We start from the raw sequence: 54,114 nt of genomic DNA, 5'->3' as shown, positions 1-54,114 counted from the left end.
GGCTACGCGGTTTCCGCACCGGGCACCGCCGTGACCGACGGCCACGCGGGACGACCCGTCGGCCTCCCGGGTCCGAGCGACGGGCCTCCCGGCCGCGAAATCGATTGCCGCCGCCGCGACCGCTCTCCTAGGGTCTCGATCACCGACGGCGTGTAGCTCAGTCAGACAGAGCGCCGGGCTTGGGACCCGGAGGGCGCAGGGGCGGAACCTGCCACGTCGGCCTATGAACGAGATCGCTGACAAGCAGCTTCCGACACCGACCGCCGACCCGGCTTACGCCGCGGCCCAGCTGGACCGGGCCGTACGCACCTTCCTGACGCATCCCGACGCCGATACGCGCGACCGCGCCCAGGGCCGGATGCGCCAGTGGCGGGCCGTCCTGTCCGGGATCGCGGACGGGCAGCTCGCCATCGGTTCCCGAACGCCGGTCGCCGGCCTCCCCGCCTGGGTGACCCCCGAGGTCGTGCGCGGCGGGTTCGCCACCGGCACGCCCGCGGCCGGCGGTCCGCTCGCCCCGTACGAGCGGGAAGCCGCGCGGCGAGCGGGTGTGCCCGCCACGCGGGCCGCGCTGTTCGACCATGCCCTGACCGGGGAAGGCCTGGCGGGACTGTGGGAGCTGCTGGACAGCGGACGGTACGACGCGGTGCTGCCGGAGCAGACCGCGCTGCTGACGGTCGCCTGGCTGGTCCGGGCCGACGACGTCGAAGCGGCCGCCGGACTGGTACGTGAACTCCGGCCCCACGCGGACCGGCTGAGGTTCCTGCCCCGCCCGGTGGACCGGCCGGCCGCCGCACCGGGCACGGTGCACCGCCGCACCGTCGGCGAGGTCACGGCCGAGCTGTCCGGCAGGCAGCCGAAGACGGCGGTCGAGGCGCAGCGAGAGGCGCTGACCGTGTGGCGGCCGTTCGAGGACGAACTCCTCGGCTACTGGCTGCGCCACGAGACCCAGGACGAGGGGGCCGCCGAAGGCACTTCGGACCCGGCCGGCGCTTCCGATCCGGAAGACGGGTCCGTCCCCGACGGTGCTTCCTGCTCGAAGGAGGGACCTGGCCCGGACCGTACTCCCGGCCCCGACGGCGCTCACGGCACCGCGACGCCGCACCCCGCCCGGGTCCGCGTACCGCCCGCCCGGATCCACGTACCGGAGGAAGACGGCCGCCGCCGTGCCGAGGCCGCCGCACTCCTTCTGCGGTACGAGAAGCTCGCGGCCGCCCACCCCCTGTGCGGCAAGCACAAGAACCCGAAGTCGAACGCCGGCATCCTGCGACGCGCCCTGGAGAACGTGGCCGCCGGCCGGCCGGTGCCGCCCCGGCTCGCCGGGCTGGTGCGGCACGCGGTGACCTCGATGGTCGCCAAGCGCGGTCTGCCGGGCTCACCCGAGCACACCCGGCTGCGCGCCACACAGGCCCGGCAGGCCTCCCTGCCCTCGCACCACCGGATCGCCGCGCTCGTGGTGCGCCGGCTCGCGGACCTGGACCAGCACACGGGCACGGCCGACGTCGAGTCGCCGGTCCACCCGGTGACCGCCGCCGAGGCCGACGCGACCGGGCTGCCGGCCGGCACGGTCGTCCCCGCCCGACTGCGGCAGGCGGTGAACTCCGCCCTGAGCGCACCGCTGGAGACGCTGGTCGAACGCGGCCTCGTACCGTCGGCGGAGGTCCTGGCGGCCCTGGTGCCGCAGCTGGTCGCGGCCGCCACGGCCCAGCGGTGCGCCGACCCGGCGCTGCGGACGCTGGCGGCGGCCACGTACCGCGCCTTCCGCAACCGGCGTTCGCTGCTGCTCCTGAACCTGGAGCACCAGGTGCGCGTGGACGAGCTCCCCTGGGTACGGGCGGTCGCCGGGCACGGCACCGACGCCGACGCGGCCGAGCGGTCCCGGGAGGCGGCGGGGGCGGCGCTGCGGCAGCTCGGCGAGCTCGCGGTCGGCGCGTTCCCCGGCACGCTGCTCCCGAACCCGCTGGTGCGCGAACTGTCCCAGCTGGCCCGGCAGGCCGATCTCGCGGCGCCGTTCGTGGAGGAGCTGGCCGCCGACATCTTCATGGGCTCGTTCTCCCCGAAGTTCCTCGTCGCCGCGCGCACCGCCGCCGACCTTCTCGACGGGACGCTGTACGCCCGCTACTACGCGGTCGACTGCGTGGCGGTACGGAGCATGGCGGTCGTCCACGCCGCGGAAGGCCTCGCGCGCCGGAAGGGAACCTCGCGCACGGCGGATGCCGCCGTGCGCGAGTTCGGCCGGATGTGTGCCGAGCGGGCCCGCGCCGCCGCGGAGGGAACGGCGGGATCCGGCCACGGCGCCGGGTCCTGGTCGGGCTCGCCGGCCGCGAACGGCACCGTGATCGAGCAGGCGCAGATCCTCACCACGCACAACCTCGCCGTCCTCGTCCGTCACGCGGGCGTCACGCCCGCGGAGAGTGGGGAAGAGCCGGCCCGCGACTGCTTCACCACGGTGTGCCGGCTCGTGACGCGGCTGCAGGACCACCCGCGCCCGCTCGGCACCGTCAAGGACGCGGCGTACGCGTGGCGGCAGATGCTGTTCCACCTGTCGCTGTGCACCCCTGACCGCCAGACCGCGTTCGTGGAGTGGGTGGCGGCCGAGACCGCCCGCCGCCCCTGGCACACGGCGGCCCGGCTGGGCCCGGCCGTGGCGGGGCTGCGCCTGGTGGCCACGGGCGGCACGTTCGGCCCGGACGGAACGGCCCAGGGCGGCCTCGCCCGCCGGTTCCTCGGATGGAGCCGGAACGGTCACTGGATGGTGCGGTGACGCGGGAGAGTCACACCGCGGATCAGCCGAGACCGCGATGAGCGGCCCACAACGCCCCGGCACGGCCGGCGGCACCGGCGACCAGGGCGGCGAGTTCGGGCTTGTCGGGGACGGGGAACGAGACGTACGCGCCCCGTCCACCGGCGACCGGCCGGCCGTAGGCCTTCGCGGCGAGGCGACCGTCCGGGAGGAGCCGGACGTTGAGCGTGGTCAGTGTGAACACTTCACCGCGTCGGGTGTCCGTCCAGCGGAGCGCCTGCGGGATCGTGACGTTGATGGCCAGAGCACTTACTTCCAGGTCGAGGCTCATGGACGGATGATCCCACGAGCGAAGAGCCAGGGGCTCAGGAGATGAGCGAGCGGCCGGTGGGTGTCAGCCGCAGCTCCCTGGGCGCCGCCGTCTGTTCCCGCTCGAGGGCCGGCAGGATCTCGTCCCGCAGCAGGGGGCGGACCCGCATGTCGGCGAGGTGCCGACGGTGCGCGTTCTCGTCGCGGTACGAGGTGAGGACCACGGCGACGTTCTCACCGGTACGGACCGGCAGCCTGGAGAACGTGTTGTGCGCGGGCTCGGTGGCGAGGAGGGCGAGCGGGGCGGGCCCCGTCTCCCGGAGCAGGGGCAGCAGACCGTCCCGGACCAGTGCGATGCCGTCGTCCCGTCCGGGAGGGAAGGACCACAGGGTGGCGACCACGAACCGGTCCGGTGGCGCGGCACCGACCGGAGGTCGCGCGGACGGTGACACCGCGAAGCCGCCGCCGGTCATGACGGGGCGCAGCAGAAGGACGTCGTCCGAGTCGACCATGGTGTCGTTCGCCCGGGGCCCGTGCTCGGACCACACGGGCCCTCCGTAGAAGGCCGTGAGGGCACGGTGACGTGCCGTCATGTCCGTGAACCCGCGCAGCCAGACGAAGCGGTCCGGGTCGTCGAGGTCCCGGAACTGGCCGAGCACGCTCATCCCGGCCTCTTCCTGGGTTTCGAGGAACTCCCGGTCGAACAGCTCGATGAGCTCGTCGCGGCGGCGCGGACGCAGCGTGTACTGGCGGAGTTCGAGCACGGCGGGCGGTGGGCCGGAGGGACCGGGGGATCGGGTGGACACGACACGACTCCTGTTCGGTGTTCTACGGGTGGATCGCCCGGCTCGTTCGCACGGATCCGGGCGCGGCCGACGATAGGAGGACCGCGTGACAGGTTCTGTCAGGGTTCCCGGGGAGAATGGGCGCATGCCCGCCGGTCGTCTGCTCTCGGTCCTGCTCCTGCTCCAATCGCGGGGCCGTGTGTCCGCGCAGACGATCGCCGACGAGCTGGACGTCTCCGTGCGCACCGCCTACCGCGACATGGCGCGTCTGCAGGACGCCGGGGTTCCGGTCTACGCCGAGCCCGGCCGCGGGGGCGGTTACCAGCTGGTCGACGGCTACCGCACGCGCCTGACCGGGATGAACGAGGGCGAGGCCCGGGCTCTGTTCTTCGCCGGGCTGCCCGGGCCCGCGGCCGACCTGGGCCTCGCGGCCGACGTGACGGCTGCCCGGCTGAAGCTGCTCGCCGCGTTGCCGGAAGCGCTGCGCGAAGAGGCGTCACGGCTCACGCAGGTGTTCCACCTGGACGCACCGGGCTGGTACCGGGAGCCCGAACGGACACCCCATCTGCCCCTGTTCGTCGACGCGGTGCTCACACGGCGGGTGGTGGACGTGCGCTACCGCCGCTGGCGCGCCCCCCAGGAGGTGGACCGCCGCCTGCGCCCCTACGGGCTCGTCCTCAAGTCCGGAACCTGGTACGTCGTGGCCGCCGCGGAACGGAGGACCGCGACCTACCGCGTCACCCAGGTCCTCGACGCGGTCCTGGGCGACGAGCGGTTCGACCGGCCGGAGGACTTCGACCTGAGCGCGTACTGGACCTCCTACCTGGAGGACTTCCACGCACGCCGCTATACCGGAACGGCCACCATCAGGCTGTCCCCGGCGGGACGCGGCCGCCTCCCCGACAACGTCGCCCAAGAGGTGGTGCGGGCCGTCGAGTCCACCGCGACCCCCGTCGGTGAACTCGGCTGGGTCGAGGCGGTCATCCCCACCGAGAGCACCGACCACGCCCGTGGCGAGCTGCTCCGGCTCGGTGCGGACGTCGAGGTCGTCTCACCTCCCGAACTGCGCCGGGCCATGGCCGCCACCGTGGAGGCACTCGCCCGAGCCTATGGACTCCGCTGACGCGCCACGGACTCCCCGACCGGGTGAGTGTCACCCGAGTCGCCGCCCGGGGCCGTTGTCAGACCCTCGCGAGAGGATCACCTCATGACGACTTTTCCCGCCGAAGAGGCGCTGTCCGGCCTGCCCGTTCTGCCCGGTCTGCCCGCCCAGTCCGGCCCGTCCGGCCGTGCCGAGTACGAGGCCGCGCTGCGGCGCCTGCACGACGCCTCGCGGTCCTACTACGGAGACGGTGACAGCGTCTTGGACGACGCCTCGTACGACCGGCTCCGGCTGGCCGTACTCGCCTGGGAGGAAGAGAACCCGGCCGAGGTTTCCCCCGAGTCTCCCACCGGCCTTGTCGCCGACGGTGCCGCCCCGGTCGGCGATGTCGCGCACACGACCCGGCTGCTGAGCCTGGACAACGTCTTCGACGCCGAGGGGCTGGTGGCCTGGGGCGCATCCGTCCAGCGCCGGCTCGGCCGTGTTCCGGCCGGGGGATTCACCGTCGAGCCGAAGATCGACGGCGCGGCCGTGGCCGCCCGGTACCGCGACGGCCGTCTGGTGCAGATCATCACCCGTGGCGACGGCAGCCACGGCGAGGACGTCAGCCATGTCATCGGCCGGATCGACGGCCTGCCCGAGCGGCTCGCCGAGCCGGTCACCGTCGAGGTGCGTGGTGAAGTGGCCTTCACCCAGGAGCAGTTCGAGGCGGCGAACGCGACCCGTGTCGCCCACGGCGCGCAGGTCTTCGTCAACCCGCGCAACGGAACGGCGGGCACGCTGAGGGCGAAGGACCGCCCGTACCGGCTCCGGATGACGTTCTGGGCCTACGGCGTGGTCGAGCTGGACGGCGTGCCGTTCCCGCCCACCGAGGCGACACGCACCGCGACGACACACGCCGAGGCGCTGGCCGCGGTGGCCGCGGTCGGGGTGCGGACGACCGCGGACACCGCGGCCGGACTTCTCGTCGTCCCCGACCTCGCCGAGGCACAGGCGCGGGTCGACGCGATCGCCGCGATGCGTGCGGAGCTGCCCGTCGGTATCGACGGGGTGGTCATCAAACTGGACGACTGCGCCGAGCAGGAGGAGATCGGGTTCGGCACCCGCTTCCCGTACTGGGCCATCGCGGTGAAGCTGCCCGCGGTCGAACGACAGACGGTGCTTCAGGACGTCGTCTGGGAGGTCGGCCGGACCGGGGTCCTGGCTCCCACCGCGATCCTCGCCCCGGTGGAGATCGACGGGTCCACCGTCACCCGGGCCACCCTGCACAATCCGGCGGACATCCGCCGCCGGGACCTGCACCTCGGCGACACCGTGACGGTGTACAAGGCCGGTGACATCATCCCGCGTGTCCAGGCGGCCGTGGTCCGGCTCCGCCCGGCCGGGGCGACGCCGGTGCCGCTGCCCGAGGCGTGCCCGCGCTGTGGTGGCGGGATCGACACGTCCCAGGAGCGGTGGCGGTGCGCGCAGGGCACGGCCTGCGCGCTCCCGGCGCTCATCGAGTACGCCGCCGGGCGCGAGATGTTCGACATCGACGGCCTGGGCAGGACGTACGTGGCGGCTCTGGTCGCGTCGGGAGACGTCCGCGACGTCGCCGACCTCTTCACCCTGACGATCGACCAGCTCACCGCCGCGTCGGGCAGTGCCAAGCGCGCCGCCAAGCTCGCCGAACAGATCGAGGCCGCCAAGGCCCGCCCTCTCCACCGTGTCTTCTGCGCCCTGGGCGTGCTCGGCACCGGCCGCAGCATGTCCCGCCGCATAGCCCGGCACTTCGGCACGATGGACGCGATTCGCGGGGCCGACGCGTCCGGGATGCAGGATGTGGAGGGCATCGGGCCGGAGAAGGCGCCGGTCGTCGTCGAGCAGGTGGCCGCGCTGGCCTCCGTCATCGACAAACTGATCGCGGCGGGGGTCAACATGACCGAGCCCGCGGACCCGGCGGCGGCGCAGGGCGGGGGGCCGCTGGAGGGCAAGGTGGTCGTGGTCACCGGCAGGATGACCGGACCGCTGGAGGGCTTCGGCCGGTCCGAGATGAACGCGCTGATCGAGAAGGCCGGCGGGCGGGCGGGCAGCGGCGTCAGCGCCAGGACGTCCGTACTCGTCGCGGCGCCGTCCGCGAACGGGAAGCCGAGCTCGAAGGCGGTCAAGGCCACCGAACTCGGCGTCGAGGTCCTGACGCCGGAGGCCTTCGCCGAACTGGTCGCCGACCACCTGACCTGATCGACGCGCGGGCCCGTCACCCGGTGCACCGAGCCCGGACCGGATCGCGCGGAAGCCTAGGGCGTGCGGGGAAGCCGGACCGTGACGAGGAGGCCGCCGACGGGGCGGGGGGCGAGGTCGAGGGTCCCGTCGTGGGCGCGGACGATGCTGTGCACGATGGCCAGGCCGAGCCCGACGCCGGCGTGCTCGTCGGTGCGTACGCGTTCCGTTCCGCGCCGGAAGGGTTCGACGAGGGTCGGTACCAGTTCCGGTGGGAGCCGGCGGCCCGTGTTCTCGACCCGCAGCACGCTCGTGTCGCCGTACGCCTCGGTGTGGACCGTCACGGTGCCGCCGGCGGGGAGGTTGTGGACGACGGCGTTCTGGACGAGGTTCGTCACCATCCGCAGCAGGAGCTCCGCGGAGCCGCCGGTCCAGGCCGCCCCGCCGGTGACCTCGAGCGCGATCCGGCGCTGTTCGGCGAGGGGGAGCAGCGTCTCGGCGGCTTCCTCGGCGAGGAGGGAGAGGTCGACGCTCTCGCGGGTGAAGTTTCCGCGGTCACCGCGGCTGAGCAGCAGGAGGGCCTCGGTGAGGTCGATCGCCCGCCCGTTGACGACGTACAGGCGCTCGATGAGTTCGCTCCGGTCCCGTGCGGGGTCCTTGCGCGCGACGTCGAGGAGCGTCCGCGAGATCGCCAGCGGGGTGCGCAGTTCGTGGGAGGCGTTCGCGGCGAACCTCTGCTGCTCGGCGACGTGGGAGTCGAGCCGTTCGAGCATCGAGTCGAAGACGTCGGAGAGCTCGCGGAATTCGTCCTGTCGGCCCTTCATGCGGATCCGGTGCGACAGCGACCCGCTCCCCGCCATCCGCGCCGCATCCGTGATCTGCGTGAGCGGTGCGAGCATCCGGCCGGCGAGGACCCATCCCCCGACGAGGCCGAACACGAGCAGGAGGACCATCGCCACGGCCGCGGCGGGGACGAAGGTGCGCACAAGGAGGTAGCGGTTGGGCGAGACCCCGAGCAGACCCTGGTCCGAGTCGGGGACGTAGCGCAGCAGGAACCCCCACACCACGGCCAGCAGGAGGGCACCGGCGACGGCGAGGAACCCGGCGTAGCTGAGGGTGAGTTTCAGTCGGGCACTGAGCCCCCGGCGTCTATACACGCGTACTGCCGGGGTCGGTGATGTCCCTGTCGGGGGCGGCGGCGTCCCTGGCGGTGTCGATCCGGTAGCCGGCGCCGGGCACCGTGGTGATGACCCACGGTTCGCCGAGCCGTTTGCGCAGGGCGGAGACGGTGATGCGCACCGCGTTGGTGAGGGGGTCGGCGTTCTCGTCCCAGGCGCGTTCCAGCAGTTCTTCGGCGCTGACGACCCCGCCCTCGGCGGCGACGAGCACCTCCAGCACGGCGAACTGCTTGCGGGTGAGCGCGACGTAGCGTCCGTCGCGGAAGACCTCCCGGCGGAAGGGGTCGACCCGCAGGCCCGCGATCTCACGGACCGGGGGCCGGGCGTACGCGCGTCTGCGGTCGAGCGCCCTCAGCCGGAGGACGAGCTCCCGCAGCTCGAACGGTTTGGTCAGGTAGTCGTCGGCACCGAGCTCGAACCCGGAGGCCTTGTCGTCGATCCGGTCGGCAGCGGTGAGCATGAGGATGGGGATGCCGCTGCCGGAGGCGACGATGCGCCGGGCGACCTCGTCGCCGGAGGGGCCGGGAATGTCGCGGTCGAGGACCGCGAGGTCGTAGGAGTTGACGCCGAGCAGCTCCAGGGCGGAGTCGCCGTCGCCGGCGATGTCGGCGGCGATCGCCTCGAGCCGCAGGCCGTCACGGACGGCCTCGGCCAGGTAGGGCTCGTCCTCCACGATCAGTACGCGCATGACCGAAGCCTAAGCAGTACGGCGTATCGCCGACGTATGCGGAGAGGTGCGTACGGGCACGCGGCTCAGCCCCCCGAAGCCGAGGTCGAGGCCGAAGCCGAAGCCGAGGCCGAAGCCGGCGCCGACTCCGGACGCGACCGGTCGGAGGGCGCTTCCGCCGGGGTGCGCCACCAGCGGCGTGACGCCAGCGCGGCCAGCACGGCGCCGCCGGCGTTGACCAGTACGTCGTCCACGGAGGACACCCGGTCGAGCCGCAGGACGTACTGCGCGGTCTCGACCAGGACCGAGCAGCCCGCCCCGAGCGCCAGGACCCGCGGCACGGACGCCACCGCCGCGAACCGCATCGGGGCGAAGAACCCCAGCGACGCGAAGACCAGCAGGTTGCCGACGATCCCGAGCGACCCCATCGTGACCAGGTCCCGCAGCGGCACCAGGCTGACCCGGGCGGGGACCACGCCGGCCCCGCCGCCCGGCATCATGGTCAACCACAGGAACGGCACCGTCCCGTGGACCATGCCCACCTCGGCCAGCGACCTCCGCCACGCCGACGGGACGCCGGCGGCGCGCCGACGGGACGCCAGAGCCCACGCCACCAGCACGGCCAGAGGCAGCGTGACCAGCGTCATGAGCACCACGCCGTTGAACGTGTCGAAGCAACCGTGCCACCGCCCGGCCATGCACCTCGGAGCGGACATCATGAGTGGCCGCCGCATGACGAACAGGACGCTCGCCAGGCCGAGGACCATCAGGCCGAGGAGCACGAACCCGCGCGCGCGACGGGGCGGTGCCGACAGGGGTACGTGATCGTTCATGCCCCCATGGAAGACGGAGGGCCGTTGCGGTGGCGTATGCGATTTTCGATACACCCGCGATACGCGGAATCCCGGCGCCGGACGGAAGACCGTGTGCCGCGTCGTCCGACGGCGGCCCGACCGCTCCCGGCCGTCGAGCCGGCCCCACCGTCCGGCCCGTCTCATACGGGCCACGCCGCTTCTGGGCCAGATGGAGCACCGGGCGAGCAGGCCCCGACGGTGCGTCCGATCCTGGGGCGGACCCTCTGATCCTGGTGTCCGCCCGTCCGGCACCACAGTGAAGGAGCCTCCGTGTCGGCACGCTCTCGAGTCCGTCCCCGCCCACGCGCACGCCTGCGCCTGCCCGTCGTCACCCTGCCCGTCGCCGCCCTGGCCGTGTCCGCGGCGCTCGCCGCCCTGATCCAGCCCGCACAGGCCACGGGCACGCCCCCGGTCCCGGACAGGGCGCTGCAGAAGCAGCTCGACGACCTCGTCCGTACGGCCGGAGGACCGCCCGGAGTGATCACGCTCATGCGGAAGGGCGACCGGACGGAGGTCTACCGGGCGGGCGTCGCCGACACGAGGACCGGCCGCCCGCCCCGTAAGACGGACCACATGCGGATCGCCAGCGTCGCCAAGGCCTTCAGCGGAGCGGTCGCCCTGCGCCTGGTGGACCGGAACGCGCTGGAGCTCGAGGACACGATCGGCGAACTCCTGCCGTCACTGCCCGCCGCATGGCATGGGGTGACCCTCCGCCAACTGCTCCAGCACACCAGCGGACTGCCCGACTTCTCGACGGAGCCCGCGTTCGTCGAGATCCTGCGGGAGGACCCGAGGCACCGCTTCGACTCGCGCCGACTGCTCGACTTCATCGCCGACGAGAAGCTGAGCTTCCCGCCCGGATCGGAGTACCGCTACTCGAACTCCGACAACATCGCTGTCGCACTGATGGCCGAGGCGGCCACGGGGGAGCGGTACGAGCGGTTGCTGGAGGAACTCGTGTACCAGCCCCTCGACCTGCGGCGGACCAGCCTGCCCCAGGGCTACCGACTGCCGAGACCGTACCTGCACGGCTACGACGTGACGCCGCCCGCCCCGCCCGAGGACGTCAGCGAGGTCATCGGCGCGTCGGGCGTCTGGGCCTCCGGCGGCATCGTCTCGACGCCCGAGGACCTCAACGACTTCATCCGCGCCTGGGCCGGCGGACGCGGCTTCCTGTCGAAGGAGACCCGCCACGAACAGCGGAAGTTCATCCCCGGCGCCGCATCGGAGCCCGCCGGCCCCGGCGTCAACGCGGGCGGACTGGCGATCTTCCGCTACAAGACACGGTGCGGCACGGTCTACGGGCACACCGGCAACTTCCCGGGCTACACCCAGTTCGCGGCCGGCACGGCGGACGGCAAGCGGGCCCTCACCTTCTCGATCACCACCCAGACCAGCAAGAGCATCAAGCCGGAGCTGCTGGCCAAGGTCCGCTCCATCCAGGAGGACTTCGTCTGCGCGCTGCTGCGCCACTGACACCGCCCTGGCCGGGCCGGGGAAAGAGCGGGCGCACGGCGCCACGACCGCCGCCGCCCGCGGAACACGGCGGCTCCCGGGCCCGGCCGAGGGTTCCACGCGCAAGGCCCGGCCCGGCTCAGCCCACCAGATCCGGGGCACGCAGCATCTCGGGCGGGACGCCCCACGCGTCGACGAGGTCGACCGCGAGGGGCCGGACCTTGCGGCAGAGGTCGTTCACCTCACGGCTGATCGCTTTGGAACGCTGCACGGTCAGCCGGCCGTGCTCCATGAACCAGGCCCGGTCCGCCTCGATCGTGGACAGCGCGAACAGGTCGCACAGCAGGGCCAGCGCCGCCTTCTCGTCGCCCTCGGGCATCGCGCGCACCTTGTCGACGAAGGCCTCGGTCACCAGCCGCTCCACGTGCGCGCGGGCGAGCGCGATGACGTGGTCCTGCACCTGCGAGAAGACGACGCCGGGATCGCGCTTCTGGTCGATCCCGCGTTTGATCCGGCGGGCCAGACCGGCGAGCATGTGCTCCTCCCGGAAGCGGACCATGGCGAGCTGGTACTCCGGGTCGAGCAGACCGGCTTCCCGGTCCCACTCGTCGCCGCCGGGCAGCAGGTCGCGCACCCGCTCGAGCAGCTTGTGGGCGGAGGTCCGCTCGATGACCGTCTCGACGGCGAGGCCGGTGACGTAGCGGACCACGCCGAACTGGTCGAGGTCCTCGAACTCGCTCGCGTGATCGGTGAGCAGCCCCTTGGCCACGAGCTGCAGCAGGACGTGGTTGTCGCCCTCGAAGGTGGTGAAGACGTCACTGTCGCTCTTGAGCGCGGCGAACCGGTTGACGGCGAGGTAGCCGGCGCCGCCGCACGCCTCCCGGCACTCCTGGACGACCCGGGTGGCGTGCCAGGTGCCGAGCGCCTTGAGGCCCGCGGCGCGTGACTCGAGCCGCCGGCGCGCCCGCGCGTCGTCCTCGACGCCGGAGAAGACGTCGTGCAGCTGCGAGCGCACCACGTCCTGCGCGAAGTGCAAGGCGTACGTCCGGGCGACGAGCGGCAGCAACCGGCGCTGGTGCAGGCCGTAATCGAGGAGCGGCTGCTCCTCGGCGCCCGGGGCCGCCGCGAACTGCCGCCGCCGCACCGCGTACTTGGTGGCCACCGCCAGGGCGACCTTGGCGACGCCGATCCCGGCACCGGCGACGCTGACCCGGCCCTGTACGAGCGTGCCCAGCATGGTGAAGAAGCGCCGGTCGGGGTTCTCGATCGAGCTCTCGTAGACGCCTTCGGGGCTGACGTCGGCGAACCTGTTGAGGAGCGCCTCGCGCGGCACACGTACACCGTCGAACCGGATGCGGCCGTTGTCCACGCCGTTGAGACCCATCTTGCGGCCGTCGTCCTCGATCCGGACGCCCGGCGCCACCTCGCCGCCGACCCGGACGGGCACGACGAAGGCGTGCACGCCCTCGGCCTTTCCTCCCACTTCCAACTGGGCGAAGACGACCGCCAGTTCGGCGTGACGGGCCGCGTTGCCGATGTAGTCCTTGCGCGCCTGGTCGCCGTGGGTGGTGACGACGAACTCCTGACGTGCGGCGTCGTACCGCGCGACGGTGCCGAGAGCCTGCACGTTGGAGCCGTGGCCGGTCTCGGTCATCGCGAAGCAGCCCATCAGCTCGCCGGTGATGAGGCCCGGCAGATAGGCGTCGTGGTGGCGTTCGGTGCCCAGGTGCAGGATCGCGCCGCCGAAGAGCCCGAACTGCACCCCGACCTTCACCAGCACCGACAGGTCACCGAAGGCCAGCGTCTCGAACGCGGCGATCGAGGCGCCGACGTCGCCGCCCCCGCCGTACGTCTCGGGGAATCCCCAACCGGTCTGGCCCGTCGCGGCCATCTCGACGACGACCTCGCGCACCCGCTCGCGGAACGCGTCCACGCCGAGGTCGTCGGCCTCTTCGAGGACGGAGGCGTACGTCACCAGGTTGTCCCGGACGAGGCCGCGGACCTCGGCGTACTCGCCGTCGAGCACAGCGGCGAGTGTCGGGACGTCGATGACGGGCCGTGCGTAGCCGGTCGCAGGGGGGGACGCGTTGTCGGTGGCCATGCCACTTCGCTACCCCGCCGAGAAAGGATCAACCGGGGCACGAGCCCGTGCGGACCGTGGCGGCGATCGGCCGTCACGCGACCGGGGCAGCCGGCGGCCCCGTGAAGCGGCGGCCGCGACGCCGAGAGGACAGCCGAGCACCACGCACACCTCACCCCTTCGGCCCCCTCGCCCCGCGCACTGCCGATTGTCGGACCCCCTCCGTAGGCGTGACTCACGCGCGGAAAAGCCGGGCTCCGGCCCGGCCGGTGGAGCGGTCGGCGGTGACGTGGCAGGTGACGTGACAGCGGAGCGGAGATGCGACAGGGTCCCGGACACACGGGGGACGACACCGAGGGACCGTGCCCCGGGTGGGCGCACGTCCTTCGGGATCCGGCCCGGGCGGGCGGCCGGGGCCGACCGGATCGTCCCGGGGCTCTCCAGCGGCCGCGACATGGCCTGTGCGTACTGCTACGTCCCGCGCCGAAAGGGTTTCGCCCATCCCGTCGCGCATCGTCGCCGCCTGTCGCCCAGGACGCCGTTGTCACCGATGTCCGTCCCACCGGCGCAAGACCGCCACCAGAGGAAGGTGAGCCGTATGAGCGCTCCGGACGAGCCCGATCGGACGGGGGAGCCGGTTCCCCGGGACCCGCAGAACCAGCAGGCAGCGCCGGGAGAGGACCCCTTGACGATGCCTGTTCCGGACCGGCCCGGCAGCGAGGCGCCCGATACCGACGTGGCGGGCACCGGCAGGCGGGACCATGCCGACGGCGACGCCGATCCGGAGGGGCATGAGGATTCCGCCATGGACGAGCCGGTGGACTGACGGCCCGGCGCCGACGTCACTCCTGACACAGGTGCGCGCCCCGCCCCGGACCACGGCAAAGCTTCCCCCGGTAAAAGCTTCCTCCGGCAGAAGTGTTCCCGGGGAAATCTTCCCAGGGGGTCTCCGCCGGAATCAGTCGTGGCCGGGACACGCCGCGCTGCGGCTCAAGCCGGGTCGGTCGGAGGGACAGGCACCGTCGGGTCCGCGGCGAGCGCGTCCCAGGGGGCCGGCGCGGTCCGGTCCGTCCACGCGGCCAGCGCTTCACCGTCCACGCAGACGATCCCGCAGGTGGCCGCGTACTCGACAGCGGGCGCCGTGAAGGCGCTGGTGGTCACGACGACGGCCACGTCCGCTTCGTGGATGGTGAAGCAGGTGCCGCCGAACCTCTGCAGGTCCTGGGAGCCGACGTGGTTGTCCTCCGCGTAGTGCTTGCACTGGAGTACGACACGTCGGCCGTTCATGGTCACCGCGATCACGTCGGCGCCCAGGTCGCCCGCTCCACCGACCACTTCCACGGCGGTGCAGCCGTCCCGTACGCAGAGCGCGGCGACCGTGTGCTCGAAGCCGTCGGCGTCGACAGCCGCGTGGTCCAAGGCCTCCGCCCCGATGTCGGGCACGTCCGCGACGCCGGCCGGACCGCCCGGAACGCCGACGGGACGAAGGCTCTCGCGGTTCCGGACGGGCACCGTGCCCCTCCTGGTCACCGCCAGGCCGACGGCGAGCACTCCCAGGGCGGCGAACGCGAGGAGCACGACGACCGGCACCCCCGATCCGCGGCTCCCCGCCACGTCGGCGGTCCTGAGGAAGACGGCCAGACCGCCGACGCATATCCCTACGAGTCCCACCGCCAGCACCAGATCGCGCCCGACGGCCGCGGAACGACGCCCGGCCGTGTTTCCGTCCTCCCCGGTCGCCTTCATCAGGGCCCTCCCTCACGCGTCGACGGCTCACACACACCACGGCCGCGGCCCGGTGAGGGGCCGCGGTCCGCGTCGGTATCGGTATCGGTATCGGTATCGGTCAGCGGGGTCGGTACTGCGGCATCCCTCGGAGACGTCGATGTCCCGACGAACGTCGCGTATCCGCGAAGGCGCTCACGAAACCTGGCGGCCGGGAGGAAGAGGCCAGGGCTCCGTGGCTCCGGGACCGTGGCCGTGCGTCCGCAGCCCCCGTCCGGCCTGCCGAAGCCCTCCGGCGATCCGGGCTGGTCCTCGCCCTCTGCGCTGCCCGCGGAGGCGGGGACTTCGCGAATCCGTCGGGCGCGAAGAGCCTACGCAGGCCGCGTCGAGGTCAGGACGCCGATCTTGTCGATGCGGTGTTCGGGGTTGTTCTGGGCGTCCCGCCAGAAGTTTCCCGCCGCGTTGTCCTCCGGCGTCGCACAGGTGGAGAGAGTGATCATGGCCCGGGTGGGCTTCTCGCCCGGCTCACCCGGCACCGCGGCCCGCTGCTCGGCGAGCGAGCGGGCCGAGCGGAAGGACGTGGTCCGGCTCTCGACGATCTCGTACGTGTAGACGGTGCCCTCAGCGGTGATGTGCACCTGGTCACCCACCTCGACCGACGGCAGCTCCCGCAGGGGGCCGCCTGCTGAGAGCCGGTGGGCGGTCACCAGATAGTTGCCGATCTCGCCGGGCCCCACGCCGCCGCGCTTGCCGTAGGGGCTCGCCGCCACGCCACGGTCCTGGATGCGGGTGCCCGCCGCGTCGTCGGTCGTGCCCTCGTACGGCACGATGTCCAGATTCTCGACACCGATCGACGGTATGGACGCCTCGGCGGCGACAGGCCCCCGCGGCGAGGGGGGCGACGGCGTGACCGGAGTGACCGGGGGTGTGGTCGAAGGAGCCTCGGGCGAAGGAGCCGACGACGTGGCCGACGAGACCGCCGACGCCGGGCCGTGCGCTCCCGCGGGCGCGCCGCCACCGTCCGCGCAGCCGGCCGGCGCGACGACGGCCACGACCACTGCGGCGACCAGGGCCCAGCGGGAGCTCCGGCCTCTGATCACGCCCTTCTCAAGGCACGCACCGCGATGGGCACCCATACCCCAAGGATGGCCCACTTCCCACGGCCCGGCACCCACGGCCGGCCGGCACGGGAACGTCTGTTCGTCGAACGGGTAAGCATCGTGGAGGCGGCATGTCGCCCGGTGGAACGCATCGGACGGGCCTGCGGTGCGAAGCCGAGCAAGCCCGACCTCGCGCGCAGGACGGACGTGCGCCCACGTCGCCACCACGGGGCGGACGTCGAAGTCCTCCGTGATCCGAGGCGTCCCGGCAGCGCGTGGAGCTTCGAGCAAGGTCACAAGGAGAGGAGACGTGCGACGATTCGCCTGCCGGCAGGGAGCGAAGCCACGAGCGGGGCCACAGGCCGATGGAGTACGTCAATCTCGATGCGCGGGCCGGCGACCGGTCAGGGATCTTGGACCCGGCTCGCTACCTGGAGCACCTGCCCTCGATCTCCGGTGATCTGCCACCCGGTGCCCGAGCCTTCGCCACGGACACGGTCACTACGACTTCCACGGCAGGCGATGCGTGAACGCCCTGACACTTCAAGGCATCCGGGACGCCGGCGGTGATGAGATCGGGATCGAGTTCCGGCACGACTGTTGGAAGCGCGATCAGGATTTGGTCATCCACTGCGCGGGCGTGGCCAGCTTCGTCATCGACCCCACCGGCACCGACGGAGGGACGCACCCGGTCGCCGTTGCCGTCGGCGTCGATCGGGCGATCAAAGGGCGACGGCCCGCCGTTGCTTCTCCGGTCCGGATCGAACCCCTCCGCAAGCGCGTCCTGCTCTGCTCGTGAAGCGCAGATCAGGTCACATCATCAAGGAGCCCGAAGCCTTCCGGGAAGCCTTCCAGGAACTCGCGCCGCGCCGGGTCGGACTCGGTTTCGGCCATTGCCCCCAGCGGGTCGGTCGATTCGCTCCGCCGAGTGCATGGGCATCAAGGCGGACTCCCGGCAGGTCGCGGCAACAGGTCGACCGTCCCACCGCACACCGCTGTCATCCCCCGTGGCCGGCCCTCCACGGGGAGGGCCGACGCCGTGTCAGGTCGCGCCGCTCCCCATCATTACGTTGCCAGCCACATATCCTGGAGCTACTCTTATGTGGCCGGCCACGTACATGGTCGGCTGGGGTCCGCACCAGGAGCTGACCTTGTCCGTTTCCGTTGACGCTGCAGCCCGCTCGATCACGGAGGAAGAAACTCATGTCCATGACCTACCTCGCCCAGCGCGAAGACCAGCAGAAGCTCGAGTGGATCGACGGGGGAACGTTCTCCGTCCTGCTCGACAAGGAGGCCACCGACGGGCAGCTGACGGTCGGCCGGTTCGAGGTCGCCAGAGGGGAGGCTCCGCCCTTTCACCTGCATACGCGCGAGGACGAGATCTTCATGCTGCTCAAGGGGTCGGCCCTGGTGTGGTCGGGGGACGAGGAGAGCGAGCTGCGCGAGGGCGGGATCGTCTACCTGCCGCGCAACGTCCCGCACTCCTACCGCATCACCTCCGACCGCGCCGACCTGCTGATGATCGCCACCCCCGGCGGGATCGAGGGGATGTTCCGCCACGCCGGACGCGACCTCACCACCCCCAGGCCCGACGGGTTCGCCATCCCCAAGTCGCTCCTCGCCGAGGCCGCCGAACTGTACGGCGGTGTCGTCCTCGGCCCTCCCCGCTGACCCCGTACAAGCGGCCCTTGCCCGGCCGACACCGCCTCCTGAGGACGACAGACATGACCACCCACGCACCCGACGACCGTTTCCCCAGCGCCGTCCACGACGGCCGGCTCAGCTACACGCTCTTCCAGCTCGCCCGCGCCCACCGCGGCTACGCGGCTTCCATGCTCCGCGAGATGAACCTGCACCCAGGTCAGGAACTCCTGCTCATGCAGCTTTTCGACAAGGAAGGGCGGACGCAGTCCGAACTCCTCGAAGCCGTGGGCCTGGACCACTCCACCGTCTCCAAATCGCTGCGAAGGATGCAGGAGGCCGGACTGCTCACCCGGGAGCCGGCCGAACACGACCGGCGGGCGGTGATCGTCAGACTCACCGACAAGGGCCGCAGCATGGAGAAGCCCATCGCCGCCATGTGGAAGGCGCTGGAGGAGACTTCCGCGAAGAACCTGGGCAAGGAGGAGATCGAAGCCTTCGTCGCCATCGCCCAGATCATCACGAGGACCCTCACCGAACGCGAAGGGTCGGCCCCCGCCACCGGCGGAGCTCCGGTGGCCTGACCGCGCGAGGCGGGAACCGCGAGCCTTCCCGGCCGTCCGCGAGTACGTCTCCTGAAAGCCGCGAGGCCCGACGGTCGACCCGGACCACCGACTGCGCGACGAACGCGATCGCCCGGCGGCCGATCGTCGGTGAAGGGGTCCGCAAGGGTGGACGGTCCGAAGGCTTCGAGGGTGCGTTCCTCGTACGGCTCCGGCCATGAGCCGCGGATCCTTCGAACCGGGCGTGAGGGGCCGCCACGGCCCCCCTCGGCCCGTGCGGAGTTGACGACGTCGTCGTAGAGCTCGGCCCGCAGGATCGGGATGTCGTCCTCGTGGCGGGCCCTGAGCCCGACCTTGTCACCCCTGAGCACGCAAGCTTCCTGTCCGACCCGGCTCGTCGGCCGCAAACCGACGAGAACTCCTGGAGAGTGTTCCCGCTCGGGTTCGGGGACCGCGGGAACGAGGGCCCGGAGGCAGTGGCCGTCCGCGTGCGTGACCGGCGGAGGCCGTGAGCGTCGCCGGGGCCGAGTGGAACGCGAACCGTACGACGGGGCAGCCGACGCTGACGCTCCGGTCCCCATGGGATCATCTTGCCCACGGCCCCGGGGGTGCCCGGTGCAGCCGTCCCTTCGGCCAAGGGACGGGCGGGGTTCGACCGGAGCGAGGGGACATGGGGCATGGGATACACCGGACCTGTGGAAGCGGACCAGGAGCGTAAGCGTTCCGAGCGGGTGACCGAAGGGCTGGTCGTCGCCGTGGCGTCGGTCCTCTCGCTCGGCCTGCTGGCCGGACCGACAGCCGTTCTCGGCATGCCGGCCTGGCACCTGGTCACCGATACCGGTGTCACCGCGTTCGGCCGACTCCTGGCGCCGCTGATCTGCCTCGCCCTCGTGGCGTCGCCGCTCGTCCTGGCCCTCGTGGCGTTCCGCTCGCGACGGCGCGAGGGCGGGACGCGGCTGACGGCGGCGGTCCCGGCAGTGCTGACACTGCTCGGCGCGTCCGTCGTGCCGCTCGCGGCGCTGTTCCTGATCGTCGTGTACGCGAACTGACCTCGGCGACGACAGACGACACCCGCCCCGCCCCCGCCGCTTGCGAGCGGCTTCGGCGGGAACTACGACGGCGCGACGACGGGGGCGGTGTCCGGCCCGTCGGCGTCCGGTTCCTGCCGGGGGGTGGCGAGTTGTTCGCGTACGTAGTTCCAGACCACCGCGATCAGCGCGGCCGCGGGTACCGCGAGAAGGCTGCCCACGATGCCGGCCAGGCTGCCGCCCAGCGTCACGGCCAGCAGGACGACCGCCGCGTGCAGGCCGAGGCCGCGGCTCTGGATCATGGGCTGGAACACGTTGCCCTCCAGCTGCTGCACCACGACGATGATCGCCAGCACGAGCAGCGCGTCGGTCAGGCCGTTCGACACCAGCGCGATGAGGACCGCGACCAGGCCGGCGAAGAGGGCCCCCACGATGGGCACGAAGGCGGAGACGAAGGTCAGCACGGCCAGGGGGAGCACCAGCGGTACGTCGAGGAGCCACAGACCCAGGCCGATGAAGCCGGCGTCGAGCAGGCCGACGAACGCCTGCGAGCGTACGAACGCGCCCAGGGTCTCCCAGCCGCGCGCGGCCACGACAGGGACGTCGGTGGCCAGGCGGCCGGGAAGCTGGCGGGTGAGCCACGGCAGGAAACGCGGCCCGTCCTTGAGGAAGAAGAACATCAGGAAGAGCGCGAGGACGGCCGTGACGAGACCACTGAACACGGTGCTCACGCCCGACACGACGGTGGTGACCATGCTGCCGACACTGTCCTGGATCCGGGCGATCGCGGCGTCGAAGGCGCCGGAGATCTGGTCGTCCCCGATGTTCAACGGCGGTCCGGCGGCCCACTCGCGCACTTTCTGCATGCCTTCGACCACACCGTCGGCGAGCTCTCCGGACTGGGACGCCACCGGCACCGCGATCAGCGCGACGACACCCGCGACCACCAAGAGGAAAAGTACGGTGACCACGGCCGCGGCCAGGGCTGGCGCCCAGCCGATCTTGCGCAGAAAACGGGTGAGGGGCCAGGTCATGGTGGTGAGGAACAGGGCCACTATGAGCGGCCAGACGACCGACCACATGCGGCCCAGGATCCACAGGGCCACTGCTGCCATCAGCAGGACCAGCAACGACTCGGCGGAGACGCGTGCCGCTCTGCGTAGCGCGGCGGCGGTTTTCGTGGAACTCAGCATGTCAGACATGGGGTTCACCCTATTGTTGTCTGCCGCCCGGCCGGATATCGCCCGCACCGTACCTCCGAGACCGCGCGCGGCGGCGGGACCGGCGGGGCTCGCGACGGGCTGGAGACGTACGTGCTCCAGCTATGGCGGGCCGGGGACTGCTGACCCGAAAAGGAGTCGCAGGCCGTCGACGACGGCCGGCTCGTGCGCCGGACGGACTACGAGTTCCTGACGTCGCCGCAGGCCCGTGAGGTTCTCCGGCAGGAGGACATCACCGTGATCGACTACCGGACGATTCAGCGGGTCTGGTCCCGGAGAACGAGCCCTCGATCCGGCCTTCACCGCTCGGTACCGCTCGGTACCGCTCGGTTCCGCTCGGTTCCGAGGAACATGGACCTCGGGGTTGAAGCTGCCGCTACGGCAGCTCCTACCGTCGTGACCAGGGCCGGAAAGACCGGCCCGGTGATGCAGCGTGCAGGAGCGGTGATGGACTGGCCGATCGCGGAGGTGGCCCGGATGTCGGGCGTGACCGCCCGGACCCTGCGGCACTACGACGAGATCGGCCTCCTGCCGCCGGCCAGGACCGGCGCCAACGGTCACCGCTACTACGGGGAGCGGCAGCTTCTGCTGCTGCAGCAGATCCTCGTGCTGCGGGCGCTGGGCGTGGGGCTGCCGGAGATCGGCCGGATCCTGTCCGAGCGGGTCGACGAGGTGGATGCCCTGCGGGGTCACCACCGCCGGCTGCTCGCGGAGCGGGACCGGCTCGAAGCCCTGGCCGGCACCGTCTCCCGCACGATCGCCGAACTGGAGCGATCCAGGAAGGACGGACACCCCATGTCCATCAGTCGACCCGAGAACCTGTTCGAGGGCGTCGAGCCCTCCCAGTACGAGGAGAACATGCGCGACTTTCCCGAACTCGCCCAGGAGGTCGGACGGCGCGCCGCCACGATGAGCCGGACCGACGCCGACGCCGCGCACCGTGCGCGGACCGCGCAGATGATCCGGCTGGCCGAACTCATGGCAGCGGGCCACACGGCCGACGCCGAGCCGGCACAGGCCGAGATCGATGCCCAGTACCGGACGCTGAGCGAGCTGCGAGCCGTCTCCGCCGAGGAGTACCGGGCCATCGGGCGTGCCTGCGTGGGCAACGACACCTGGCGCACCGCGTACGAGGCGATCGCCCCGGGGCTGGCCGTGTACCAGCGCGACGCCATCGAGGCCTACGTCACCACCCGGCTGAACTGAGCCGCACCCCGACGCCGTCGTGGGAACGCCCCGCGATGGCGTCGGCCGCGTGTCCTCGCCGGCGAGCGATGCCTGACCTCATGAGCCGACGGCTCGCCCGCGAGCCCACCGCGACACCTGATGTCCGAACTCCCGGCGCGTCAAGGGAACGGGTGGGACCGCCGGCTCGGTCCGGGAGGGGCGAAGCTCACCCCGTTCTCGTCGAGTGCGTTGAAGACGGTCACGCGACCCGTCTCGAAGGTGAAGCCGATGTCGACGTTGCCCTGAGCCACGTCCCTGCCCGTCCATTCGAGCAGTTCGGCGCCCTTGAGCGGCAGCCCCCGCAGGGCCTGGAGCCCGGGAAGGGGTTCGGGGCGCCACCGCAGGTCGAAGCCGGGCCACCGGACCGGACGGGTGGGGTCGATCGTGTTCCACGTGAGGGAGAGATCGCCGAGCTTCCGATGGTTGATCTCGACCTGCTCGCCGTCGAAGTCGAACAGCACCGGGCAGTCGCAGAACCACTCGTCGTCCCTGAGGTCCCAGACCATCCAGACTCTCGTGAGCGTCCGGCCGGCAAGGGCACGCAGACGGTTCCCGTGCGCCCGTACGACGTCACTGCGGCCGTCCAGCCATGCCGGCTGGTAGCCCGCGATGCCGAAATCGAACATGACGTCATCCTGTCGGAGGAGCGCCCCTCCTCGGCTCGAAGCGGTCCCGGTCGGCGGTCCCGGAAGGCGATCAGCACGGTTCCTGACCGTCGACCGAGATGCCCAGCCGGGCGGCCACGGTGGTGAGGGCCGTTCCCAGGGGGAGTGCGACCCGGGTGAGGGCGTGCCGGTCGCCACGTGTGGGGTCCCGGTTGACGATCAGTACCGGTGTCCCGGCCTGGGCCGCCTGGCGGACGAACCGGAGCCCGGACATCACGGTCAGGGAGGAGCCGAGGACCAGGAGCGAGGTCGCGTTCCGGACCAGTTCGCGGCAGTGCTCGACCCGTTGCGGGGGGACGGCCTCGCCGAAGAACACCACGTCGGGTTTGAGGATGCCACCGCACACCGTGCAGGGCACCACCCGGAAGTCCCCGACCTGTTCGTCGGTGAGGTCGGCGTCGCCGTCCGGGTTGATCCCGGCCGCGACCGGCTCGAAGCCCGCGTTGGCCTCCTCGAGGCGCCGGGCGAGTTCGCGGCGCGGGCTGAGTGCGCCGCAGGAGAGGCAGACGACCCGGGCGAGACTCCCGTGGAGTTCCACGGCGTCCTCGCTGCCGGCGGCCTGGTGCAGGCCGTCGACGTTCTGGGTGATCACGCCCGAGAGCAGGCCGTGGCGCCCGAAGGCGGCCACGGCCCGGTGCCCGGCGTTGGGGCGGGCGCGGCCGAAGGTGCGCCAGCCGAGGTGGCTGCGCGCCCAGTACCGGCGCCTGGCCCGGGCGTCGGCGGTGAAGTCCTGGTAGGTCATCGGGGTGTGCCGGCTCAGGCTTCCGTCCTCACCCCGGTAGTCGGGGATGCCCGACTCTGTGGAGAGGCCCGCCCCGCTGAGCACCAGCACACCGCCGGTGTCCAGCGCGTCGGCGACAGGGCCCGGGTCCGTGGTGCCCGGTGGCAGGTCCTCGGTGGGGGTCCAGCTCAGAGTGGGGCGCATACGCATGCCGCCAGGGTACGGAACCAGCGGCCCTCAGGCCTTCGGCTCCGCCACGGACCAGCGCGCGGTGGAGCGACCGCCGGTCTTCAGGGGCGGTGACGCCATGCGGTCCGACGCCGAGGGCAACGCCCGGTCGAAAGCGAAGCCGGCGGCCTCAGGCCTGCGGGCGGCGGCTCGGCCCGGCACGGGCGGGCAGCTGAGGGTGACGGCTCAGCCCGACACGGGTCGCTCCGCGGGCGGCGGCTCAGCCCCCAGGTGCGGAAGCAGCCGGTCCGGTGTCAGGGGCAGCTCCCGCAGGCGTACCCCCACCGCGTGGTGCACGGCGTTCGCGATCGCGGCGGCCGTCCCCACGATGCCGATCTCGCCGATCCCCTTGCTGCCCATGGGGTTGAGGTGAGGATCCTCCTCGTCCAGCCAGTGCGCCTCGATCGCCGGCACGTCGGCGCAGACGGGGACGTGGTACGAGGCCAGGTCGCGTTCCGCGAAGTCACCGAACACGGGATCCAGGGTGCTGCCCTCGGTCAGCGCCATGCCGAGCCCCATCGTCATGCCGCCGATGAACTGGGAACGGGCGGTACGCGGGCTGAGCACCCGGCCCGCGGCGAAGACCCCGAGCAGCCGGCGGACCCGTACCTCGCCCGTCACGGTGTCCACCTCGACCTCCGCGAACTGCGCGCCGAAGGCGTGACGCGCGTACGGCGACTCCCGCCCGGCCTCCTCCGCGGTGTCCACCCGCGCCGTGAGCCCCTCGGGCGGGAGCGGGCCCGTGTGCGCGCGCAGCATGCCGGCCAGCGCCGTACAGGCCTTGTGGACCGCCCAGCCCCAGGAGGACGTTCCCGAGGAGCCGCCCGCGAGCGGGGCGCTCGGCAGCGCGCTGCTGCCGAGCTCCACGCGCACCGATGCCGGCGGGACGCCGAGCGCGTCGGCGGCGATCTGCGCGAGGACGGTCCGCGCCCCGGTGCCGATGTCGGTGGCGTTGAGGCGTACGACGTGGTCGCCGCCCGGTACGGCGTGCGCGGAGGCCGTCGAGGGGCTGAGCATGTACGGGTACGTGGCCGAGGCCACTCCGGTGCCGGTCAGCCGGTCGCCGGTCCTCCGTACCCCGGGCCGGGGGTCGCGGTCCGCCCAGCCGAAGAGCCGTGCGCCCTGCCGCAGGCACTCCGCGAGGTTCCTGCTGCTGAACGGTCTGCCGCTGTCGGGTTCCACGTCGGGCTCGTTGCGCAGCCGGAGCTCGACCGGGTCGACGCCGGTGGCGACGGCGAGCTCGTCCATGGCCGCTTCGAGGGCGTACATGCCGGACGCCTCGCCAGGGGCACGCATCCAGGAGGGGGTGGGCACGTCCAGGGCCACCACGCGGTGGCTCGTACGGCTGTGGGGCGAGGTGTACATGATGCGGGCGGGTACGGCCGACTGCTCGACGAACTCCCTGACCGTCGACGTCTGGGTGACGACCTCGTGGGCGAGGGCGCCGATCAGCCCCTCCTCGGAAGCGCCGATGCGGACGCGCTGCACGGTGGGGGCGCGGTGGCCGACGGCGGTGGCCAGTTCGCGGCGGGGGAGGACCAGTCTTACGGGCCGCCCGAGGTGCCGTGCCGCCATCGAGGCGAGGACGACCTGCGGCCGCGGGGTGCCCTTGGAGCCGAAGCCGCCGCCGACGTACGCGGAGACGACCGTGACGCGGTGCCCGGGCACCTGGAGCAGCCCCGCGAGGACGTCCCGTACGGTCGTCGACCCCTGGCTGGAGTCGTACACGGTCAGAGCGCCGTCCTCCCACCACGCCGTGGAGGCGTGCGGTTCCATGGGGTGGTTGTGCTGGGCGGTCATGGTGTACGTCGCGTCGACCCGCACCGGCGACGCGGCGAAGGCCGTGTCGAAGTCGCCGCGCTCGCGCAGGGCCGGGTGGCCGCCGTTCGCCTCCTCGGGGGTGTAGAGCCCGGGATGACCGGCGGGCGGCCCGGGGTCGTGGTCCTCGGCGGCGTACTCGATCCGCAGGTCGTCGGCGGCCGCGCGCGCGTTCTCCGGGGTGTCGGCGACCACGAGGGCGACGTACCAGCCCCGGTGCGGGACGCGTGCGTCCTGGAGCAGCGCCAGGGTCGGGTCCTCGGTCTCGCCGAGCCGGGGCGCGTTCTCGTGGCTCAGGACCGCGTGGACACCGGGCCGCCGCAGGATCTCGTCGGCGTGGACGGCGGTCACCCTGCCACGCGCGACGGTGGCGGGCACGGGCACGGCGTGGACACAGCCGGGCGGAGTGTGCTCGGCGGCGTAGCGCGCCGTGCCGGTCACCTTCTGTCGGGCGTCGCGCCGGACGGCGTCGGCGCCGGACAGGGGCGGGGCCTGGGGCGGGGGAGTCGGGGTCGTGGGAGTCGGGGGCATGACGGTGGCCGGGCCTCCTCAGGGGCGGGACGCGAGATCGGTGAGCACGTGGACGGCGAGGTTGCGGGCGAGCGGCACCTTGAAGCCGTTGTCGCGCAGCGGCTCGGCCGCGGCCAGTTCGGCGTCGGCGGCCCGCGCGTACGTCTCCTCCGTGGCCGGTGCTCCGCGCAGCACCTCCTCGGCCGCGCGGGCCCGCCACGGTCTGTGGGCGAGCCCGCCGAAGGCGAGGGCGGCGTGCCGGACGACGCCGTCCTCCACGGTGAGGACGGCGGCGACGGAGGCCAGCGCGAAGGCGTACGAGGCGCGGTCTCGGGCCTTGCGGTAGGAGCTGTGGGCCCCGGCGGGCGGCGGGAGCGTCACTCCGGTGACGAGCTCGCCTGGCCGGACGACGGTGTCCTGCTCCGGCCGGTCACCGGGCAGCCGGTGGAACTCGGTGACCGGCACGGTGCGGTCGCCGTCGGGTCCGAGCAGGTGCACCCGCGCGTCGAGGGCGGCGAGCGCGACCGCCATGTCCGAGGGGTGCGTGGCGACGCACCGCGCGGAGTGGCCGAGCACCGCGAGGTCGCGGTGAACCCCCTCGCGGGCGGGGCAGCCCGTGCCCGGTTCACGCTTGTTGCAGGGCTTGGAGGTGTCCTGGAAGTACGGGCAGCGGGTGCGCTGGAGGAGGTTGCCGCCGGTGGTGGCCGTGTTGCGGAGCTGTGCGGACGCACCGGAGAGGAGTGCCTGCGACAGCGCGGTGTACCGGGTCCTGACGAGCGGATGGACGGCCAGGTCGCTGTTGCGCACGGTCGCCCCGACGCGCAGACCGCCCTCGGGCGTCTCCTCGACGCCGTCCAGCGGCAGCCGGCTGATGTCGACGAGGAACGGGGGATCGGCCACCCCGAGCTTCATCAGGTCGACGAGATTCGTGCCACCGGCGAGGTACTGGGCGCGGGGGTGGGCCGCGTACGCGGCGAGCGCCTGTTCGGTGCGCTCGGCGCGCAGGTATCCGAAGGGCTTCACGAGGCGGCCTCCTCGACGGCGTCCACGATGGCGTCCACGATGTTCGGGTAGGCGCCGCAGCGGCAGATGTTGCCGCTCATGCGCTCACGGATCTCCTCCGGGGTGAGGGCCGCCGGGCCGTCGCCGTCCGGGCGGTCCGGTGGCGTCAGGGACGAGGGGTGCCCGGCGGCCGCCTCGTCCAGCATGGCCACGGCCGAGCAGATCTGCCCCGGCGTGCAGTAGCCGCACTGGAGGGCGTCCCGGGAGACGAACGCCTCCTGGACCGGATGGAGGCGGTCCGGGCCGGCGAGGCCCTCGACCGTGGTGACGGGCTCGTCGCACGTGACGGCGAGCAGCAGGCAGCTGTTCACCCGTCGCCCGCCCACGAGCACCGTGCAGGCGCCGCACTGCCCGTGGTCGCAGCCCTTCTTCGCTCCGGTGAGGCCCAGGTGCTCGCGCAGGGCGTCCAGGAGGGTCGTGCGGTTGTCGAGACGCACCGTGTGCGTGGTCCCGTTGACCTGGAGCGAGACGGACGACGTGAGGTCCTGGAGTCCCTCCGATCCGCCTTCGCGTACGGCAGCGCTCCCGCTGCTCCCTCCGGTACGGTCCACGGTGCCTGCTCCTCCGACGACGGACGGGACGACCTTCTGCCCGACATCCCCTTCCCCGCCTCCCCCGCCGTATGTCCCCTTGTCCGCCGAACGGCGTAGGGGCCGTCGTCCGACGGACATTTCGCCGCCGGGGCACATCGTCCTTCACCGCCGGGCGTGGAGTGGCGCGCGGCGGGCAGGCGGGTCGCAGGGCACTCGTCCGAGAGCCGGGGAGGCGAATGTGGAGATCTCAGGAGTGATCAGCGCTCTGGTCATCGGAGCGGTCGTCGGCGGGCTGGGGCGCCTCGTCGTCCCGGGGCACGAGCACATCGGAGTGCTGTGGACCCTCGTCGTCGGCATCGCCGCGGCGCTGACGGGTACGGCGATCGCCCGGGTGACGGGCCTCTCCGACACCTCAGGGGTGGACTGGACCGAGTGGCTGGCGCAGGTGCTGTTCGCGGCCCTCGGCGTCGCGGCGCTGTCGCGGGTGAAGGGCCTGCGCTGACCCCGCCCCACAAGTGCCCTGCGTTTCAACCAGTTTGGGCATGGAGTGCCCGGTAACACGTGAAAGGAGAAAGTCATGACCCATTCATCGGAAAGCGGGACGGAGAGCAAGGCGGCGAAGGCGGAGGCGGAACGGCCCCCGCCGGTGACCGAGGTGATTCGAACGGCGATGGAGCAGCTCGCGCTCCTCCTCGACCGGCCGGCGGAGGCCGTCAGCTCCTGCGGACGCGGCGAGGACGGCAACTGGCGCCTGACGGTCGAAGTCCTCGAACTGCCGCGCGTGCCGGACACGATGAGCCTGCTCGCCTCGTACGAGGTCGACGTCGACCACCACGGGCACCTCATCGGCTACCGGCGCACCCGCCGTTACGAGAGGGGGCGCGCGGACCGCCGCTGAGCGAGGCGGCCCCGTCCGTCCCGCACCCGTCCGTCCCGAGACGAGAGGGAGATCGAGAAGAATGACTGTCGTTCCCACCCAGAGCGCTCCGGCCACCTCCGGAGGTGGCTCCAGCGGTCTGTACGACGTACTCGAACTGGTTCTGGACCGTGGCCTGGTGATCGACGCGTTCGTGCGCGTCTCCCTGGTCGGCATCGAGATCCTGAAGATCGACGTACGTGTCGTCGTGGCGAGCGTCGACACCTACCTGAGGTTCGCCGAAGCCTGCAACCGGCTGGACCTGGAGGCCGGTCCGCGCAAGAACCCCGGCCTGCCCGAACTGGTCGGCGACATGACCGAGTCCGGCGCCCGGGGCAAGACCAAGGGCGCGCTCAGCGGCGCCGCCCAGACGATATCCGACGCCCTCCACTCGTCGCGCGACGAGGAACCGGAGGAGAAGAGCAGCAGCGGCGGCGGATCGCGCCGGCGCACCTCGACCCGCCGGGAGGAGAAGGAATGAGCACGTACGTCTACGGCATCGCGCCCGCGGACCGGAAGCTGCCCGACGCCATCGAGGGGATCGGCGACCCCCCGCGGCCCGTACGCACCGTGCGCAGCGGCGACCTGGTCGCTCTGTGCAGCGACGCGCCGTCCGAACTGAAGCCGAAGCGCCGCGACCTGCTGGCGCACCAGCACGTCGTGATCCTGGCCGGCAAGGAGGGCCCCGTGCTGCCCCTGCGGTTCGGCGGGGTCTCGCCCGACGACGAGACCGTCGCCGCCGTCCTCGACGAGCATCACGACCGCTACCTGGAGCGGCTGAGGAAGCTGGACGGCAAGGAGGAGTTCAACGTCAAGGTCTACCACGACGAGGAGGCCGTGCTGCGGGTGGTGCTCGCGGGTGACCCCGGCCTGCTGGCCCGGCACGCCGCCCAGCGCGCGGCGGGCGGGGGCACCCACGAGGAGAGGCTCGCCTTCGGCGAGTTGATGGCGCGGGCCGTCGCCGAGCGGGAGAAGGCCGACGCGGCGCTCGTCGAACAGGCCCTGGCGCCGTACGCGGCGGCGATGGTGCGCGGGCCGGAGGGCAGTGGATGGCTGGCCAATCTGTCGTTCCTGGTGGAACGCGAACGGCAGGACGAGTTCCTGGAGGCCGTGCGCGCCCTCCCGCAGGAGCACGAGCACCTCAAGGAGCAGGTGACGGGACCGCTGCCCGTGTACAGCTTCGTCGAGACGGAGTGACCCGTGGGACTGCTCAAGGAGGTCCTCCTGCTGCCGGCCGCGCCGGTGCGCGGCACCGCCTGGGTGCTGCGGCAGGTCGTCGAGGTGGCGGAGCGCGAGTACTACGACCCGGAGACCGTCCACCGCGAACTGGCGGGACTGGTCGCGGCGTTCGAGGCCGGCGAGATCGACGAGGAGGAGTTCGACCGCCGCGAGGACGAACTCCTGGCCCGCCTGGACACGGGGCGGGGGGACGGCCGGTGACCCACCGGGCGCCGGAGTGCAGCGTCGCGTGCGCCCGGGACGGGGCGAAGGGCCTCGTCCCGGGCGCGGTGGGTCTCCACGAGGCCACCACGCGCGCCGCGACGGAAGAGAAGGAGGAGGACGTATGACGATGCCGTCGGGACTTCCGCGTCCCTACGACGACCAGTCGGCCAACCTCGCCGACATCCTGGAGCGCGTCCTCGACAAGGGCGTGGTCATCGCCGGGGACATCCGCATCAACCTCCTCGACATCGAACTCCTCACCATCAAGCTGCGACTCGTCGTGGCGTCGGTCGACCGGGCCAAGGAGATGGGCATCGACTGGTGGGAGCAGGACCCGGCCCTGTCCTCCGGAGCCCGGCGGGGCGAGCTCGGCCGGGAGAACGAGGAGCTGCGCCGGCGTATCGCCGAGCTGGAGGCGAGGCAGGAGTCATGAACGACGAACCGTTGCTGTACGTGTACGCCGTGGTCCGGTCGTCCGATGTCACCGGGGGGCCTCCCGGACCCCCGGCAGGCGAGACGCTGGGCACGGGCCTCGTGACCGTCGCGCACCGGGGCCTGACCGCTCTCGTCGAGCCGGTCCCGGCGGCCGACTTCGACGAAGTGCCGCTGCGTGGAAGGCTGGAGGACCTGGACTGGCTCGCGGAAGTGGCCAGGGCCCACCACGGTGTGGTGGCCGCGGCGGGTCGGCGGGTCACCACCGTGCCGCTGCGGCTGGCGACCGTCTGCCGTGGCGAGCCGGGCGTGCGCCGGCTCCTCGAAGAGGGTGAACACCGCCTCTCGGAGACCCTCGACCGCCTGACGGGCACCCACGAGTGGGGCGTCAAGCTGTACGTCGACGAGACACCCGGCCCGACCGCGCCCGCGAGCACAGGCGAGGCGCCGTCGGTAGCGGGGGGTTCCGGGCGCGACTACCTGCGGCGCCGGCTGGGGGACCGGCGGGCCCGCCAGGACGTCGACGACACGGCGGCCCGTACCGCACGACACCTGCACGAGACGCTCGTACGCACCGCGGCGGACGCGGTGCTCCACCCGCCCCAGCAGGCGCGGTTGTCCCAGGGCCCCGGCCGGAACGTCTTCAACGCCGCCTACCTCGTTCCTGACGACAAGCGGCAGGAGTTCCTCGACGCGGTTCCCCCGCCCGAAGAGGTACGGACGGGCCTGCGCGTGGAGATCACGGGCCCCTGGGTGCCCTACTCCTTCACGGGCGACGACACCGACGAGGAGCCGGAGCGATGAGCGACCAGCGGGAGATCGCGCTGGTCGACCTGCTTGACCGGCTGCTCGCCGGCGGTGTGGTGCTCGCCGGCGACATCACCCTGAGGATCGCCGACGTCGACCTCGTGCGCATCGACCTGAAGGCGCTCATCAGTTCCGTCGGCGACGCCGTGCCCTCCCCGTGGGAGCGGGTGACACCATGACGACACGACCGCGACGGGTGGAACTCGACCCCGACACCGTCGAACGCGACCTGGCCTGCCTCGTCCTGACCGTCGTCGAGCTGCTGCGCCAGCTGATGGAGCGCCAGGCCGTGCGCCGGTTCGAGGTGGGCGACCTCACCGAGGAGCAGGAGGAGCGGCTCGGTCTGACCCTCATGCTCCTGGAGGACCGGATGGCATTGCTGCGCGACCGTTTCGGCCTGGAACCGGAAGACCTGAACATCGACCTCGGGCCGCTCGGCAAACTCCTCTGAATATCGGCAAACTCCTCCGAACAAGGGTTTGTTCCGGCGAGGTCCGGCTAGACGGTGTACATGAGTGCATCGGAGAAGAGCAACGAGAATCCGTCCAGCCGGAACAGTTCGCGTACCGCCTCGGAAAGGAGCGGTACACGGAACCGGACGAGCAGTGCTTCGGACGCGGCGAAGAAGACCGTGCACGCGGTGGAGGAGACCGGGGAGAAGACCGGCGGGGCCCTGACCGCGCTTCCGGCCCCTCTCGCCGAGAAGACCCTGGCGGCCGTCCACGCCGTCCGCGGCACCGGTGGCACGCTGGTGACCGCCGTGCGCGCCCGCAAGGCGGTCACCAGCAGCGCCGCCGTGAGCGCGGCGGCCGCGCTCACCGGCGCGTACGCGCTCGGACGCCGGGCGGGGCTGCGCTCCCGCGGCCCGCTCTCCCGGCTCACCGGCGGCCGTATCTGACCTGTGGTGGCCCGGTGGGATCGCCGAATCCCATGTCCCGGTCATGTCCCGGTCACTGAAAAGGAATTCGGCCCTTCCGGCGAATCCCGTTTACTTGGAGGATTCGCCGGGAGTGGTCGGACGTGGAAATGCGGAGGTTGTTGACACATGGTTCCCCTGTTGTTGGTTCTGCTGCTGGCTCTGATTCTCTTCGGCGCCGGATTCGCCGTGAAGGCCCTCTGGTGGATCGCCGTGATCGTGCTCGTCCTCTGGCTGCTGGGCTTCGTGGCCCGGCCGAAGGGCGGCTCTGGCCGCTGGTACCGCTGGTAGTCCTTCCCTCACCGCCCGCTCGCGGTACGACGACCGCGCCCGCCGCCGACACAGGCGGCGGGCGCGGTCGTCGTCGTCCCGGAAGCACAGCCCGGAAGCACGGCGAACCCGGCACGCTCCTCGGAGGAGGACCGTGCCGGGTTCGCCGTGCCGGGTTCAGGCCGTCAGGACCGAGTCGTCCTCGGGGCGCGCGCCGGGCAGACGATGGCGGGCGATGACCAGCGCCGTGTCCACGTCCCGTGTACCCGTGGAGACGCAGAGCGTGTACGCGATGTCGTCCATACGGCGTCGCACCTCGACATCGCCGTTCTCCGCGTAGAGTGCCTTCAGCGTCTCGTACTGTTCGATCAGATTGCTCAACACCGCGGGATGGGCCATCAACACAGTGCTTTCCCCTTCGCCGTCAGGGCGCCGACCGCCCGTTTCGATGCGCCGGATACCCCCGCTTCCGGGTTGTATGCCCGGCGGACGGCCGAACCGCGTGCCCGGGTACGGGAATGAAAACCCCGAAGGCGGGCAAGGCGGAGTACGGAATGTGCGAAGCGCGGTACGAAGCCGTGTGAGAAAGGGGGGAAGCCGATGACGGACGCGATCGCCACCGAGCGTGCGACACAGCAGCCCGTGCTGTCCGTGAGCGTCGACTACGACATCGAGGACACCGGCGACGGCATGATCGCGTCCGCTCGCGCCTTCACCGCGGACTTCCTCGCCGCCGCACCGGCCATGGGGCGTGAGCCGGTGGCCCGGGAGCGGGTCGACATGGCGCGTCTGGTGGTCAGCGAACTGGTGACCAACGTGGTGCGGCACGCGCCCGGCCCTTGCCGGCTTCTGCTGGAGCTGTTCGAGGACGCGCTGGACATCTCGGTGTTCGACCGTGCGGAAGCCTCCCCGGTCCCGCGCGGCCACGACCCCGGCCGCATCGGCCAGCACGGGGTCGAGATCGTCGTCACCGTCTGCGAGAGCGTGAGTGTCGAGCCGCATCCGACGGGGACGGGGAAGCGGGTCAGGGCGCGTCTTCGCCTCGCCGCGGCCGAATGACCCGAGCCGGATGACCGGAGCCGGATGCCTGACGACCCGGGGTCCGGCAGGCCGGAAACGCGGTCCGAAAATTCCCGTGCATGTTCCGTGAGTGCCGGGGTAGGCGAGCCGCCCGGGGGAGAAAGCGTTGCCGACAACCGAAGGGGACAGAGCGTGTCGACTGCAGTGCAGACGGAGACGAAGAACCGTGCTGAAGCGGCTGTGGGGGGCGGACTGCCCGTCGTCGAAGCTCCCTGCGACATCGCGCCGAAGGACGCGCGTGAGCTGTCGAAACTGTTCTTCGGCAGGATGGGCGTATTGGAGGAGGGAACCCCCGAGTACCAGTACGCGCGCAACACGCTGATCGAGATGAACATGTCGCTCGTGCGCTACGCGGCCGGTCGGTTCCGGTCCCGGGGCGACGAGATGGAGGACATCGTCCAGGTCGGCATCATCGGACTGATCAAGGCCATCGACCGGTTCGACATCTCCCGCGAGGTGGAGTTCACGACCTTCGCCGTGCCGTGCATCGTGGGGGAGATCAAGCGGTTCTTCCGCGACACCTCCTGGGCGGTCCACGTGCCGCGCCGGCTGCAGGAAGCCCGCGTGGAGCTGGCCAAGGCGACGGAGGAGCTCAGCTCGCGCCTCGGGCGGGCCCCGACCGTGTCGGAGCTCTCGGCCCTCATGAACCTCTCGGAGGACGAGGTGATCGAGGCGCGGATCGCCTCCAACGCGTACACGTCCACCTCGCTCGACGCGGCCGTCGGCGGCGACGAGGAGGACGGTGGCGCCATGCTCTCCGACCTCCTGGGGGAGGAGGACCCGGCGCTCGAACTGTTCGAGGACTGCCACGCCCTCGCACCGCTGCTCGGCGAACTCGGCGAGCGGGACCGTCGGCTCCTCCACCTGAGGTTCGTCGAGGAGCTGACGCAGTCGGAGATCGGACAGAGGCTCGGAGTCTCCCAGATGCAGGTGTCACGGCTGCTCTCGCGCAATCTGGCACGCCTGCGGGAGGGCATGCTCGCCCCGCTGGAGGAATGAGCCGCCCTCCCTACCGCCCCGGGGCACCCACCCGTTCCCCGGGGAACCGCAGGAGAACCGAACGGCCTCACCGGGGGACCGGCATCCCTACCGGTGGGGCCGTTCCCCCGTGTTCGCCGCACGACGCAACCGCCGCTTGAGGGAACGGCGTTCGTCTTCGCTCAGGCCGCCCCAGACCCCCGTCACCTGGCGGGAGTCGTCCATGGCCCAGCGGAGACACGCCTCGCGCACGGGGCAGTGCCGACAGACTTCCTTGGCCTCCTCGGCCTGTACCAGAGCGGGGGCCCCGGTTCCCACCGGGAAGAAGAGATCGGGGTCGACGTTCCGGCAGGCCGCGGACGCGCGCCAGCTTTCCATGGGTCCTCCTGACCGACATGTGGAGAAAGAAGTCGTTTCTTCTCGGCTGACCTCATATCGGTACTTGAAACGCCGTCGCCCTCGGGGGATTCGACCGGGGAGCACGGGTTCGCACCCCGCGGCGGAGGAGACACGTCAAGGAAGCGCTGCCGGGCGGCGGGGGAGCAGCAGGGGAGTCGCAAGGAGGAGCAGGCCGGCCAGCCCGATGGCCGTCCGGGGGCCGAGCAGGCCGCCCAGCACGCCCCAGACGGCTGTCAGGAGCGCGGTCGAGGCCTTGGTCGTCACCGCCCAGGCGGACAGCGTGCGGGTGATGCGGTCGTTCGGGGTGCGCTCGAGGCGGTAGGTGGCGTGGACGGGGTTGAAGACGCCACAGCAGAGGACGAGCCCGAGCTCGATGCCCACCACCAGCAGCAGCCCGCCGGCGCCCGGTCCGAGGAAGACCAGACCGACGGGCCAGATCGCGCGCAGCGCCCCGGCCGCGATCAGGATCCGGTACGACCCGAACCGGGCGACGAGCGGTCGGGCCAGCCACGATCCGAGAAGGCCGCCGATGGAGGGCACGGCGAAGGCGAGGCCGTACTGCCACGGGGCGAACCCGAGCGGGCCGAGCATCAGGACGGCCAGCAGCGGCTGGGTGGCCATCACCAGGCCGTTGAACCAGGCGGTGTTGAAGAACAGCGGGCGCAGCGTCGCGTCGGCGAGGACGTACCGCCACCCGTCGAGCAGATCCCCGGCCCGCATGCGCGCGGCCTGCCGGCGCTCGGGCGGCGGCTCGTGCCCGCCCATCGCGCGCAGGCCCAGGGCGGAGAGCAGGTAGCTGACCGCGTCGGCCGCCACCGTCGCCACCGGACCGAGGAGCCCGACCGCCGCGCCGCCCAGGGGCGGCCCGATGATCGTGGCCGTCCAGGCCGTGGACTCGAACCGGGCGTTGGCGACGAGCAGGTCCTCGGCCACCAGCAGCGTCTTCAGGAAGGCGCCGGACGCGGCGCGGAACGTGATGTCGGCCGCCGCGACGACGACCGACACCAGCAGGAGCTGAAGGAAGCCGAGCACGCCGAGCGCGTACGCCGCGGGGACCGACAGCAGCGCCGCGCACCGCACCAGGTCCATCGCGATCAGCACCGGCCGCTTGCGGCGGAACTCCACCCACGGTCCGAGCGGCACCGCCACGACCGCGCCCACCGCGGCCCCCGCCGCGGAGAGCGCGGCGACCTCGGCCGGTCCGGCGTGCAGGGCCTGGACGGCGATCAGCGGAAACGCGCCGAAAGCGAGCCATGTGCCGAGCGCGCTCGTTCCGTACGCTCCCCACAGCCACCCGAACCGCCGCCCGAGCCGATGCCCGCTCCTCATGCTCGATGCCCCTCGCCACTCACCCGTACAACCGAACCGCGACCAGAAGCATCAAAGCGAGCGCGACAAGCGGGATCAAACAACCAGATGGCCGTGCATCCACAACCAACGGTTGTATCAGTAGGATGCCGGGATGGACCTCCACACCGTCCGGACCTTCGTCGCCGCCGCCGACGCGGGACAGTTCCAGGAGGCCGCCGCCGAGCTGTCGGTCACCCAGCAGGCCGTCTCCAAGCGCATCGCCGCTCTGGAACGCGACCTCGGCGTGCGGCTGTTCACCCGCACCGCACGCGGCGCCGAGCTCACCATCGACGGTCAGGCGTTCCTGCCCCACGCGCGCGAGCTGCTGCGCGTCGCCGAACGCGCGGTCGCGTCCGTGCGCACCGGCCGGCGTCCGCTGCGCGTGGACGTGATCACCCTGCGCAGCGCCCAGTCGGGCCTGATGCGCGACTTCCACCGCGCACACCCCGAGATCGACCTCGACGTGATGACGTTGTTCGGCATCGAAACGGCCGTGGCCGCCCTCCGGTCCGGCGCGATCGACGCCTCCTTCCGTGCCGTCGCCGCCCCCGGCTGTCCCCTTCCCGAAGACATCGAGTCCGTCCGGGTGCTGGACGAACCCCTCCAGCTCCTCACCGGCCCCGCCCACGCGCTGGCCGGCGCGCGATCAGTGCCACTCGCCCGGCTGGCCGGGCACCGGATCTGGATGCCCGGCATCGTCCCCGGTACCGAGTGGGCCGCCTACTACGACGACCTCGTGGCCGAATTCGGCCTCACCATCGAGGCGACCGGCCCCAACTTCGGCTCCGACGCCCTCCTCGACACCATCGCCGACACCCCGGCCCTGGCCACCTTCATGGGCGGGCGGACCCGCCTCGTCTGGCCCGCCGACCACGGCCTGCGCCGCGTCCCGGTGACCGACCCGACGCCCGTCTACCCCCACTCGATCCTCTGGCACCGCGACAACCCCCACCCCGCACTGACCACCCTCCGCGCCCACCTGACCGCCACGGCGGCCGGCCACGACACCGCGGGGACCTGGACGCCGAGCTGGGTGCTTCCGCGCTGAACGCCGCCGGACGGAACTCAGTCACCCGCGTTCGTCCCGGGGGGCGCTGAACACGACCTCCGGGTACCGCCCGGAAGGAGCGTCCAGGAGGGACCGGGGCCGGTGGCGCAGGTGCAGGTCGAGGAACGCGCGGGTGTACCCGCGGGTGATCTCCGACGCACGGGCCGCCGACAGGCCGGCGCCCCCGCCGATTCCGAACTGCTCGGCCAGCAGTCCGACGTCGGTGAAGGAGGCGTGTCCGGCCCCGGCCACCACGAGCCACCGCTTCCACCCGGTCAGGTTCGGCCAGTCGCGTTCCCAGGTGGCGGCCGCGCCGCCGCTGCCCGGGCTGTACTGGGCCTGCCTGCCGAGGAACAGGAACGGCCGGGACAGGCCGCTGTCCGGGACCGGGACCTGGGTCGTGCCGTCGATGTCGACTCCCGCGCGTATCCGGGAGTCGGCCAGCATGGACGTGACGGCGCTCGCACCGCCGACGGAGTGGCCCGCCATCGCGATCCGCGACGGGTCGACGAGCCGGGCGCCGTCCCACTTCAGGGGTGTCCCGGTCAGTTCGTCCAGGACGAAGGAGACATCGGCGGCCCGGCCCGTGACCAGCCGCTTCCAGAACGCTTCGTCGTGCGTGACCTCGCCGGCGCCGCACGTGGTGACCCGTCCGTCCGGAAAGGTGGTGGCGACGCATTCGTAGGTGTGATCGATCGCGGCCACCAGGTAACCGTGGCTCGCCAGGTCTTCGGCGAGGGAGGTGAGCGTGGTACGGGGTTTGGTGAAGCCGGGAGAGAGGACGACCAGCGGCAGACCGCGCACGGACCCCGCCGGCCGGGCATCGGCGAAGGCGCTGGTCCGTGTCGTGCTCAACACGTCCGACGGCACGCCGGTGATGCCCCCTTCCTCGAGGAGCAGCTCCGACTCCGTCGGCGTCATGTACCGCGCCCGCCGCCCGTTCGGCGAGGCGGCCGGGTACCACAGGGAGACCATGAGCTCGCGCGTGCTCGCCCCCGGAGCCCAGGGATCGGGCCGGGAGCCGTCCGTGAGGTGCAGGGACGTGGTGCCGACCGCCCGGGGCCCGGTCGGTGGGGGCAGGTACGGCCTCCTGCCCGGCCGGCCGGCCGCCGACCCGCGCGTACCCCCGCGCCCGGCCTGTTCGGTCCGTTCGCCGGCGGATCCCCGGTCCCGCGCCCCGCGGGACTCGTTCTCGTCGATGTGCATGTATCCCCCCACAGCGCTTCACATGGCGTCCGTCCTCGTCCTTGGGGACTCCCTTCGAGCCGTCCGAGTTGCCTGCCCCGACGAGGTCCGGTGCGTCTGCCACGGGGGCAGTACGGAAGACTTGGGCGGGTGATCGTGATGCAGCCCGTCCTGGAGATCCACACTCCCGACGGCTTCGACCTCTGGCCTGTCGCCGGGATCGAGCCGTTCGGCTTCCTGCCTCTCAGCGGTGAGCTCTCACCCGCCGAGGTGGGGACGGCGGTGATGCGTATCGCCGACTGCAACGACATCGACCCCGACGGCGATCGCCCGCCTCGCCCGGCCGGAGCACTCGACTCGTTCCTTCACGGACTGCTGACCTTCGACGACCTCTTCGCGGCCGGCGGCCTGCGCGTCACCGAGGACTCCACCGGCGTCGCCTTCCTGCCCGGGTGCTGCGACGGGCTGGAGGACTGGCGCGACTGGCATCGGCTCGTCGACGACGGCGGGATGCTCGGATTCGGCCACGATCCCGTGTCACCGGTCGCGGAGCGCGTCGGCGACACGGTGCGGCTCACGGCCGACGCCGGGCGGAGCGGCAGTCCGGTGATCGAGCTGTCCGTCGCGGAGCTCCGTCACCTGCTTTCCGGTGCCGAACGCGACCTGACCGACTTCCTCGCACTGGCGGCCGACTGGGCCTCCGGACATCTGCCCGACCGGCACGTTCCCGTCACAGCCGCCCTCGCCCGCGTCCTCGGCCTTCCCTCGTTGTCCGTACCGCCGGGGCCGTAGGACGGCGGACCGGGCGGCCGTGTCACCCGCTCACGGCGGTGCCGCGGACGCGGTGGGCGGTGTCGCGCAACCACAGGGCACTGCGCTTGGGCGTACGGGACTGGGTGGCGTAGTCGACGCGCACGAGACCGAAGCGCTTGTCGTAGCCGTACGCCCATTCGAAGTTGTCCAGGAGCGACCAGGCGAAGTAGCCGCGGACGTCGGCCCCGCGCGTCCGGGCGCGGGCCACGGCGGCCAGATGGGCGGCGAGGTAGGCGGTGCGGTCGGTGTCCTCGACGAAGCCGTGCGCGTCGGGACGGTCCTCGTACGCGGCGCCGTTCTCGGTCACCACCATCGGGGTGCCGGGGTAGTCGCGGGAGACGCGCAGCAGCAGCTCGGTGAGGTCGTGCGGCATCACCTCCCAGCCGAGGCCGGTGACCGGGAGGCCGCCGTGCGGCAGGTTGCGGGTGACGGGGACGCCCCGGGCATCGGTGGTGGCGCCGTTCCCGTCGGCCCCGGAAGTGCGCATCGAGCGGTAGTAGTTGACGCCCAGGGTGTCGATGGGGGCGGCGATGACGTCGAGGTCGCCGTCCCTGACGGGGATCTCGACGGCGTGGGCGGCCAGGTCGTCGACGAGGTCCTCGGGGTACCGGCCGCGCAGGATCGGGTCGAGGTAGAAGCGGAAGCCCATGGCGTCGGCCCGGCGGGCGGCCTCGCGGTCGGCCTCGCTGTCCGTGGCGGGCCGGCTGGTGCCGAGAAGGTGGCTGACGGCCAGGTCGAGCGGGCGGCGGGCGGCGGAACGCAACCGCCGGACCGCGAGGCCGTGTGCCAGGTGCAGGTGGTGCACGGCCCTCACCCCGTCGGCCAGGGAGCGGCCTCCGGGGGCGTGGACGCCCTCGACGTGGCCGAGGACCGCCGAACAGAAGGGCTCGTTGAGGGTGGTCCAGTGGGTGACGCGGTCACCGAGCCGTTCGTGGACGAGTTCCGCGTAGTCGGCGAAGCGGTACGCGGTGTCGCGGGCGGGCCAGCCGCCGGCGTCCTGGAGTTCCTGGGGCAGGTCCCAGTGGTAGAGGGTGAGCCAGGGGGTGATGCCGTGCGCGAGGAGCTCGTCGACCAGGCGGTCGTAGAAGCCGATGCCGGCCGGGTTGGCCGGGCCGCGCCCGCGGGGCTGGACCCGGGGCCAGGAGACGGAGAACCGGTACGTGTCGAGGCCGAGGGCGGCGAGCAGGGCGACGTCCTCGGGCATGCGGTGGTAGTGGTCGCACGCCACGTCCCCGGTGTCGCCGTTGTCGACGGCCCCCGGGACACGGCAGAAGGTGTCCCAGATGGACGGCGTGCGTCCGTCCTCGTCGGTGGCGCCCTCGATCTGGAAGGCGGAGGTGGCCGCGCCGAAGCGGAAGTGCGGGGGCAGGAGGTCGATGAGCGCGTCGTGCTGGACGGTGGCGGACGGGGCGGGCGCGGACATGGGGGTGGCTCCTGTGGATCGGAAGGGGACGGGAAAGCGGCCCGGGCGCCCCTGCGGGCGTCCGGGCCGCGGTCTCGTGACGGGTCAGGGCAGACGGTGGTCCGCGTTCAGCACGGCACCGCGTTCGGGGCGGTACAGGTCGAAGCCCCGTGTGTCGCACTGCAGGCCGCCGACGATGCAGTGGTCGACCAAGGCCTTGAGGGTGCGCTCCTCCCACGCGTTGAAGAAGTCGTAGTGGAAGGAGTGGCCCCGGCCGCTGGAGAGCCGGACCTGGGACATGTCGCCGTTGACCGGCCACGCCATCTTGAACTCGATCATCGGCAGGGCGACCGGGTGGGAGGCCGGGCACATGTTGTCGTTGGTGCCGGGCTTGACGACCGTGTAGGCCATGTGGCTCTTGTGGTCGGGGGTGTCGAGGTACTTGCCGTCCCAGCAACTGGGGGCCTGCATGCGCAGGTTGAGCTGCACGTCGGGCCGGCTCGGACAACTCGCCGGGAAGTCGGTGTTGAAGAAGCTGTCACCGCATTCCCAGCCCTCGACGAAGCCCTTGTGACCGCGGAACTCCTGGGCGCTCTGCATCGGGTTGCCGACGACGAACCGCAGCCCCTTGGGGAAGGGACGGACGCTCCGGTAGTCGGTGACGCCGGCCTTGTAGTAGATGACCTGCGGGCCCACGGGCAGGATCTTCTGGTCACCCTTGTACAGCGAGGGCATCCAGTACGCCGAGGAGTCCGCCGGCGCCTTGCAGGTGGTGTTCCCTCCGTAGAGCGAGCCGGTGGTGCTGGCGGCGTCGGTGGAGGTGTTGCCCATGAACGTGTGGTCGTGGGACGCGCCGAACCGGCCCGGGTAGACGATCGGGTCGTCCGCCGCGGTGTGGGTGACGGAGCAGCCGGCCTGGAACTCGTGATGGTAGGCCGGGGGCGGGACCGCGGTCGACGGAGTCACGCCGGTGACCTGCGGGTTGGCGAGGATGTATCCGTCGCCGTCCGGGTCGTCGCCCGACGGGAGGGCGGAAGCGCCCATCACGTGCGCGACGGGGGAGGTGCCGGCCGCGTGGGTGCCGTGTCCGCCGTGGGCGGAGGCGGAGGCTCGGCTCCCGCCGTGGGCGGTGGCGGCGCTGTAGGTGTCGACGGCCAGGGCGGAGGCGCCCAGGGCGGCGGCGAGCAGTAAGGCGGACAGGGTCCGGCCGCGGATTCTCATCATGGTCATCGTGATCTCCTCGTTCTCCTCAGGGCGTCAGCTGTAGACGCCGAACTCGTGGAGCGAGTAGCCCCAGCCGGTGCCGCGCGCGGTGAGCTGGAGCTTGACGTACCGGGCGGTGGCGGCCGTCTCGATGGTGTCGATGTCGCCGTTGCCGCCGGTGGTGGTGTGGACGGTCCGCCAGGTCGTCCCGTTGTCGGAGACCTGGACCGTGTAGTCGCGGGCGTAGGCCGGGTCCCAGACCAGCTGGAGCCGGTTGAAGGAGCGGACCGAGCCGAGGTCGACCTGGATCCACTGCGGGTCGCTCCAGTCGCTGGCCCAGCGGGTGGAGGTGTTGCCGTCGGTGGCGTTCGTGGCCGGGCACGGGCAGTCACCGTAGGAGGCCTGGGCGGAGGAGGCGGTGGTGGGCCTGTTCAGGGCGATGTTGGTGCCGGCGACGGGCGGGGCGACGACCTTGACGGACTTCGTCTCGATGCCGGCGTTGCCGCGGCCGTCCTCGGCCTGGATGTAGACCTTCCACACACCGAGCTTCTCGGGCGCGGTGACCGCGAAGGTGCCGTTGCCCAGGGAGCGGTACTGCGCGTCGACGAGGCGCTTGTCGCCGTTGGCGTAGTTTCCGCTGAGGTAGATCTTGGGTGTGATCGGGTCGCCGTCGGGGTCGCGGATGTCGGCGCGGACCGTGAACTCACGCCCCGCCGGAGCCGCGGAGGCCGGGCTGACGGTCATGTTCGTGATGACCGGCGGGGTGTTGTCGCCGGCGGTGGAGCCGGTGTACGCCTTCTTGACGGCGTAGTACGACAGTCGCTTCAGCCCGTCGGGCACGAGGTTGAACCAGACGCCGCCGAAGTCGTGCTCGAGGCCGTAGTGGAAGAGGGTGGCCCCGAGGGCGACGCCCTGGTGGCCGGTGACGCAGCCCCAGCCCGTGGTGTAGCCGTCGGCCTTCTGGACGTCGGTCGGCTCGTCCGGGATGCCGTTGACGTCGTCGGGGACCTCCCACTCGCCGGCGGGGCCGCCCTCGGTGATGATGTACGGCTTGTTGTAGCCGCCGTCGATCCAGTCCTGGCGCACCTTGCAGAGGTTGCCGTAGGAGTTCATCGAGTACAGGTCGAGGTCGGGGGCGTTGCGCTTGTAGTACGGCCAGGCACCGGTCCACGCGTCCGTGGAGGTCACGGGGTGGTCGGGGTCGATCGAGTGGATCTTCTTGGCGACGTCGTTGACGAAGGTCGTGTACGCGTTGCGCTGGGCCTCCAGCTCGGTCCCGCCGTAGCAGTTCTGCAGACCGAGGACGGACTCGTTGCCGACGTTCCACATCAGCGTCGCCGGGTGGGACTTGTAGGTGTCGACCCACCTCGCGAACTCGGTGAGCATGTTGTTCTTGTACGTCGTGTCGGTGACGTAGTTGACGCAGCCGCCGGAGCCGGGGCCGCCGCCGGGCTGGAGCCAGAAGCCGTTCATCACCTTGAGGCCGTTGGCGGTCGCGGCGTCGAGCAGCGGCTTGCTGGAGGCGTCCGTCCCCCAGGTCCGGACGGTGTTGACGCCCATGGACTTCAGGTCCGGCATGTAGCGGGGGGCGTCGGCCATCGCCGGGCCCCAGGTGAGGCCCTTCACGGTGTACGGCTGCCCGCCGACGGTCAGCTGCCAGTTGCTCTGCGAGCCGGTGACCTTGACCGCGCCGCCGGGGCCGGGCTGCGTGGTGCCGCCGCCGTAGACCCGGAACTCCCACAGGGAGTAGCCGTAGCCGGTGCCCCGGGTGACGCCCTGGAGGCGCACGTAGCGGCCGGTGCCGGTGACCGCGAGCTCGTCGGTGCCGCCGTCGCCGGCGGTCACGGACGTGACGGTGCGCCAGTCGGTGCCGTTGTCGGAGAGCTGGATGTCGTACGCCTTGCCGTACGCGCCCTCCCAGTTCAGGACGACGCGGCTGATGTCCGAGCGGCTGCCCAGGTCGACCTGGATCCACTGGGCGTCGGTCCACTGGCTCGCCCAGCGGGTTCCGGTGAGGTCGCCGTCGACGGCGGCGGCCGGGGACCAGGCGGCGCCCTCGCTCGACGAGGCGGTGGCGGGCTTCCCCTGGGAGAGGAGCGTCTCCGCGGCGGTGGCGGGGGCGGAGGTCAGCAGGGTGGCGGAGGTGGCGAGCAGGGCACCCAGGGAGATGAGGGAACCCGTGGTGCGGGTGCGCTTGCGGACGCGCCTTCGTGTCGTCGGGTCGGTGATCGCGGTCATTGCGGCTCCTGGACGGACAACGGGCAGGGGATGGTCTTCCGGGCGGCGCAGCGGGGACACGAGTGCCGCCCGGAAGGCGTGGGAGGGGCCGGGACGCGCCGTGGTCAGTGGCGCGTCCCGGACGGGTGTCAGGGGAAGGAGACGACGGTGGACGGCACGGTCGAGGTGCCGGCGGGGATGGTGGACGCCCCGGTGTCGTTGATGACGTGGTTGTAGTGGCCCATTCCGCCGAGGGACACCACCAGGAGGCTGTGGAACTTCACGCCCGGCTTGACGGGTGCCTTGAAGCCGTGGTCCTGGACGATGGTCGGGTCCACGTTGTAGTTGCAGTAGCTGCCGAGTCCCCACGCCTCGTGGGTGTTCACCGAGTCGTCGACGCGGTAGGCGGCGTACCCCTTCGTCGTGCCGTTCTGGATGGCGGCCTGGTTGGGGGCGTCGTACGCCTTCTCGTTCTGGTAGAAGATGGTGCGGCCGCGCTCGCCGTACCACTCGACGTCGTACTTGTTGAAGTGCTCGACGAACAGGCCGGTGGCGAGCACGTCGTCGCCGTTGACGCGGACGCCGTAGTCGGCGCGGTTGGTCTCCCAGCCCCAGCCCTCGCCGTGGTCGGCGCGCCACACCCAGGTGTGGTCGACGATGGCGTCGTCGCTGTTGACGACCATGCTGGTGGTGGCCTTGCCCGCGCCGGCGCCGCCGATGCGGATGTACACGTCCTGCACGGTGGTGGGGTTGGCGGCGTGGTCGGCGCCGGCGCCCTGGGGCCCGACCTCCAGCAGCGTCGGGGAGTTGACCGGTCCGGCGTCGATGAGGAAGCCGGCGAGCCGGACGCCGTCGACGTCGGCGACCCTCATCGCGGTGACGCCGTTGTCCGGGATGATCGTCGCGAGGCCGAGGCCGAGCACGATGGTGTTGGCGCGGTTCACGTTGATGGTCTGGTCGACGTGGTAGACGCCGGGCGTGAACAGCAGGTGCAGGCCCTGGTCGAGCGCCTGGTTGATGGTGGCGGCGGTGGTGCCGGGCTTGACCACGTAGAACTGGTTCAGCGGGATGGACTCACCCTGGGGGGTGCCGTTCGCCCAGCTGGTGCCGCGGGCGTTGACCCGCTTGGCGGGCGCGAACACCTTGTACTCGTTGCCGTCGAGGTAGAGGTACGGCTTCTCGCGCGAGATCGGCGTCGTGTCGAGCGTGGTGTAGCGGGGCTCGGGGAACGCGTTGGCCGGTGCGCCCTGAACGCCCGAGAAGGTCTGGTTCCAGACGCTGTTGGACCAGCCGCCGATGGAGCTGTCCCGGGTGTACCACTGCTGCTGCGAGTAGTTGCCGACCTGGCCGTCGATCTTCGAGTCGGCGATGTAGCCGCCGCTGGCCCAGCCGTAGCCGTTCGGCGCGAGGTTGAGCCCGCCCTTGACGTGCATGCGGCGGAACGAGGACGCCTGCGAGACCGCCCACCGGTTGGTGCCGTTGACCGGGTTGAGGGTCAGACCCTCCGCACCGCGCCAGAAGTTCTGGGTGGCGTTGCCGTTGAACCAGCCCGCGTCGACGGTCACGTCACCGTTGATGGTGGTGTCGCCGGGACGCAGCCCGAGACCGGCGATCTGGGTGTAGAAGCCGATCTGCGCGTTGAGGTTGTTGTACGTACCGGGCTTGAAGAGGAAGGCGTGCCGCCCGGAGCCGAACTGGGCCGACTCCTGCTGTTGGAAGACCTGGTCCAGCTTGGTCTGTATACCGGGCGTGGACGGGTCGAAGACGTGCACGTTGGGACCGAGGTCGCCGCCGCCGGGGAGGGTCGGGCCGCTGCCGTCGGTGCTGCCGTAGACCTGGAACTCCCAGAGCGAGAAGCCGTATCCGGTGCCCCGGGTGAGGCCGTTCATGCGGATGTAGCGGCCGGTTCCGGAAAGGGTGACCTCGTCCGTGCCGCCGTCGCCGGCGCTGACGGCGGTGACGGTCCGCCAGTCGGTGCCGTTCTCGGAGGCCTGGATCTGGTAGCTCTTGCCGTAGGCGCCTTCCCAGGTCAGGACGGCGCGGCTGAGCGTGGCGCTCTTGCCGAGGTCGACCTGGAGCCACTGGGAGTCCTGCCAGGAGCTGGCCCAGCGGGTGCCGGTGAGGTTCCCGTCGACCGCGGCGCTCGCCGCGAAGGCGGGTCCCTCGGTGGAGGAGGCGGTGGCCGTCTTCCCCTGCGAGAGCAGGGTGGGGGCGGCCTGTGCCGTCGTCGCCGGGGCCAGGGCCAGCAGGCTGCCGGCCAGGGACGAGACGAGTGCGCCGACGGTGGCCCGTCGGACGGCTGAGGCGGGTCGCCGGAAGACCGGCGGGGACCCGAGGGAGGACATGGGTCTCCTCTGAATGCATGGGGGAAGGGTGGGCGAGCGCTCTCCGAAACCTTGCCCGCGCGGCGAGTTGACGGTCAAGCCATATGACACGGCTTTTCTTTTGACTTTCATTAAGTGTCGACCTCAATGGTCCTCCGTCACCCGCGTACCGTCCTCCCACCGGACACACGGCACCGTTGAGGACCGCGGGACGGGGGATCGGGGGCGGGCACGTCGAAGACAGGGCACGCGCGGCGGGGGTGTCATGCGCGGCGGAGCCCCAGTTCATCGGCGGCGCGCACCGGCCTCCTCGTCGATCCGATGGAACGGGCGGCCGCGTGACAGGACGCGGAGGAGACCGGCGTCGAAGCGTTCAGGCGCATACGGGCGGCGCCTGAACGGGAGGGGCGTACCGCATCCACGACCGGGTGACGCGTGGAACACGGGGAACGAGCGGCACAGGCCGCGTCGACCGGTGGGAGAGGTGGTCGTATGTCCGCAGCCCAGGACGCGACGGACGTACTGGTGGTCGGAGCCGGTGCCGCGGGCCTCGCGTGCGCCCGGGATCTGCTGGCGGCCGGTCTCGGCGTACGGGTGCTGGAAGCCGGGGACGAGGTCGGCGGCCGGATGCGGTCGGACCGGGTCGAGGGCTTCGTCGTGGACCGGGGGTTTCAGGTCTTCAACACGTCCTACCCCCAGGTCCGGCGCCGGCTCTCCCTGAAGGACCTGAGGCTGCGGCCCTTCACCCCCGGAGTCCTCATCCACAGCCCTTCCGGGCGGCTCCGCTTCAGCGACCCCACCCGCCGCCCGCGTACGCTGCCCGACCTGCTGCCGGGCCGCCTCGCCGGGCCCCGCGACCTTGCGGCACTCGGCCTGCTGTCCGCCCGTGACACGCTGATGCCGCCCCGTCGGCTCACACGGCGCGCCGACACCACCACCCGCGCCGCGCTCGCGGGCGCCGGGATCTCCGACGCGTTCGTCGAGAGGTTCTTCCGCCCCTTCCTGTCGGGAGTCTTCCTGGAGGAGGACCTGGAGACCTCCGCCCGGATGTTCCACCTGGTGTGGCGGAGCATGCTGCGCGGCACCCTGTGCCTGCCCACCGCGGGCGTCGGAGCGGTCCCTCGGGCTCTCGCCGCCGCTCTGCCCCCGGGTGCCGTACGGCTGGAGAGCCCCGTGGCAGAGCTCACGGACGAGGGCGCGCTGACGGCCGCGGGTCAGGAGATTCCCGCGCACGCCGTCGTCGTCGCCACCGGTCCCGGGCCCGTCACGGCACTCCTCCCCGGAATCGCCGTGCCCGACTACCGGATCGTGACGACGTACTACCACGTCGCCCCCCGGTCCCCCCTCGGCGAGCCGACGCTGCTCGTGGACACCCGGCGCCGCTTCCTCAACACCTGCGTGCTCAGCGACGTCGTGCCCGCCTTCGCCCCGCCCGGCCACGCCCTCGTCGCCACTTCGGTCCTCGGCCGGGACGCGGAGGGCCGTGAGCATGAGGTCCGGGCGGCGCTCGGCGAGGCGTACGGAACCGGCACCGACGGCTGGGACCTGCTGACCGTCCGCACCGTCGAGGACGCGCTGCCCGTCATGACGCCGCCGCAGCCCCTGATCCGCACCACACGGGTGGCTCCCGGCCGGTACGTGTGCGGCGACCACCGTGCCACCGGTTCCGTCCAGGGCGCGCTGGCCTCCGGCGCACGGGCCGCCCGCGAGGTACTGCACGACCTGCGGCGCTAGGAGGTCCCGTCGATCAGGCGGTCACCACAGGTCCGTCGCCGTGGGCATCGGGTCCTCGTGCGGCCCGTGGTCGCCGGCCCGTGCTTGACGAAGTGGTGCGGCGCGGCCGACTCCGCACGCCGAGAGGTGCGAACCGGTGGTGCCGTCCTGGTGGGCGAAGGCGGTGGAGACCTCGTGCTCCCAGCGGTCACCCGCCGGGGAGGCCCTCCCACCGCCGGACGTGGTCCGCGCCGTGCCCGTGGGGATGCGTTCCCGATCCCGAGCACCGGACTCCGCCCGTCGGCGAGTTCCACCCGGTGGACGGGGCGGTGGAAACCCCTTCGACGCCGGGTGCCATGTCGTCATCGGGCCGAGGGTCCGGTGCGGCTGTTCGACGGTGAGCCCCTCGGTGCCCGGGGCCGGGGCGGAACCACGGCGGACCTGGAGGACGCTCCTGGTGCGGGAAGGGCACGGGCCCCGGGCGGGAGGGCGACCGTGGCCGTACGCCCGTACGCCCGTACGCCCGTACGCCCGTACGCCCGTACGCCCCGTGCGACCGGAGCACCGCCTCGCTCTCCGGAAGGCCGCCCCGCGGGGCGGCCTTCCGGAGACTCATGACGGGCACCGGTCAGCCGGCGGTCGCCTCCCGGTGGGCGCGGACGATGTCCGCGTACCGGCGGCCGCTCGTCTTCACCGTCCTGCGCTGGGTGGCGTAGTCGACGTGGACGAGGCCGAAGCGCTTGTCGTAGCCGTAGGCCCACTCGAAGTTGTCGAGCAGGGACCAGGCGTAGTACCCGGCGAGCGGCGCGCCCTTGCGCAACGCCCGGGCGCAGGCCGCGAGGTGCTGCTCCAGGTAGCGGGCGCGCTCCGGGTCGTGGACCTCGCCGTCGGGGCCGACGGTGTCGGGGAAGGCCGAGCCGTTCTCGGTGACGTACAGCTTCCGGACGCCGTAGTCCTCGGTGAGCCGCAGCAGGAAGGCCTCGAGGCCGCCGGCGTCGATCTGCCAGTCCATGCCGGTGCGGGGCACGTCGGGGAGGCGCACCTCACGGGCGTACGGGACGGGGCCCGTCGGGTCGTCGGCGACGGTGACCGGGAAGTAATAGTTGAGGCCGTGCCAGTCGAGGGGCGCGGCGATGGTGTCCATGTCCCCTTGGCGCTCGGGGAGTTCGACCCCGTACAGCTCGCGCATGTCGGTGGGGAAGCCCCGGCCGTACACGGGGTCGAGCCACCAGCGGTTGGTGTGGCCGTCCATGCGGGCGGCGGCGGCGATGTCCTCGGGCCGGGTGGAGGCGGGCTCGACGGTGGAGTGGTTGGTGACCAGGCCGACCCGGGCGCCGGGGGCGGCGGCGCGAATGGCCTGGGTCGCGAGACCGTGGGCGAGGAGAAGGTGGTACGAGGCGCGCACGGCGGCCGTGAGGTCGGTGAGTCCGGGGGCCATGCGGCCCTCCAGGTGACCGATCCACCCCGAGCAGAGCGGCTCGTTGAGGGTGGCCCACCGGGTGACCCGGTCGCCGAGGCGTTCGGCGACGACGGAGGCGTACGCGGCGAGGTGCTCGGCGGTGGCCCGCTCGGTCCAGCCGCCGTGGCTGTCTCGGACCCGGTCCTGGAGGGCCTGGGGCAGGTCCCAGTGGTAGAGGGTGACGGACGGGGTGATCCCGGCGTCGAGGAGGCCGTCGACGAGCCGGTCGTAGAAGTCGAGCCCGGCCGCGTTGACGGGTCCGTCGCCGCCGGGGACGACGCGCGGCCAGGCGACGGACAGCCGGTAGGCGTCGGCGCCGAGGCCCTTCATCAGGGCGATGTCCTCGGGCCACCGGTGGTAGTGGTCGCAGGCGGTGTCGCCGTGGTCGCCGTTGTCGATCGCGCCGGGGACACGGGAGAAGGTGTCCCAGATGGACGGAGCCCTGCCGTCCTCGGCGACGGCGCCCTCGATCTGGTAGGCGGAGGTCGCCGTGCCCCAGGAGAAGTCCGCGGGAAACGCCTCCAGATCGAGCGAGGTGTCGGAGTCGGTGGATTCGGACATGGAGAACCTCTTCGTTGTCGGTAGGGAGGGCGTCACTTGACCGCGCCCGCGGTGAGGCCGGCGACGAGATAGCGCTGGAGGAGCAGGAAGCCGACGACGACGGGGACGCTCACCACGAGGGAGGCGGCCATCACCTGGTTCCAGTAGACGTCGTTCTGGGTGGCGTACCCCTGGAGCCCGACGGCGAGGGTGCGCGTGGTGTCGTTGGTCATGACGGAGGCGAAGAGGACCTCGCCCCAGGCGGTCATGAAGGCGTAGACGGCGACGGCGATGATGCCCGGTGACGCCGCCGGCACGATGACCCGGAACAGCGCGCTGATCGGCCCGCAGCCGTCGACCTTCGCCGCTTCGTCGAGTTCGCGCGGGATCGAGTCGAAGTACCCGGTCAGCATCCAGATGGAGAACGGCAGCGAGAAGGTCAGATAGGTGAGGATCAGCCCTTCGCGGGAGCCGAAGAGGGCGATGCCGGTGGCGTTGCCGATGTTGACGTAGATGAGGAAGAGCGGCAGCAGGAAGAGGATGCCGGGGAACATCTGCGTGGACAGGACCGTCACCGTGAAGACCCGCTTGCCGCGGAAGGTGTAGCGGCTGACGGCGTACGCGGCGAAGATCGCGACGACCACCGAGAACACCGTGGCCGCGCCCGCGACGACGATCGAGTTCACGAAGTAGTCGGCGAGCGGGACGGTCTCCCAGATGTCGACGTACGGCCGGAGGGTGAGCCCGGAGGGGATCCACTCGAACTTCCCCGAGACGTCCTCGAGGGGTTTGAGGGAGCTGGAGATCATCACGTACACCGGCAGCACCACGAAAGCGGTGAGCAGGGTGAGGAAGATCCGCCGGGTCCAGAGGAACGACCGGGGCGCGGCCATGGGGGAGCGCGGAACCGGCTGGGCGTGCCTAGACATCGGTGGCCTTCCTTCCGCGGGTGGTGAGCAGGAGGTAGACGCCCGTGACGACGAGGAGGAAGAGCAGGAGCAGCACGGACATGGCCGAACCGGTGCCGAAGTTCCACGTCTGGAAGGACGACTGGTAGATGTGGAGGGAGATCAGGTCGGCGGCTTCGGGCGCGGCCTTGCCGAAGAGCACGAACGGCGTGTTGAAGTCGTTGAACGTCCAGAGGAAGAGGACGAGCACGAGGACCTGGTTGACCGACCGCAGCGACGGCAGCGTGATGTGCCGGATCTGCTTCCACACGCCGGCCCCGTCGAGGGCGGCCGCCTCGTACATGTCCCGGGGGATGTTCTGCAGTCCCGCCATGACGGTGAGGAAGGCGAACGGCCAGCCCTTCCACACGGAGACGACGAGCAGGGCCCAGAAGCTGTTGTCCCCGATGAGCCAGAAGGCGGGGCTGTCGCCGATGCCGAGCTGGTCGTGGAGGACGTGGTTGATGATGCCGTTGTCCCGCTGGAACATGAACGCCCAGGTGATGACGGCGGCGTAGACGGGCAGCGCGTACGGGACGAGGAACAGGGTCCGGAGGAAGCCGCGGCCCCGGAAGTTCTCCTGGAGGAAGATCGCGGCGGCCGTACCGAGGAGCCAGCACAGCCCCACGGACAGGACGGTGAACAGGCACGTCGTCAGGAACGACTTCAGGAGCGCCTCGCCGACGGGGGCGTCGAAATCGATCGCGAGGGTGTAGTTGTCGAGCCCCGACCAGGGCGCTTCGGACCAGTTCCGGATGTAGAACTGGGTGAGCTCGCGGAAGCTCATGGTGATGCCCATGAGCATCGGGACGAGGTGGACGAGGAGTTCGAGGAGCAGGGCGGGCAGGAGCAGGAGGTACGGCAGTGCGATGCGGCGACGCCCGGAGCGGCGTGGTGCGCGCGCCTCTCCGGGTGTGGCCTTGCGCACCGTCCGCTCACTCGGGGGAGTGACGGCGGTCTCGGTCATGGTGGGGCGGCCTACTTCTTGGGCATCTGCTGCTGGGCCTTTTCGAGCTTGGCCCGCACGGACTCCGTGGTGACCGCGCGGCCCGCGGCGGCGTCGGCGAACAGCTCCTTGACCGCGGTCCCGACGACCGTCTCGAACTGCGACTCCTCGGGGACCTGCGGCAGGGCGGCGGCGCTGGTGGCGAGGGTGTCGCGGATGACGGCGAGCCACGGGTCGGCGAACACCGGGTCGTTCTGCGCGGTCTTGACCGGCGTGACCGAGCCGTAGGCCTTGTTGAGGAGGATCTGCTCGTCGTCGCTGGTCATGAACTTCACGAACTTCAGCGCGCCGTCGAGGTTCTTGGTGTTCTTGAAGACGGCCATGTTGATGCCGGCGACCATGGAGTTGGTCTGCCTGCCCGCGCCGGGCTTGCCGGACGGGACCGGGGCGGGGGCGACGCCCCACTCCTCCGGGGTCATGCCCTGGGACTCGAAGGTCTGCGACGGGGTCTGCCACAGGACCATGCCGGTCTTGTTCTTGGCGAAGTCGCTGAGGGACTGGTTCTGGGCGTACTCGGCGTTGCCGGGGGCGACGATCTTCTGCGCGGCCATGAGGTCGACGTACTGCTTGACGGCGGCGACGGCCCCGTCCGAGGTGAAGTCCGGCTTGCCGTCGGCGGTGAAGAAGTCGGCGCCGTGCTGCTTGCCGAGGACGAAGACCTGGTGGATGTTGTTGGAGAGGTTGGATCCCTCGACGCCGATGCCCCACTTGCCGTCCTTGCTGATCTTCTTGCCGGTGGCGATCAGCTCGTCCCAGGTGGTCGGCGGCTTCGCTATGCCGGCGTCCTTGAACATCTTCTTGTTGTAGTAGAGCGCGTACGCCATGGAGTAGAGCGGCACGGCGGCCGGGTCCTTGCCGGCGATGCCGGTGGAGCCGAGCGCGGAGTCGACGAAGCGGTCCTTGCCGCCGATGGCCTCGAAGTTCTTCGCGTCCCACGGCAGCAGGGCGCCGGTGGACTGCAGCGAGGCGCTCCACGTGTTGCCGATGTTGAGGATGTCGGGGCCCTGGCCGGACGTGGTCGCGGTGAGGATCCGGTTGAGCAGGTCGGCCCACGGGATCACCTCCAGCTTGACCTTGATCCCGGTCTGCTTCTCGAACCGGTCGAGCTCGGGCTGCAGGACCTTCTTGTCGACCTCGAGGCTGGAGCCCTGGTTGGAGGCCCAGTAGGTGAGGGTCTTCGGCGACGCCTCGCTCCCCTCACCGCCGCCGCAGGCGGTGGCCGTGAGGACCAGGGAGAGGGTGACGGCACCGGTGACAGCGGCTCTGATTCTGCGCATGGCTCGTGGGCCCTTTCGGGGACGACGACGGGGGGCCGATGCGGTGAGCGTCTGGAAGCACCGCCGTCACATCGGCTTAATTTAGGATGTGAGTTAAACCCCATGAGAAGGTCGCGTCAAGGCTTGTAGTGCGGGTATGTTGCAACGAACGACTTCAGAGACGGGGACCAAAGTGCACGCGAGAACTGGTCGTACGGTGCGTGACCTGCGGCGTGAGAACCGCACCGCCGTTCTGCGCAGGCTGTACTTCGACGGGCCGATGAGCCGCCTCATGCTCGGTCCGGCCACCGGCCTCAGCTCCGGCTCGGTCAGCAACGTGGTCGCGGAACTCGTCGCGGAGGGCCTGGTCGAGGAGGCGGGCAGCGTCGACTCGGCCGGCGGCCGCCCCCGTACCCTGCTGCGGATCACCCCCGCCAGCGGCTACATGATCGGCGTCGACATCGGCGAGACCCGGATCAGGATCGAGCTGTTCGACCTCACCCTCACCGAACTCGCCCGCACCGAACGCCCGTTGGCGAGCTCCGGTCCCCGCACGGCCCGCTACGACGTGGACCTCGTCGTCGGCCACGTCCGGGAGGGCATCGCCGAGGTGCTGCGCACCGTCGACGTGCCCGCCGAGCGTCTCCTGGGCGTCGGCGTCGGCGTGCCCGGCATCGTGGCCGGGGACGCCGGGGACGGCGCGGTCGTGCACGGCCAGACCATCGGCTGGGACGCGGTCCCCTTCGAACGCCTGCTGCGCGCGGCCGTGGAGCTGCCCGAGGACGTGCAGTACTGGATCGACAACGGCGCCAAGACCCTGGGCCAGGCCGAGATGTGGTTCGGCGCCGGGCGGGGCGCGCGCAGTGCCGTGGTGGTGCTGTTCGGCTCGGGCGTCGGCGCCTGCGTGGTCACCGACCCGCTGGGGCCGGGTAGGGCCGTGGAGTGGGGCCATCTGACGGTACGGGTCCGGGGGCGCCGCTGCCGGTGCGGGGCCCGGGGC

54 protein-coding genes, 1 tRNA gene and 1 pseudogene are annotated in these 54,114 nt (G+C 71.7%); 29 read left to right on the top strand and 27 right to left on the bottom strand.

Going from position 1 to position 54,114, the window contains the following annotated elements; translation table 11 throughout:
* The first annotated feature begins 146 nt into the window (after positions 1 to 146).
* Together ACFWUY_RS26210 and ACFWUY_RS26205 are read left to right on the top strand one after the other, a co-directional pair.
* Positions 147 to 220: transfer RNA gene (locus tag ACFWUY_RS26210), tRNA-Pro, on the top strand.
* A gap of 3 nt (positions 221 to 223) precedes the next feature.
* Positions 224 to 2,761: a hypothetical protein gene (locus tag ACFWUY_RS26205; protein ID WP_384113973.1), complete on the top strand. Its 2,538-nt coding sequence runs from the start codon at positions 224 to 226 to the stop codon at positions 2,759 to 2,761.
* A gap of 22 nt (positions 2,762 to 2,783) precedes the next feature.
* Here ACFWUY_RS26205 and ACFWUY_RS26200 read toward each other — a convergent pair whose 3' ends face one another.
* Entirely contained in the window at positions 2,784 to 3,071 is a 288-nt protein-coding gene (locus ACFWUY_RS26200) for a hypothetical protein (protein ID WP_384113970.1), read from the bottom strand.
* A 34-nt stretch (positions 3,072 to 3,105) separates the two neighbouring features.
* On the bottom strand, positions 3,106 to 3,855 hold the full coding sequence (locus ACFWUY_RS26195) for an NIPSNAP family protein (protein ID WP_384113967.1): 750 nt from the start codon (positions 3,853 to 3,855) through the stop codon (positions 3,106 to 3,108).
* A gap of 124 nt (positions 3,856 to 3,979) precedes the next feature.
* Between ACFWUY_RS26195 and ACFWUY_RS26190 the strand changes: the two genes are divergently transcribed.
* Both ACFWUY_RS26190 and ligA read left to right on the top strand, forming a co-directional pair.
* Positions 3,980 to 4,957: a helix-turn-helix transcriptional regulator gene (locus tag ACFWUY_RS26190; RefSeq protein ID WP_384113964.1), complete on the top strand. Its 978-nt coding sequence runs from the start codon at positions 3,980 to 3,982 to the stop codon at positions 4,955 to 4,957.
* Positions 4,958 to 5,041: 84 nt separating this feature from the next.
* Positions 5,042 to 7,156, top strand: coding sequence for an NAD-dependent DNA ligase LigA (ligA, locus tag ACFWUY_RS26185; protein ID WP_384113961.1), 2,115 nt, complete (start codon positions 5,042 to 5,044; stop codon positions 7,154 to 7,156).
* 56 nt (positions 7,157 to 7,212) lie between these two features.
* Here ligA and ACFWUY_RS26180 read toward each other — a convergent pair whose 3' ends face one another.
* The 3 genes from ACFWUY_RS26180 to ACFWUY_RS26170 all read right to left on the bottom strand — a co-directional run bounded on the left by ACFWUY_RS26180 (position 7,213) and on the right by ACFWUY_RS26170 (position 9,813).
* Positions 7,213 to 8,292 (bottom strand): sensor histidine kinase, encoded by a 1,080-nt coding sequence (locus ACFWUY_RS26180; protein WP_384113958.1) that lies wholly within the window; start codon positions 8,290 to 8,292, stop codon positions 7,213 to 7,215.
* Positions 8,285 to 9,001, bottom strand: coding sequence for a response regulator transcription factor (locus tag ACFWUY_RS26175; RefSeq protein WP_384113955.1), 717 nt, complete (start codon positions 8,999 to 9,001; stop codon positions 8,285 to 8,287). The genes ACFWUY_RS26180 and ACFWUY_RS26175 overlap by 8 nt, the downstream gene beginning before the upstream one ends.
* A 65-nt stretch (positions 9,002 to 9,066) precedes the next feature.
* A complete protein-coding gene (locus ACFWUY_RS26170) occupies positions 9,067 to 9,813 on the bottom strand; it encodes a VanZ family protein (RefSeq protein ID WP_384113952.1) in 747 nt (248 codons plus the stop codon).
* A 291-nt stretch (positions 9,814 to 10,104) separates the two neighbouring features.
* Between ACFWUY_RS26170 and ACFWUY_RS26165 the strand changes: the two genes are divergently transcribed.
* Positions 10,105 to 11,310 (top strand): serine hydrolase domain-containing protein, encoded by a 1,206-nt coding sequence (locus ACFWUY_RS26165; protein WP_384113949.1) that lies wholly within the window; start codon positions 10,105 to 10,107, stop codon positions 11,308 to 11,310.
* A gap of 118 nt (positions 11,311 to 11,428) precedes the next feature.
* Here the strand turns inward: ACFWUY_RS26165 and ACFWUY_RS26160 are convergent, their stop codons facing one another.
* Positions 11,429 to 13,390: an acyl-CoA dehydrogenase gene (locus ACFWUY_RS26160; protein WP_384113946.1), complete on the bottom strand. Its 1,962-nt coding sequence runs from the start codon at positions 13,388 to 13,390 to the stop codon at positions 11,429 to 11,431.
* Positions 13,391 to 13,967: 577 nt separating this feature from the next.
* On the opposite strand from ACFWUY_RS26160, the gene ACFWUY_RS26155 reads away from it, so the two are divergent.
* A complete protein-coding gene (locus tag ACFWUY_RS26155) occupies positions 13,968 to 14,195 on the top strand; it encodes a hypothetical protein (protein WP_384113944.1) in 228 nt (75 codons plus the stop codon).
* Between the two features lie 164 nt (positions 14,196 to 14,359).
* Here the strand turns inward: ACFWUY_RS26155 and ACFWUY_RS26150 are convergent, their stop codons facing one another.
* Positions 14,360 to 15,115 carry a restriction endonuclease gene (locus tag ACFWUY_RS26150; protein WP_384113941.1) on the bottom strand — a complete coding sequence of 252 codons (756 nt, stop codon included), beginning with the start codon at positions 15,113 to 15,115 and terminating at the stop codon, positions 14,360 to 14,362.
* A 350-nt stretch (positions 15,116 to 15,465) separates the two neighbouring features.
* Positions 15,466 to 16,194 (bottom strand): class E sortase, encoded by a 729-nt coding sequence (locus ACFWUY_RS26145; protein ID WP_384113938.1) that lies wholly within the window; start codon positions 16,192 to 16,194, stop codon positions 15,466 to 15,468.
* A 526-nt stretch (positions 16,195 to 16,720) separates the two neighbouring features.
* Here ACFWUY_RS26145 and ACFWUY_RS26140 point away from each other — a divergent pair.
* The 3 genes from ACFWUY_RS26140 to ACFWUY_RS26130 all read left to right on the top strand — a co-directional run bounded on the left by ACFWUY_RS26140 (position 16,721) and on the right by ACFWUY_RS26130 (position 18,419).
* Positions 16,721 to 16,993, top strand: a complete 273-nt coding sequence (locus ACFWUY_RS26140) for a hypothetical protein (RefSeq protein ID WP_384113935.1) — start codon at positions 16,721 to 16,723, stop codon at positions 16,991 to 16,993.
* A gap of 404 nt (positions 16,994 to 17,397) precedes the next feature.
* Positions 17,398 to 17,865, top strand: coding sequence for a cupin domain-containing protein (locus ACFWUY_RS26135; protein WP_384113931.1), 468 nt, complete (start codon positions 17,398 to 17,400; stop codon positions 17,863 to 17,865).
* Between the two features lie 53 nt (positions 17,866 to 17,918).
* Complete coding sequence (locus ACFWUY_RS26130; RefSeq protein ID WP_384113928.1) at positions 17,919 to 18,419, top strand: MarR family winged helix-turn-helix transcriptional regulator; 501 nt, start codon at positions 17,919 to 17,921, stop codon at positions 18,417 to 18,419.
* A 195-nt stretch (positions 18,420 to 18,614) separates the two neighbouring features.
* Here the strand turns inward: ACFWUY_RS26130 and ACFWUY_RS26125 are convergent.
* Positions 18,615 to 18,769: pseudogene (locus ACFWUY_RS26125) on the bottom strand (N-acetyltransferase); the annotation flags it as partial.
* 324 nt (positions 18,770 to 19,093) lie between these two features.
* On the opposite strand from ACFWUY_RS26125, the gene ACFWUY_RS26120 reads away from it, so the two are divergent.
* Positions 19,094 to 19,447, top strand: a complete 354-nt coding sequence (locus tag ACFWUY_RS26120; protein ID WP_384113925.1) for a hypothetical protein — start codon at positions 19,094 to 19,096, stop codon at positions 19,445 to 19,447.
* Positions 19,448 to 19,509: 62 nt separating this feature from the next.
* Here ACFWUY_RS26120 and ACFWUY_RS26115 read toward each other — a convergent pair whose 3' ends face one another.
* Positions 19,510 to 20,628, bottom strand: coding sequence for an AI-2E family transporter (locus ACFWUY_RS26115; protein WP_384113922.1), 1,119 nt, complete (start codon positions 20,626 to 20,628; stop codon positions 19,510 to 19,512).
* A 465-nt stretch (positions 20,629 to 21,093) separates the two neighbouring features.
* Between ACFWUY_RS26115 and ACFWUY_RS26110 the strand changes: the two genes are divergently transcribed.
* Positions 21,094 to 21,852, top strand: coding sequence for a MerR family transcriptional regulator (locus ACFWUY_RS26110; protein ID WP_384113919.1), 759 nt, complete (start codon positions 21,094 to 21,096; stop codon positions 21,850 to 21,852).
* Positions 21,853 to 21,992: 140 nt separating this feature from the next.
* On the opposite strand, the gene ACFWUY_RS26105 is transcribed toward ACFWUY_RS26110, so the two are convergent.
* The 5 genes from ACFWUY_RS26105 to ACFWUY_RS26085 form a co-directional block, all read right to left on the bottom strand.
* A complete protein-coding gene (locus ACFWUY_RS26105) occupies positions 21,993 to 22,499 on the bottom strand; it encodes a hypothetical protein (RefSeq protein WP_384113916.1) in 507 nt (168 codons plus the stop codon).
* Positions 22,500 to 22,569: 70 nt separating this feature from the next.
* On the bottom strand, positions 22,570 to 23,469 hold the full coding sequence (locus tag ACFWUY_RS26100; protein WP_384113913.1) for an NAD-dependent protein deacetylase: 900 nt from the start codon (positions 23,467 to 23,469) through the stop codon (positions 22,570 to 22,572).
* A gap of 204 nt (positions 23,470 to 23,673) precedes the next feature.
* Positions 23,674 to 25,836: a xanthine dehydrogenase family protein molybdopterin-binding subunit gene (locus ACFWUY_RS26095; RefSeq protein ID WP_384113911.1), complete on the bottom strand. Its 2,163-nt coding sequence runs from the start codon at positions 25,834 to 25,836 to the stop codon at positions 23,674 to 23,676.
* A gap of 18 nt (positions 25,837 to 25,854) precedes the next feature.
* Positions 25,855 to 26,838 (bottom strand): FAD binding domain-containing protein, encoded by a 984-nt coding sequence (locus ACFWUY_RS26090; protein ID WP_384113907.1) that lies wholly within the window; start codon positions 26,836 to 26,838, stop codon positions 25,855 to 25,857.
* On the bottom strand, positions 26,835 to 27,428 hold the full coding sequence (locus ACFWUY_RS26085; RefSeq protein ID WP_384113904.1) for a 2Fe-2S iron-sulfur cluster-binding protein: 594 nt from the start codon (positions 27,426 to 27,428) through the stop codon (positions 26,835 to 26,837). Before ACFWUY_RS26085 ends, ACFWUY_RS26090 begins: the two co-directional genes overlap by 4 nt.
* A gap of 220 nt (positions 27,429 to 27,648) precedes the next feature.
* Here ACFWUY_RS26085 and ACFWUY_RS26080 point away from each other — a divergent pair, with 220 nt between their 5' ends.
* The 12 genes from ACFWUY_RS26080 (at position 27,649) to ACFWUY_RS26025 (ending at position 32,215) form a co-directional block, all read left to right on the top strand.
* Positions 27,649 to 27,912 (top strand): GlsB/YeaQ/YmgE family stress response membrane protein, encoded by a 264-nt coding sequence (locus tag ACFWUY_RS26080; RefSeq protein ID WP_384113901.1) that lies wholly within the window; start codon positions 27,649 to 27,651, stop codon positions 27,910 to 27,912.
* Positions 27,913 to 27,987: 75 nt separating this feature from the next.
* Entirely contained in the window at positions 27,988 to 28,308 is a 321-nt protein-coding gene (gene gvpO / locus ACFWUY_RS26075) for a gas vesicle protein GvpO (protein ID WP_384113898.1), read from the top strand.
* A 61-nt stretch (positions 28,309 to 28,369) separates the two neighbouring features.
* Positions 28,370 to 28,807: a gas vesicle structural protein GvpA gene (locus ACFWUY_RS26070; protein WP_384113895.1), complete on the top strand. Its 438-nt coding sequence runs from the start codon at positions 28,370 to 28,372 to the stop codon at positions 28,805 to 28,807.
* Positions 28,804 to 29,523, top strand: coding sequence for a GvpL/GvpF family gas vesicle protein (locus ACFWUY_RS26065; RefSeq protein ID WP_384113892.1), 720 nt, complete (start codon positions 28,804 to 28,806; stop codon positions 29,521 to 29,523). The genes ACFWUY_RS26070 and ACFWUY_RS26065 overlap by 4 nt, the downstream gene beginning before the upstream one ends.
* Before the next feature lie 3 nt (positions 29,524 to 29,526).
* Entirely contained in the window at positions 29,527 to 29,766 is a 240-nt protein-coding gene (locus ACFWUY_RS26060; protein WP_384113889.1) for a gas vesicle protein GvpG, read from the top strand.
* Positions 29,763 to 29,894: a hypothetical protein gene (locus tag ACFWUY_RS26055; protein WP_384113886.1), complete on the top strand. Its 132-nt coding sequence runs from the start codon at positions 29,763 to 29,765 to the stop codon at positions 29,892 to 29,894. The genes ACFWUY_RS26060 and ACFWUY_RS26055 overlap by 4 nt, the downstream gene beginning before the upstream one ends.
* Entirely contained in the window at positions 29,891 to 30,202 is a 312-nt protein-coding gene (locus ACFWUY_RS26050; RefSeq protein WP_384113883.1) for a gas vesicle protein, read from the top strand. The genes ACFWUY_RS26055 and ACFWUY_RS26050 overlap by 4 nt, the downstream gene beginning before the upstream one ends.
* Positions 30,199 to 31,005, top strand: coding sequence for a GvpL/GvpF family gas vesicle protein (locus ACFWUY_RS26045; protein ID WP_384113881.1), 807 nt, complete (start codon positions 30,199 to 30,201; stop codon positions 31,003 to 31,005). Before ACFWUY_RS26050 ends, ACFWUY_RS26045 begins: the two co-directional genes overlap by 4 nt.
* Positions 31,002 to 31,187, top strand: coding sequence for a gas vesicle protein (locus tag ACFWUY_RS26040; protein ID WP_384113878.1), 186 nt, complete (start codon positions 31,002 to 31,004; stop codon positions 31,185 to 31,187). The genes ACFWUY_RS26045 and ACFWUY_RS26040 overlap by 4 nt, the downstream gene beginning before the upstream one ends.
* Positions 31,184 to 31,459, top strand: coding sequence for a gas vesicle protein K (locus ACFWUY_RS26035; RefSeq protein ID WP_384113875.1), 276 nt, complete (start codon positions 31,184 to 31,186; stop codon positions 31,457 to 31,459). The genes ACFWUY_RS26040 and ACFWUY_RS26035 overlap by 4 nt, the downstream gene beginning before the upstream one ends.
* A gap of 60 nt (positions 31,460 to 31,519) precedes the next feature.
* Positions 31,520 to 31,906 carry a hypothetical protein gene (locus ACFWUY_RS26030; RefSeq protein ID WP_384113872.1) on the top strand — a complete coding sequence of 129 codons (387 nt, stop codon included), beginning with the start codon at positions 31,520 to 31,522 and terminating at the stop codon, positions 31,904 to 31,906.
* 147 nt (positions 31,907 to 32,053) lie between these two features.
* Positions 32,054 to 32,215, top strand: a complete 162-nt coding sequence (locus tag ACFWUY_RS26025) for a DUF5670 family protein (RefSeq protein ID WP_073816292.1) — start codon at positions 32,054 to 32,056, stop codon at positions 32,213 to 32,215.
* A gap of 156 nt (positions 32,216 to 32,371) precedes the next feature.
* On the opposite strand, the gene ACFWUY_RS26020 is transcribed toward ACFWUY_RS26025, so the two are convergent.
* Positions 32,372 to 32,599, bottom strand: a complete 228-nt coding sequence (locus ACFWUY_RS26020) for a DUF5133 domain-containing protein (protein ID WP_384113868.1) — start codon at positions 32,597 to 32,599, stop codon at positions 32,372 to 32,374.
* Between the two features lie 195 nt (positions 32,600 to 32,794).
* Here ACFWUY_RS26020 and ACFWUY_RS26015 point away from each other — a divergent pair, with 195 nt between their 5' ends.
* Both ACFWUY_RS26015 and ACFWUY_RS26010 read left to right on the top strand, forming a co-directional pair.
* Positions 32,795 to 33,253 carry an ATP-binding protein gene (locus ACFWUY_RS26015; RefSeq protein ID WP_384113864.1) on the top strand — a complete coding sequence of 153 codons (459 nt, stop codon included), beginning with the start codon at positions 32,795 to 32,797 and terminating at the stop codon, positions 33,251 to 33,253.
* Positions 33,254 to 33,406: 153 nt separating this feature from the next.
* Positions 33,407 to 34,273 (top strand): RNA polymerase sigma factor SigF, encoded by an 867-nt coding sequence (locus tag ACFWUY_RS26010; protein WP_384113861.1) that lies wholly within the window; start codon positions 33,407 to 33,409, stop codon positions 34,271 to 34,273.
* Between the two features lie 87 nt (positions 34,274 to 34,360).
* Here the strand turns inward: ACFWUY_RS26010 and ACFWUY_RS26005 are convergent, their stop codons facing one another.
* Positions 34,361 to 34,630, bottom strand: a complete 270-nt coding sequence (locus tag ACFWUY_RS26005; protein ID WP_384113858.1) for a WhiB family transcriptional regulator — start codon at positions 34,628 to 34,630, stop codon at positions 34,361 to 34,363.
* Between the two features lie 135 nt (positions 34,631 to 34,765).
* On the bottom strand, positions 34,766 to 35,980 hold the full coding sequence (locus ACFWUY_RS26000) for an MFS transporter (RefSeq protein ID WP_384113855.1): 1,215 nt from the start codon (positions 35,978 to 35,980) through the stop codon (positions 34,766 to 34,768).
* A gap of 133 nt (positions 35,981 to 36,113) precedes the next feature.
* Here ACFWUY_RS26000 and ACFWUY_RS25995 point away from each other — a divergent pair, with 133 nt between their 5' ends.
* Positions 36,114 to 37,049 (top strand): LysR family transcriptional regulator, encoded by a 936-nt coding sequence (locus ACFWUY_RS25995; protein ID WP_384113852.1) that lies wholly within the window; start codon positions 36,114 to 36,116, stop codon positions 37,047 to 37,049.
* 21 nt (positions 37,050 to 37,070) lie between these two features.
* Here the strand turns inward: ACFWUY_RS25995 and ACFWUY_RS25990 are convergent, their stop codons facing one another.
* Positions 37,071 to 38,255 carry an alpha/beta hydrolase family protein gene (locus ACFWUY_RS25990; RefSeq protein WP_384113849.1) on the bottom strand — a complete coding sequence of 395 codons (1,185 nt, stop codon included), beginning with the start codon at positions 38,253 to 38,255 and terminating at the stop codon, positions 37,071 to 37,073.
* 129 nt (positions 38,256 to 38,384) lie between these two features.
* Here ACFWUY_RS25990 and ACFWUY_RS25985 point away from each other — a divergent pair, with 129 nt between their 5' ends.
* Positions 38,385 to 39,026: a hypothetical protein gene (locus ACFWUY_RS25985; RefSeq protein ID WP_384113846.1), complete on the top strand. Its 642-nt coding sequence runs from the start codon at positions 38,385 to 38,387 to the stop codon at positions 39,024 to 39,026.
* 22 nt (positions 39,027 to 39,048) lie between these two features.
* Here ACFWUY_RS25985 and ACFWUY_RS25980 read toward each other — a convergent pair whose 3' ends face one another.
* From ACFWUY_RS25980 to ACFWUY_RS25965, 4 genes are all read right to left on the bottom strand, one after another.
* Entirely contained in the window at positions 39,049 to 40,470 is a 1,422-nt protein-coding gene (locus ACFWUY_RS25980) for a GH1 family beta-glucosidase (RefSeq protein WP_384113842.1), read from the bottom strand.
* Positions 40,471 to 40,554: 84 nt separating this feature from the next.
* Positions 40,555 to 41,670 (bottom strand): DUF1996 domain-containing protein, encoded by a 1,116-nt coding sequence (locus ACFWUY_RS25975; protein WP_384114077.1) that lies wholly within the window; start codon positions 41,668 to 41,670, stop codon positions 40,555 to 40,557.
* 36 nt (positions 41,671 to 41,706) lie between these two features.
* Positions 41,707 to 43,890: a discoidin domain-containing protein gene (locus ACFWUY_RS25970; protein WP_384113835.1), complete on the bottom strand. Its 2,184-nt coding sequence runs from the start codon at positions 43,888 to 43,890 to the stop codon at positions 41,707 to 41,709.
* 128 nt (positions 43,891 to 44,018) lie between these two features.
* A complete protein-coding gene (locus ACFWUY_RS25965; RefSeq protein ID WP_384113828.1) occupies positions 44,019 to 46,214 on the bottom strand; it encodes a discoidin domain-containing protein in 2,196 nt (731 codons plus the stop codon).
* A 471-nt stretch (positions 46,215 to 46,685) separates the two neighbouring features.
* Here ACFWUY_RS25965 and ACFWUY_RS25960 point away from each other — a divergent pair, with 471 nt between their 5' ends.
* Positions 46,686 to 47,927, top strand: coding sequence for an NAD(P)/FAD-dependent oxidoreductase (locus ACFWUY_RS25960; RefSeq protein WP_384113821.1), 1,242 nt, complete (start codon positions 46,686 to 46,688; stop codon positions 47,925 to 47,927).
* A 607-nt stretch (positions 47,928 to 48,534) separates the two neighbouring features.
* On the opposite strand, the gene ACFWUY_RS25955 is transcribed toward ACFWUY_RS25960, so the two are convergent.
* From ACFWUY_RS25955 to ACFWUY_RS25940, 4 genes are read right to left on the bottom strand one after another with little or no spacing between them, the layout of a single operon-like run.
* Positions 48,535 to 49,926: a GH1 family beta-glucosidase gene (locus tag ACFWUY_RS25955; RefSeq protein WP_384113815.1), complete on the bottom strand. Its 1,392-nt coding sequence runs from the start codon at positions 49,924 to 49,926 to the stop codon at positions 48,535 to 48,537.
* A 32-nt stretch (positions 49,927 to 49,958) separates the two neighbouring features.
* A complete protein-coding gene (locus tag ACFWUY_RS25950; RefSeq protein ID WP_384114074.1) occupies positions 49,959 to 50,798 on the bottom strand; it encodes a carbohydrate ABC transporter permease in 840 nt (279 codons plus the stop codon).
* A 28-nt stretch (positions 50,799 to 50,826) separates the two neighbouring features.
* Positions 50,827 to 51,819 carry a carbohydrate ABC transporter permease gene (locus tag ACFWUY_RS25945; protein WP_384113809.1) on the bottom strand — a complete coding sequence of 331 codons (993 nt, stop codon included), beginning with the start codon at positions 51,817 to 51,819 and terminating at the stop codon, positions 50,827 to 50,829.
* An 11-nt stretch (positions 51,820 to 51,830) separates the two neighbouring features.
* Entirely contained in the window at positions 51,831 to 53,135 is a 1,305-nt protein-coding gene (locus ACFWUY_RS25940; protein ID WP_384113802.1) for an ABC transporter substrate-binding protein, read from the bottom strand.
* Between the two features lie 172 nt (positions 53,136 to 53,307).
* On the opposite strand from ACFWUY_RS25940, the gene ACFWUY_RS25935 reads away from it, so the two are divergent.
* On the top strand, positions 53,308 to 54,114 hold an 807-nt coding region (locus tag ACFWUY_RS25935), incomplete at its 3' end, for an ROK family protein (protein WP_384113798.1).

It is taken from the genome of Streptomyces sp. NPDC058664 (assembly GCF_042716635.1).
In the GTDB taxonomy this organism is placed as follows: Bacteria; Actinomycetota; Actinomycetes; order Streptomycetales; family Streptomycetaceae; genus Streptomyces.
This window is presented reverse-complemented; position numbering and strand designations above follow the sequence as displayed.

What these genes read in the sequence shown, in the direction of transcription:
- ACFWUY_RS26110 (WP_384113919.1), top strand. Translation starts at nt 21,094, where the DNA reads ATGGACTGGCCGATCGCGGAGGTGGCCCGGATGTCGGGCGTGACCGCC.
- ACFWUY_RS26035 (WP_384113875.1), top strand. Translation starts at nt 31,184, where the DNA reads ATGACGACACGACCGCGACGGGTGGAACTCGACCCCGACACCGTCGAA.
- ACFWUY_RS26070 (WP_384113895.1), top strand. Translation starts at nt 28,370, where the DNA reads ATGACTGTCGTTCCCACCCAGAGCGCTCCGGCCACCTCCGGAGGTGGC.
- ligA (WP_384113961.1), top strand. Translation starts at nt 5,042, where the DNA reads ATGACGACTTTTCCCGCCGAAGAGGCGCTGTCCGGCCTGCCCGTTCTG.
- ACFWUY_RS25960 (WP_384113821.1), top strand. Translation starts at nt 46,686, where the DNA reads ATGTCCGCAGCCCAGGACGCGACGGACGTACTGGTGGTCGGAGCCGGT.
- ACFWUY_RS26005 (WP_384113858.1), bottom strand. Translation starts at nt 34,630, where the DNA reads ATGGAAAGCTGGCGCGCGTCCGCGGCCTGCCGGAACGTCGACCCCGAT.
- ACFWUY_RS25975 (WP_384114077.1), bottom strand. Translation starts at nt 41,670, where the DNA reads ATGAGAATCCGCGGCCGGACCCTGTCCGCCTTACTGCTCGCCGCCGCC.
- ACFWUY_RS25995 (WP_384113852.1), top strand. Translation starts at nt 36,114, where the DNA reads ATGGACCTCCACACCGTCCGGACCTTCGTCGCCGCCGCCGACGCGGGA.
- ACFWUY_RS26135 (WP_384113931.1), top strand. Translation starts at nt 17,398, where the DNA reads ATGTCCATGACCTACCTCGCCCAGCGCGAAGACCAGCAGAAGCTCGAG.
- ACFWUY_RS26040 (WP_384113878.1), top strand. Translation starts at nt 31,002, where the DNA reads ATGAGCGACCAGCGGGAGATCGCGCTGGTCGACCTGCTTGACCGGCTG.
- gvpO (WP_384113898.1), top strand. Translation starts at nt 27,988, where the DNA reads ATGACCCATTCATCGGAAAGCGGGACGGAGAGCAAGGCGGCGAAGGCG.
- ACFWUY_RS25965 (WP_384113828.1), bottom strand. Translation starts at nt 46,214, where the DNA reads ATGTCCTCCCTCGGGTCCCCGCCGGTCTTCCGGCGACCCGCCTCAGCC.
- ACFWUY_RS26065 (WP_384113892.1), top strand. Translation starts at nt 28,804, where the DNA reads ATGAGCACGTACGTCTACGGCATCGCGCCCGCGGACCGGAAGCTGCCC.
- ACFWUY_RS26100 (WP_384113913.1), bottom strand. Translation starts at nt 23,469, where the DNA reads ATGCGTATGCGCCCCACTCTGAGCTGGACCCCCACCGAGGACCTGCCA.
- ACFWUY_RS25945 (WP_384113809.1), bottom strand. Translation starts at nt 51,819, where the DNA reads ATGACCGAGACCGCCGTCACTCCCCCGAGTGAGCGGACGGTGCGCAAG.
- ACFWUY_RS26105 (WP_384113916.1), bottom strand. Translation starts at nt 22,499, where the DNA reads ATGTTCGATTTCGGCATCGCGGGCTACCAGCCGGCATGGCTGGACGGC.
- ACFWUY_RS26050 (WP_384113883.1), top strand. Translation starts at nt 29,891, where the DNA reads ATGACGATGCCGTCGGGACTTCCGCGTCCCTACGACGACCAGTCGGCC.
- ACFWUY_RS25955 (WP_384113815.1), bottom strand. Translation starts at nt 49,926, where the DNA reads ATGTCCGAATCCACCGACTCCGACACCTCGCTCGATCTGGAGGCGTTT.
- ACFWUY_RS26025 (WP_073816292.1), top strand. Translation starts at nt 32,054, where the DNA reads ATGGTTCCCCTGTTGTTGGTTCTGCTGCTGGCTCTGATTCTCTTCGGC.
- ACFWUY_RS26155 (WP_384113944.1), top strand. Translation starts at nt 13,968, where the DNA reads ATGAGCGCTCCGGACGAGCCCGATCGGACGGGGGAGCCGGTTCCCCGG.
- ACFWUY_RS25940 (WP_384113802.1), bottom strand. Translation starts at nt 53,135, where the DNA reads ATGCGCAGAATCAGAGCCGCTGTCACCGGTGCCGTCACCCTCTCCCTG.
- ACFWUY_RS26030 (WP_384113872.1), top strand. Translation starts at nt 31,520, where the DNA reads ATGAGTGCATCGGAGAAGAGCAACGAGAATCCGTCCAGCCGGAACAGT.
- ACFWUY_RS26130 (WP_384113928.1), top strand. Translation starts at nt 17,919, where the DNA reads ATGACCACCCACGCACCCGACGACCGTTTCCCCAGCGCCGTCCACGAC.
- ACFWUY_RS26160 (WP_384113946.1), bottom strand. Translation starts at nt 13,390, where the DNA reads ATGGCCACCGACAACGCGTCCCCCCCTGCGACCGGCTACGCACGGCCC.
- ACFWUY_RS26170 (WP_384113952.1), bottom strand. Translation starts at nt 9,813, where the DNA reads ATGAACGATCACGTACCCCTGTCGGCACCGCCCCGTCGCGCGCGCGGG.
- ACFWUY_RS25990 (WP_384113849.1), bottom strand. Translation starts at nt 38,255, where the DNA reads ATGCACATCGACGAGAACGAGTCCCGCGGGGCGCGGGACCGGGGATCC.
- ACFWUY_RS26045 (WP_384113881.1), top strand. Translation starts at nt 30,199, where the DNA reads ATGAACGACGAACCGTTGCTGTACGTGTACGCCGTGGTCCGGTCGTCC.
- ACFWUY_RS26000 (WP_384113855.1), bottom strand. Translation starts at nt 35,980, where the DNA reads ATGAGGAGCGGGCATCGGCTCGGGCGGCGGTTCGGGTGGCTGTGGGGA.
- ACFWUY_RS26175 (WP_384113955.1), bottom strand. Translation starts at nt 9,001, where the DNA reads ATGCGCGTACTGATCGTGGAGGACGAGCCCTACCTGGCCGAGGCCGTC.
- ACFWUY_RS26150 (WP_384113941.1), bottom strand. Translation starts at nt 15,115, where the DNA reads ATGAAGGCGACCGGGGAGGACGGAAACACGGCCGGGCGTCGTTCCGCG.
- ACFWUY_RS25970 (WP_384113835.1), bottom strand. Translation starts at nt 43,890, where the DNA reads ATGACCGCGATCACCGACCCGACGACACGAAGGCGCGTCCGCAAGCGC.
- ACFWUY_RS26095 (WP_384113911.1), bottom strand. Translation starts at nt 25,836, where the DNA reads ATGCCCCCGACTCCCACGACCCCGACTCCCCCGCCCCAGGCCCCGCCC.
- ACFWUY_RS25950 (WP_384114074.1), bottom strand. Translation starts at nt 50,798, where the DNA reads ATGGCCGCGCCCCGGTCGTTCCTCTGGACCCGGCGGATCTTCCTCACC.
- ACFWUY_RS26200 (WP_384113970.1), bottom strand. Translation starts at nt 3,071, where the DNA reads ATGAGCCTCGACCTGGAAGTAAGTGCTCTGGCCATCAACGTCACGATC.
- ACFWUY_RS25980 (WP_384113842.1), bottom strand. Translation starts at nt 40,470, where the DNA reads ATGTCCGCGCCCGCCCCGTCCGCCACCGTCCAGCACGACGCGCTCATC.
- ACFWUY_RS26115 (WP_384113922.1), bottom strand. Translation starts at nt 20,628, where the DNA reads ATGTCTGACATGCTGAGTTCCACGAAAACCGCCGCCGCGCTACGCAGA.
- ACFWUY_RS26205 (WP_384113973.1), top strand. Translation starts at nt 224, where the DNA reads ATGAACGAGATCGCTGACAAGCAGCTTCCGACACCGACCGCCGACCCG.
- ACFWUY_RS26015 (WP_384113864.1), top strand. Translation starts at nt 32,795, where the DNA reads ATGACGGACGCGATCGCCACCGAGCGTGCGACACAGCAGCCCGTGCTG.
- ACFWUY_RS26190 (WP_384113964.1), top strand. Translation starts at nt 3,980, where the DNA reads ATGCCCGCCGGTCGTCTGCTCTCGGTCCTGCTCCTGCTCCAATCGCGG.